The organism is Catellatospora methionotrophica (assembly GCF_011297335.1).
GTDB classification, from domain to species: domain Bacteria; phylum Actinomycetota; class Actinomycetes; order Mycobacteriales; family Micromonosporaceae; genus Catellatospora; species Catellatospora methionotrophica.
Genome location: NZ_JAAOTJ010000015.1, coordinates 1 through 57,306, shown reverse-complemented (window position 1 = coordinate 57,306; position 57,306 = coordinate 1). Strand labels below are relative to the sequence as shown.

Genomic DNA, 57,306 nt, shown 5'->3' with positions numbered 1-57,306 from the left:
GTTCCGTGCAGTTGCCCTTGCGCCGCTCCTCGACCAGCTCGATGAGCCCGTGGCTCTCCAGCGTCCGCAGATGGTGGTTGACCTTCTGCCGGGTCAGCCCGGCCTGCGCCGCCAGCGTCGTCGCCGACCCCGGCTCCGCCAGCGCGGCCAGCAACCGCGCCCGCACCGGATCGAGCGACACCTCGGCCACCGCCGGATCCTCGATCACCCCGACCTCGAACATGCCCCTACTCTCACACCGACAACAAAACTTGTCAAGGAGCGAAACCCGGTCGGTGCGACCTGCGCCACGGCAAACAGCCTGCAGTTTCGGAGAACTGCAGGTATCGGACGGCTCGAAGGCGCACTTTCCCCGAAATCGCAGCAACGCACGGTGCCGCGCCCTCTACGCACGGTGCCGCGCCGCCTGCGCACGGTGCCGCGCCCACAGCGTGTGGTGCCGGTGGTAGGTGAAGGGCGAGGGGCGAGGGGCGGGGCATGGTTCGGGACCCGAGCCCGTGGGTGGGGTCGGGGCGTAGGGGAGGGGTCAGGCGATGGAGTCGCGGAGGAGGGCGGCGAGGCGGCGTACGCCCTCTTCGAGGGTGTCGGGGTCGAGGCCGCTGCAGGACAGGCGGAGGGAACGGGTGCCGCCGTCGGTGTAGAAGAAGCTCATGGGGGTCCACAGGACGCCGTGGCGGGAGGCGGAGACCTCCAGCAGCTTCTCGTCGGCAGGGATGGGCACGTCGACGACGGCGAAGAAGCCGCCCGCGGGCACGTTCCAGGAGATGCCGACCGCGTCGCGCCAGGGGGCGGGCAGGTGCCGGTCGAGGGCGTCGAGCAGGCGCAGCATGTTCTGCCGGTAGAACGCGATCTTGTCCACGTTGGCCGCCTTGAGGCTGCAGCCGGACTCGACCAGCAGTCCGCCGACGACGGCCTGGGCGATGGGCGAGGTGTTGACCGTGACCATGCTCTTGATCGCGGACAGTTCCTCGGCCAGCAGGGTGCGGTTGCCGGTGGCGTCGACGACGGTCTGGTCGGCGACCAGGAAGCCGATGCGCGCGCCGGGGAAGCAGGACTTGGCGAACGAGCCCAGGTAGATGACGCGCTGGTCGCGGTCGAGGGACTTGAGCCGGGGCCGGGGGCGGTCGTCGAGGCCGAACAGGCCGTACGGGTCGTCCTCCAGGATCAGCAGGTCCTCGGCGGCGGCGACGTCGAGCAGCGCGTGCCGCGCGGGCAGGTCCAGGCAGCGGCCGGACGGGTTGGAGAAGTCGGGCACCAGGTACAGCGCGCGGGGGTGGCGGCCCTGGGCGCGCACCGCGCGGGCGACCTCGGCGACGCGAGCCGGGTCGAGGCCGTCCGGGCCTTCGGGCACCGGCACGACGTCGATGTTCAGCACTCTGGCCGCGCCGGTGATGCCGACGTAGCAGGGTTCGGCCGCCAGCAGGACGTCGTCGGGGCCCGCGCAGAGCCCGCGCAGCGCCATGATCATGGCTTCCTGGCAGCCCGCGGTGACCGAGATCGCCTCGGCCGGCACGTGGATGTCCTCGTCGACGGCGAGCATGCGTGCGATGAGCCCGTGGATCTGGCCGTTGGTGCGGCCGTACTGCATCAGGGCGCGGCGGATCTGCTCCGGAGTGCTGCCCTGGTCACCGAGGTACGCGACGTACACGTCGAGGTAGCGGGTGATGTCGGCGATGTCGTAGAAGCCCTCGTACGGCCGCCCGGCGGCCAGCGAGATCGCGTCCGGGAAGCGCCCGGCGACCTCGTTGAGGAAGTTCATCGAGGCGGCGACGGGGTCGCTCACCGAGGCGTGCATGGCCTCCTTGACCAGCTGCACCGGGTTGCCGACAGGGCGCGGCCGCGCCGCGTGCTCCTCGCGCTTCACCATGACCACGTGCTCCGTTCAGCCGTCGCGCCGGTCGGGCAGCAGCACCGCGTCGCGGCCGAGATCGCCCAGCCGCGGTCGCCCGGCCAGCGCCATCGTGTGTTCCAGCTCGCCGGTGAGCATGGTCAGCAGGCCGTTTACGCCGTCCGCGCCGTCGGCCGCCAGCGCCCACAGTGCCGGGCGGCCGACGAGCACCGCGCTCGCGCCCAGGGCCAGGGCGACGAAGACGTCGCGGCCGTGGCGTACGCCCCCGTCGAGCAGCACCGGGCAGCGGCCCGCTACCGCCGCGACCACCTCGGGCAGCGCGCGCAGCGCGGGCACCGCGCCGTCGAGCTGCCGTCCGCCGTGGTTGGACACGATGATCGCGTCGACGCCGTGTTCGAGCGCGCGGTCGGCGTCCTCGGCGGTCAGCACGCCCTTGAGCACCAGCGGCAGGTCGGTGAGCCCGCGCAGCCAGGCCAGGTCGGCCCAGGTCACGGTCTGGTCGAAGGCCTGCGCCGCGTGCGTGGCGATGGCGGACGCGCCTTCGCGGTGCTCGTGCGAGCTTGCCATGATCGCGTCGTCGAGGTTCACCGCGCGCACCCCGGGGTCGACCGCGAAGCCGTTGCGGGCGTCGCGCAGTCGCTGGCCGATGCGCGGCGCGTCGACGGTGAGCACCAGCGCGCGGTAGCCGGCGTCGCGGGCGCGGCGGGCCAGTTCGGCGAGTGCGGCGCGGCGGCGCAGCCAGTACAGCTGCAGCCACAGGGGGCCGGTCGCCGCCGCGGCGATGTCCTCCAGGCTGCGGCTGGCGAAGATGCTCACCACGAACAGCGCGCCCGCCGGGCCCGCGCCGCGTGCCGTGGCGACCTCGCCGTCGGGATGGGCCAGCCGGTGGTACGCCGTCGGCGCGATGCCGACCGGTGTGGCCAGCGGGGCGCCGAGCAGCTTGCCGGCCGTGTCGCAGACCGAGACGTCGACGAGCACCCGGGGGCGCAGCTCGGTGCGGTCGAACAGGCGGCGGTTGGCGTCGAGGGTGAGTTCCGCGCCGCTGCCGCCGTCGATGTAGTCCCAGACGTCGGCGGGCAGCCGTGGCCGGGCGAGGGCGCGGTAGTCGTCGGTGCACAGGATCGGCAACGGACCTCCACAGCTTCGTACCCGTCCGCAGCCCACGCTAAAGGAGCCGATCGACGCCGCACAATACCCAGAGATCTTTAGGAAGTGATTGTCGTAAGAGTGATTTAGGTACTGTTTTCAATGGAAGAACCCCGTGATGTGTCGGCACCGCGACACTCATTGCCGCCTATTGGGACAGTTCACAACGAGTTTTCAGAAGATCAATATTGAGGGACTTCACTGCTGAGGCAACTATCGCTACAGTCCCTAACGCGTCACTAGTGCGCTCCGGTGCCAGACCATGCAGACATCGGAGCGTGCTGTGCCGCGCCCTTCAAGATCCGAGGAGGAGGTGTGATCATGGAGGTTGCAAAGAAGGAGGTTGCCAAGCGTGAGGTTGCCAAGCGCGAGGTTGCCCAGCGTGAGGTCGACGGCGTCATCGCCTGACCTGTTGAAGTGAACCGGGGTGCGGCCATGCGCCGCGCCCCGGCCCTCCGCGGCCGCAGCCCCTGGCGGCCGCGGCGAACCCCGCCGCACTGCGGCTACGCTCTGACGCCATGAGCAGGGCGGGACGCGGGCAGGACGCGCTGACGCTGCTGCGCCGCGCCGAGCACGTGCTCTTCGCCGCGCTGCTGGCGATCGGCGCCGGTGAAGCATGGGCCGACGGCGTCGACCGAGCGGCGGTGCTGCTCACGACCCTCGCAGTGGCCGTCTGGTACGCCGTGGGCATGGCGCTGTCGCGCCGCGCCGCCGGAGTCCGCATGGCCCTGCTGTGGCTGATCGTGCTGACGGTCGGCTGGACCGCGCTGCTCGCGCTGTCACTGTCCTTCGTCTGGCTCGCGTTCGCGCTGTACCTGCTCTGCCTGCAACTGCTGCCCCCGCGCGCCGGACTGCCCGGCACGGCCGCGCTGACCGCGATCGCGGTCGCCGCCGCGGGCGCGCACCGCGGCGGGCTGGACTCCGGCACCGTCCTCGGGCCCGTCCTCGGAGCCGCCGTCGCGATCGTGATCACGGCGGTCTACCGGCGGCTGCGCCGCGAGAGCGAAGCCCGTGCCGCGCTGGTCAAGGAGCTGACCCAGGCCCAGGAACGGCTCGCCGCGACCGAACGCCGCGAAGGCATCCTCGCCGAGCGTGAACGGCTCGCCCGCGAGATCCACGACACCGTCGCGCAGAACCTGTCCAGCATCATCCTGCTGCTGCGCTCCGCCCGCGACGCCGCCGATCCCGGCCCGCCGCTGGAGATAGCCGAACACGCGGCGCGGGGCGCGCTGGAGGACACCCGGCGGCTGGTGCGGGCACTCGCCCCGGCCGAGCTGACCGGCCGCTCGCTGCCCGAGGCCCTGGAACGGGCCGTCGCCGACGCCCGGCACTTCGGCGTCGACGCCCGCTTCGTCGCCGACGGCGAGCACGGCCCGCTGCCGACCCCGGTCGCGGTCGCGCTGCTGCGGGTCACCCAGGCCGCGCTGGCCAACGTACGCGCGCACGCCCGCGCGGCCACCGTCGTGGTCACCCTCGCCTTCCAGCCCGCGGCCGTACGCGTCGACGTCGCCGACGACGGCGTCGGCTTCGACCCCCGCGACCCGGCCGCGTCGCCGTCCTCCGGCACCGGCCTCGGCCTGTCCGCGATGAGCAGCCGCCTCGCCGAGGTAGGCGGCGTGCTCGTGGTGGAGTCGACCCCCGGCGAGGGCACCGCGATCAGCGCCACCGTCCCCCTGCCGCCCCCGCGCGACCCGGCCGACACGTCACCGATCTCCGCTGCCGCTGCCGTGCCCGTTGACGCGACCATGGCCGCCCCTGTACCCGGCGCATCGTCGACGGTCACGAGCCAGGCCCTGTCGTGATCAGTGTGTTGCTGGTGGACGACCACCCCATCGTGCGAACCGGGCTACGGGCGACCCTGGAGGCCGATCCCGGGCTCCGGGTGGTCGGCGAGGCGGCCGGCGGCGACGACGCGGTGCGCCTGGCCCGCGAGCTGCGCCCCGACGTGGTGCTGATGGACCTGCAGCTGGGCCCCGGCATCGACGGCGCGGCGGCCACCGCACAGGTGCGAGCGCTGCCCGACCCGCCCCGCGTGCTGATCCTGACCACGTACGACAGTGACGCCGACATCCTGCGGGCGATCGAGGCCGGCGCGATCGGCTACCTGCTCAAGGATGCCGAACCGGCCGACCTGCTGCGGGCGCTGCGCTCGGCGGCGGCCGGCCAGACGGTGCTGGCCCCGTCAGTGGCCACCCGCCTGGTGTCACGCGAACGCGCCCCGGGCACCAGCCTGACCCCCCGCGAAACCCAGGTGCTGCAGCTGGTCGCGAGCGGCCACTCCAACTCCGCGATAGCCCGCGCACTGTTCATCAGCGAAGCCACCGTCAAGTCCCACCTGGTCCAGGTATTCGCCAAACTCGGCGTCGACAACCGCACCGCCGCCACCGCCGAGGCCCGCCAACGCGGCTTCATCCGCTGACCCACCCCACCCCACCCCACCCCCGACCCCACCCCCGCCGCAACTCTTAAAGAGTCGCGGCGTCAGGAGGGTCCCGAGGGCGCGACTCCTTAAGAGTTGCGCCGGGGGTGGGGGCGGAGGTGACACCCGGTGTGCCGCCGTATGCCGATCATGGAAGGGTGGAGTCGCGGCGGCGACCTGGCGGCCGGGAGCGGAGAGCGACATGCGGGTCAGCATCGCCGGAGAGGCAGCCACGCCGAGCGGGGTCAATCTTGACTGGGCAGGGGCGCATCCCCGGCTCGCGGTGGTCCTCGACGGGCTGACCGAGAGCCCGCAGACCGGCTGCGTACACGGCACCGCCTGGTATGTCGCCCGGCTCGGCGCGCGGCTGCTGCGCCGCCTGGACGGACCGGCGTCCCTGGTGGACGGCCTGGCATTGGCCATCGAGGAGGTGGCGACCGAGCACCCGCGCTGCGACCTGCGGCACCCGGGCTCGCCCGGTTCGACCGTGTCCATCCTGCGGCAGACGGCGCAGGGCGCGGAGTATCTGGTGCTGGCCGACTCCCCGGCGGTGCTGGACACCCCGGACGGCCCCGTCGCCGTCCTCGACGACTCCTGGAAGGCGCTGGCCACGCCCGACCTGGCCGCGGCGGCCGAGCGCGGCACCCGCGACGACCTGACCCGGTTCATCGCCGACCAGCAGTCCCAGCGCAACACGACCGGCGGCTACTGGATCGCCCGCACCGAACCCGAAGCCGCCGCACACGCCCTGACCGGCACCGTCTCCGGCGTACGCGGCGCGATCCTCGCCTCCGACGGCGCGGCCCTGCTCGTCACCGACTACGGTCTGCTGGACTGGCGCGGTTACCTTGATCTCGGCTACCGCGAGGGCCCGGCGGGCATCATCGCGGCGACCCGCGCCGCCGAGCGCGACGACCCCGACCGGGCCCGCTGGCCCCGCCAGAAGGTCAGCGACGACGCCACCGCGGCGGTCTGCCTGTTCGACACCACCAGGGAGCCAGCATGACCGACGAGCGGTACTCGGGCGAGAAGTTCACCGACGAGGAGTCGGCGTTCCTGCGCCACGTCAGGTTCGGCGAACTCCCGGCCCGCCCCGCCCCCGACGACCTCGTCGCCCAGACGGAGTCCGAGAGCGACCCCCGCCGCGACACCCCGCCCGACCTGAACCCCGCGGTCCAGGGCTGACCGGGGTCAGCGCCCGTGTGAGGTGCGGGAACGCTGCACCAGGGCGTCGATGACCACGGCGGCCAGCAGGACGGTGCCGGTGACGATGAGGCGTACGTCGGAGGACAGGCTCAGCAGTTCGAGGCCGTTGGCGATCGCACCGATGACCAGCGCGCCCAGCAGCGGGGCGTAGCGGCGGGTACGGCCGCCGAACAGGCTCGTGCCGCCGATGACGGCCGCGGCGATCGCGTTGATCAGCGTTTCGCCGCTGCCGGACTGCTGGTTGGCGAAGCCGAGCCGCATCGCGGCCACCACCCCGCTGACCGCGGCGAGCGTGCTGCACAGCGCGAACACCGAGATCCGGATGGCGTCGACGTTGATGCCGGAGCGGCGGGCCGCCTCGATGTTGCCGCCCACCGCGAAGATCTTTCGGCCGTACGCGGTGCGCCGCAGCAGCCAGTCGAAGAAGACCACCACCAGCACCATGAACACGAAGGTCCACGGCACACCGCGGTCGAGGTGGAGCTTCGCGACGACGAGCTGGAGCAGCACGAGCAGGATCACGGCGACCGCGATCGGCAGCCACAGCGGCGTCACGGGCAGCTCCGCGGCGGCCCGCCGACGCCGGGTCAGCAGGCTGAGCAGCAGGTAGAGCAGCGGCGCCAGGGCGGCCAGGGTGATCGCCAGCCATTGCGGCACGAACGAGAACTGCGCCCAGCGCACCAGCGTGCCGGTCGGGGGCAGGTTGATGGTGCCCTGCTCGCCGAGCACCCGCAGCTGTACGCCCTGCCAGATGAGCAGGCCCGCCAGCGTCACGATGAACGACGGCACGCCGATCTTGGCGAAGATGGAGCCCTGGATCGTGCCGACCAGCGTGCCGACGAGCACCGCGACCAGCACCGCCAGCAGCGGCGCGTACCCGTGGTTCACGTGGGTGACCAGCAGCACGGCAGCGGCCAGGCCGCTCACCGAGCCGATGGACAGGTCGATCTCGCCGAGCATCAGCACGAGCGTGATGCCGGTGGCCATGATGCCCAGCGCGGCGATCTGCAGGCACAGGTTGACCAGGTTGAACGCGTTGAGGAAGGTCGGGTTGAGACTCTGGAACACGATCACGATCAGGATCAGCCCGATGATGATCGGCAGCGAGCCGATGTCGCCGGTGCGCAGCGTCTGCAGCCACCCGCCGACCGCCTCCTTAGGGCTGCTCAGCTCGGTCGCCGGGGTCGGCGGGGGCACCGCCGGTCCGGTCACGGGATCGGTCATCAGGCACCCTCCGCCGAGCCGGCCGCCAGCGGGTCGTCGCCGGCGGACTGCTCGCGCAGCCGGGCCACCCGCTCGGAGACCACGTTCTGGGTCGCGCCGGTGATCGCCGCGATGATCTGCTCGTTGGTGACCTCGTGGATGCGGAACTCGCCGTTGGTGCGGCCGAGCCGCAGCACCACCACCCGGTCCGCGACCGCCCGTACGTCGACCATGTTGTGGCTGATCAGCACCACGCCCAGACCCCGGTCGCGCAGCCGCTCGATGAGATTGAGCACCTGCGCGGTCTGCGCGACGCCCAGCGCGGCGGTGGGCTCGTCGAGCAGCACCACCTTCGGATCGCCGAGCAGCGAACGGGAGATCGCCACGGTCTGCCGCTGCCCGCCGGACAGCGCCGCCACCGGCAGCCGCACGCTGGGGATCCGGGCGGCCAGCTCGCGCAGCAGCTTGCCGCTGCGCCGCTCCATCTCGACCTCGTCGAGCGACGCGCCCCGCCGCAGCTCCCGGCCCAGGAACAGGTTGTTGACCACGTCCAGGTTGTCGCACAGCGCCAGATCCTGGAAGACGGTGGCGATCCCCAGCTCCTGAGCCGCGTGCGGCGAGTCGACCCGCACCTGCCGCCCCGCGAACGTGACGATTCCCGTATCCGGCGGACTCACCCCGCAGATCGCCTTGACCAGCGTCGACTTGCCCGCCCCGTTGTCCCCGACGAGCGCGACGACCTCGCCCGCGTACACGTCGAGATCCACCTCGCTCAGCGCCTGCACCGCGCCGAACCGCTTGCTGATCCCGCGCATCGACAGGATCGGCTCCCTCGCCCCGCCCATCGCCCACCCCCTGGAAAAAGGAAGGGCACCTTCACCGCGCCATGTGTAGAGGAAGGTGCCCTTCTTAACGGTTGTCAGGCTTGGATCAGGTCAGGCCCGCGGCTTTGCAGGCGGTGGCGTACGCCGAGGTGCAGATCTGCTCTACCGTGTAGAGCTTGTCGGCGACCACCGTGTCCTTGACGTTCTGCTGGGTGACCGCCTGCGGTTCGAGCAGGAACGACGGCACGTCGACCGCGCCGTTGTTCACGGTCCGGTCGGTGCTCGGCTTCTCGCCCTTGAGCAGCGCGACCGCCAGCTGGGCGGCCTGGTCGGCCTCGGGCTTGAATGCCTTGTAGACGGTCATGTACTGGTCGCCGCCGACGATGCGCTGGATCGCGGCGAGCTCGGCGTCCTGCCCCGTCGTCGGCGGAACGGGCGTGATGCCCGCGGCCCGCATCGCCGAGATCGCGCCGCCGGCGGTGCCGTCGTTGGCGGCGTACACCCCGACGAACCCGTCCTTGCCGAGCTGCGCGATCTGGCCCTCCATGAACTTCTGGGCGTTCTCGGGCTTCCACTCCGGGGTGAAGTAGTCGGGCGTCGGCACGGTCTTGAAGCCGGACGTGTCCAGCGCCGAGTGCGCGCCCTTGTTGAACAGCTTCGCGTTGTTGTCCGTCGGCGAACCGTTGATCATCACGATGTCGCCGGACGTCTTGCCCAGCTCCTTGAGCCGGTTGACCAGGGTCTCCCCCTGCAGTTGGCCGACGCGCTCGTTGTCGAACGAGATGTAGTAGTCGACCGGCGCGTTCTGGATGAGCCGGTCGTACGAGATCACCGGCACGTTCTTCGACTTCGCCAGCGACACGATGGTCGCCGCCGCGGCCCCGTCGACGGGGTCGAGCACCAGCACCTGCGCGCCGTTGTTGAGCGCTGCCTCGGCCTGCTGCTGCTGGCGGCTCTGGTCCTGCTGGGCGTTGCTGTAGATGATCTCGCAGTCCGCGCACAGCTCCTTGACCTTGGCTTCGAACAGCGGCCGGTCGTGCTGCTCGTACCGGGTGGTCTGCGACTCGGGCAGCAGCAGTGCGATCTTGCCGCCGCTCGCCGAGCCGCCGGAGTTGCCGCTCTCGCAGGCGGTCGCGCCGACGGCGACCAGGAGTGCGGTGGTGATGGCGACTGCCAGGCGCCGGGACATGCGAACCTCCTTCACGGCCGGCTCGCCGGGCGCGTCGGCACGGGATAGGTGAATACGAGTGATCGTATAACTCACGTATTCCGCATATGTCCCAGTTCGCGAATTCTCAGCCGATCCCCAGCCCGTCCACCCCGCCCCGCCCCGCCCGCTCCGCCCCGTCCGCGGCGCCCGCGCCGCCCGCGAAGATCGCCGTTTCCGGTCGAAATCTGCGGTGGGACCCGAGGTTCTGACCTCAAACGGCGATCATGGCGCCGGTGGGGCCGGACGGGGCGGGCGGGGCGGCGGGGCGGGCGGTGGGGTGTCCCGGACAGGCGAGTGGCCCGGATCAGCGCTGATCCGGGCCACTCGTCGGGGGAGGGATGGGGGTATGGGGATGGGTGGTTCAGCAGGAGGTCTGGATCCCGCGGTCGGCCAGCCAGCCGGCCGGGTTGATCTGGTTCCACATGCCCTTGTGCACCTCGAAGTGCAGGTGCGGGCCGGTCGAGTCGCCGGTGGAGCCTTCCAGGCCGAGGATGTCGCCGGCCTTGACCTCGTCGCCGACCGACACCTTGTCCTGCGACATGTGCGCGTAGTGGGTGAGGTAGCCGTTGTGGTGGTCGACCACGACCGAGATGCCGTATCCGCTGTACGCCCATCCGGCGCTGACCACGGTGCCGGCGCCGACGGCGCGGATCGGGGTGCCGTTCGGCATGGCGAAGTCGATGCCGGCGTGCAGCACGCCCCAGCGCTGACCGAAGCAGGACGTCACCTGGGCGCCCTTCATCGGGATCAGCCACGCCGGGCGGGGTGCGGCGGCGGGGGGCTTCGGCGCGGCCTTGGCCGGCTTCGGCGCGGCGACGGGCTTCTTCGGCGGGGTGGTGACCGGCTTGGTGGTGGCCGGCTTGGTGGTGGTCGTCTCCACCGGGGTGGAGCGCTGCGCGCGGGACGCGTCGTCGGCGACGGCCTGCCGCTCGGCGAGCGCGTCGAAGGACGACACACTGGTGATCGCCTTGGCGGCGTCCACCGGGGCCGGGTCGTTGTCGCTGGCGTTGGCAGCGCCGCTGATCAGGCCGAATGCGCTGACACCCGCGAGTGCGGTGACGGCCAGTGCCTGGCGGGAGTGCCGGGCCAGGCCTCCGCGAACCATTCCGCCGGTCTGGGCGAGGCGGTCGCGGCTCTTGTCGAGGGTGCCGGGGACGCTGTGCTTGCCACGTCTGAAGTAAGTCACGGGGGTTGGGGGCCTTTCCGTCATCACCTTTGATTCGGGAGCGCCCATACTGCCTGCTCAGTGACTGGACTCACCACCGCGCTCAGGAATCATCCGTCCTGATGGGTGAACTTTCCTCCCCTTCTAGGGGCTTACTTGACGGTTCATCACGTCTTGGGAGACTGTGATCTGCATCACAGGGTGTCCGAATTGCTGTCATTTTCCCTTGCGGGATCACCTCAGGGGTGCGGCTTGATATGCCATCAAAGCTCCACTTGAACGCCCAAATCGGCACCAAATGAAGCATTGATCTTGGGGGAAATTTCAGCTCAGCGTGACGGGAAGCCGATCGAGGCCACGTAGGAGCGCTCCGGGACGCCACATCAGCTCCTCGAGCGGCTGCGTAGCGCGCAGCTTCGGGAAACGGTCCAGCAGGCCGCTGAAGGCGATCTCGCCCTCCAGCCGGGCCAGCGGCGCGCCCAGGCAGTAGTGGATGCCATGACCGAACGCCAGGTGCTGGTTGTCGTTCCGTGCCGGGTCGAAGCGCTCCGGGTCGGCGAAGACCTGCGGGTCGTGGTTGGCCGACAGCAGGCTGACCATCACGATCGCGCCCGCCGGCACGGCCACTCCGCCGAACTCCACCGGCTCGGTGGCGATCCGGAACGTCGAGGTCTTCACCGGGCTCTCGTAGCGCAGGAACTCCTCGATCGCGGGCGGGAGCAGCGTGCGGTCCGCGCGCAGCCGCGCCAGCTGCTCCGGGTGGCTCAGCAGCAGGTAGACGCCGTTGCCGATGAGGTTGACCGTGGTCTCGTGCCCGGCCAGGAGCAGCAGGAAGACCAGTGAGGTCAGCTCGTCCTCGGTCAGCCGGTCACCCTCGTCGGCCGCCGACACGAGCGCGGACAGCAGCGCGGCGTCCGGCTCGGCCCGCTTGCGCTCGACCAGCTCGCGCACGTACGCGGTCATCGAGGTCGCGGCCGCCAGCGCGTCGCCCTGCGCCATCGCGCTGGCGATGATGGTGTTCGACCACCGCCGGAAGGTGTCCCGGTCGTCCATCGGCACCCCGAGCAGCTCGCAGATGACCTGCAACGGGAGCGGGAAGGCGTACTCGCCGATCAGGTCGACCTCGTCGCGCCCGGCGAAGCCGTCGAGCAGCTCGTCGGAGATGCGCTGCACGTCGGGGCGCAGCTCGGCGATGCGGCGCGCGGTGAACACCGAGGAGACCAGGCGGCGCAGCCGGGTGTGCTCGGGCGGGTCGTTGCTGAGCATGTGCGAGTCCATCGCGGCGCGCAGCTCGACCGGCCAGCCGCTGCCGGTGCGGATCGGCGTCCCGGCGATGTTCTTGCTCAGACGGGGGTCGTTGAGGGCGCGGCGGGCATCGTCGTATCGGGTGACCAGCCAGGCCGTGAAGGTCGGGGTCAGCTGGATCTCGTGGACCGGGGCCTCCTCGCGCAGCCGTGCGTAGACCGGATGGGGGGCGGACGTCGCTTCAGGACCGAACGGATGCATGGGTCGAACGTTAGCAATCGATGTCCGTTTCGGCGGTCCCGTCCGGTCCCGCCGAACGTCCCACCAACGGGGCGGTAATGCGCGGTAGTGCGCGTGGGAACGCTCCCCGAAAACCGTGCGAACGGCACAACTGTCGATACCTGTGCCATACGTCACCAGCTCCTCCTAAATTCCCTGAGCGGCCGTTAAGTTCCCACGCAAGACTGGTTGTCGAGGTCACTACGCGGGAGGTCGCAATGACGAAGTACGTGTACGACTTCGCCGAGGGGAACAAGGACCTCAAGGATCTGCTCGGCGGCAAGGGCGCGAACCTCGCCGAGATGGTGCGGATCGGGCTGCCCGTGCCGCCCGGCTTCACCATCACGACCGAGGCCTGCCGGGAGTACCTGGCCGAGGGCCGCCCGCCCGCCGAACTGGCCGGGCAGGTCGGGGCGCACCTGACCGCGCTGGAGCAGAAGATGGGCCGCCGCCTCGGCGAACCCGCCGACCCGCTGCTGGTCTCCGTGCGCTCGGGAGCGAAGTTCTCCATGCCCGGCATGATGGAGACGGTGCTCAACGTCGGGCTGACCGACGCCAGCGTGCACGGCCTGGCCGCGCGCAGCGGCAACGAGCGTTTCGCGTGGGACTCGTACCGCCGGCTCATCCAGATGTTCGGCAAGACCGTCTGCGACGTGCCCGGCGACGCGTTCGAGCACGCCATGGACGAGGTCAAGGGCGAGCGCGCCGACATCGACCTGGACGCCGCCGAACTGCGTACGCTGGTCGGCACCTTCAAGACGATCTTCGCCGAGCACACCGGCCGCGAGTTCCCGCAGGACCCGCGCGAGCAGCTGAAGCTCGCCGTCAACGCCGTCTTCGACTCCTGGAACGCCGAGCGGGCCGTGCTCTACCGCCGCCAGGAGCGCATCCCGGCCGACCTGGGCACCGCGGTCAACATCGTGGCCATGGTCTTCGGCAACCTCGGCCCGGACTCGGGCACCGGCGTCGCCTTCACCCGCGACCCGGCCACCGGCGCCCGCGGCGTGTACGGCGACTACCTGGCCAACGCCCAGGGCGAGGACGTGGTGGCCGGCATCCGCAACACGGTCGGCCTGCACGAGCTGGAGCAGCTGGACAAGAAGTCCTTCGACGAGCTGATGGGCATCATGTCCACGCTCGAAGGCCACTACCGCGACCTGTGCGACATCGAGTTCACCATCGAGGCCGGGAAACTGTGGATGCTGCAGACCCGCGTCGGCAAGCGCACCGCGGCGGCGGCGTTCATCATCGCGTCGCAGCTCGTCGACGAGGGCATGATCGACCTTGACGAGGCCCTGCGCCGCCAGAGCGGGGCGCGGCTGGCCCAGCTGATGTTCCCGACGTTCGACGAGACGGCCGTCGACAAGCCGATCGCCAAGGGCATCGCGGCCTCGCCCGGTGCGGCGGTCGGTCACGTGGTGTTCGACAGCGAGCAGGCCGCCGAGCAGGCCGCGCGGGGGGAGAAGGTCATCCTGGTGCGCCGGGAGACCAACCCCGACGACCTGCCCGGCATGATCGCCGCGCAGGGCATCCTGACCAGCCGCGGGGGCAAGACCTCGCACGCCGCCGTGGTCGCCCGGGGCATGGGCAAGACCTGCGTGTGCGGTGCGGAGTCGGTCGAGGTGGACCTCGCGGGCAAGCGCTTCGCCGTCGGCGACGTGACCGTGTCCGAGGGCGACCTGATCTCGATCGACGGCACCACCGGGGCGATCTACCTCGGCGAGGTGCCGGTCAAGCCCAGCCCGGTGGTGCGCTACTTCGACGGCGACCTGCCCGCCGACGCCGACACCCTGGTCGCCGCCGTACACCGGATGCTGGAGCACGCCGACCTGCGGCGGCGGATGGCCATCCGCACCAACGCCGACACCGGCGCCGACGCCGCGCGGGCCCGCCGCTTCGGGGCGCAGGGCATCGGCCTGTGCCGCACCGAGCACATGTTCCTGGGCGAGCGTCGCACCATGGTCGAGCGGCTCATCCTGGCCGACGGCGAGGACGAGCAGCAGCGGGCCCTCGACGCCCTGCTGCCGTTGCAGCGCGACGACTTCGCGGAGATCTTCCGGGCGATGGGCGGGCTGCCGGTCACCATCCGGCTGATCGACCCGCCGCTGCACGAGTTCCTGCCGCCGCTGGAGGAACTGGCCGTCGAGGTCGCCACGGCCGAGCACCCCGATCCGCACCGGGAGGCGCTGCTGGCCGCGGTGCACCGGATGCACGAGCAGAACCCGATGCTGGGGCTGCGCGGCGTACGCCTCGGGCTGGTCATTCCGGGTCTGTTCGGCATGCAGGTGCGGGCCATCGCGCAGGCGGCGGCCAAGGTCCGCGCCGAGGGCGGCGAGGCCCGGCCGGAGATCATGGTGCCGCTGGTGGGCGCGGTCCAGGAGCTGGAGGCGGTACGCGCCGACGCCGAGCGCATCCTCGCCGAGGAGGGCATGACCGGCACCCCGATCGGCACGATGATCGAGGTGCCCCGGGCCGCCCTGACGGCGGGACAGATCGCCGAGGCGGCCGACTTCTTCTCCTTCGGCACCAACGACCTGACCCAGATGGGCTGGGGCTTCTCGCGCGACGACGTGGAGGGCTCGTTCTTCAGCCGATACCTGGAGCTGGGGGTGTTCGGGGTGTCGCCGTTCGAGACGCTGGACCGCGACGGCATCGGCCGCCTGGTCCGGATCGCCGTGCAGGAGGGCCGCCAGGTCCGCCCGGACCTGAAGATCGGTGTCTGCGGCGAGCACGGCGGCGACCCGGAGTCGGTGCGCTTCTTCGACGAGGTCGGCCTGGACTACGTGTCCTGCTCCCCGTTCCGCGTCCCCGTGGCCCGCCTCGAAGCTGGCCGCGCCCGCCTCTGAGTAAGGAAGGGCACCTTCCACTCGCTATGCGTTGTGGAAGGTGCCCTTCCTTACCTCCGGGTTTACGAGTGGTGGCAGACGGGAAGACGGCGGCGTACGCTTTCGGCACTCTGTCCAATCTGGCAGGAGGCGGCGATGGGGCTGCGCTGGCATGGCACCGCAGTGGACGCCGGGGATCCGGCGCGGCTGGCTCGCTGGTGGGCTGAGGTCCTCCACTTCCAGATCCTGGAGGAGCGGCCCGACGCGGTGGCGATCGCGCCCGACCAGGCGACCTATCCGGGCATGCTGTTCGTGCAGGCGCCCGCCGCGAAGGTGGGCCGCAACCGGCTGCAGGTCGAGCTGGACTGCGACGATCTCACGGCGGACATCGAGCGCCTGATGGACATGGGCGCGCGCCACGTGCCCGCGCCGACGCCGAGCACGCCGTGGACCCTGCTCGCCGATCCCGAGGGCAACGAGTTCCGGCTGCGCCCCCGGCCGTGATCCCCGCGCGCTGAAAGTTCCACCGTCGACGGCCGCTGACGTGGGAGCGCTGCCACCGCCGGTGCCGTCTCGGATCACCGCAAGGGCCCACTCGGCAGGGTGCGCGATAGATCATCGGATATCGGCTGCTCACTGACGCTTCACATGCGCGTTACATCCGGCTACATTGGTCCGCAGTTGTGGGAGCGCTCCCGTCGACTGACACCCGATCACCTACCGTGCCTGGCCGCCGCGTCGGGCGGGAGTGGACGCGCCCACGTCCGCCTCCCGCGTAGTCCCGTCGCGTCGCGCCCAGGTCCGGCTCCACGTACGAGGAGTCCTGCCATGCCCGACGCACGACCACTCTGGCGACGCCGGCTGGCGGCCACCGCCGCCGCGGCGCTGACCGCGGCGAGTTTCGCCGTCGTGGTCACTCCCGGCCCGGCCGCCGCCGCGCCGACCTTCAACTACGGCGAGGCGCTGCAGAAGTCGCTGTACTTCTACGAGGCGCAGATCGCCGGTCCCAAGCCCGCCTGGAGCCGGGTGTCCTGGCGCGGCGACTCCGCCATGAACGACGGCGCCGACGTCGGCCTGAACCTCACCGGCGGCTGGTTCGACGCCGGTGACCACGTCAAGTTCGGCTTCCCGATGGCGTTCACCACGACCATGCTGGCCTGGGGAGCGGTCGAGTACCGGGCCGGTTACGCCGCCTCCGGGCAGCTCACCCAGCTGCTCAACAACCTGCGGGTGCCCAACGACTACTTCATCAAGGCGCACCCGTCGGCCAACGTCCTCTACGGACAGGTCGGCAAGGGCGACGACGACCACAAGTGGTGGGGCCCGGCCGAGGTGATGCCGATGGCGCGGCCCGCCTACAAGATCGACGCGACCTGCGGCGGGGCCGACCTCGCCGGGGAGACCGCCGCCGCGATGGCCGCCTCGTCGATGGTGTTCCGGCCCACCGACCCGACGTACGCCGACACCCTGGTCACGCACGCCAAGCAGCTCTACACGTTCGCCGACACGGTGCGCCAGACCTACCACTCGTGCATCACCGACGCGACGAACTTCTACAAGTCGTGGAGCGGCTACACCGACGAGCTGGTGTGGGGCGGGATCTGGCTCTACCGGGCCACCGGCGACGCGTCCTACCTGGCCAAGGCCGAGGCGGCGTACGACAGCCTGGGCACCGAGCCGCAGACCACCACCCGCTCGTACAAGTGGACCCTCGCCTGGGACAACAAGCAGTTCGGCGCGTACGTGCTGCTGGCGAACCTGACCGGCAAGCAGAGGTACGTCGACGACGCCAACCGCTGGCTCGACTACTGGACCGTCGGCGTCAACGGCGAGAAGATCCGCACCTCGCCCGGCGGCATGGCCGTGCTCGACAGCTGGGGCGCGCTGCGCTACGCCGCGAACACCTCGTTCGCCGCGCTGGTGTACAGCGACAAGACGACCGACACCGTGCGCAAGGCCCGCTACCACGACTTCGCGGTCCGGCAGATCAACTACGCGCTCGGCGACAACCCGCGCAACTCCTCTTACATGATCGGTTTCGGGAACAACTCACCGAAGAACCCGCACCACCGCACCGCGCACGGCTCGTGGTGGGACAGCATGACCGTGCCCACCGAGACCCGGCACGTGCTGTACGGGGCACTGGTCGGCGGCCCGTCCTCGCCCGACGACGCGTATCAGGACCAGCGCAACGACTACGTCATGAACGAGGTCGCCACCGACTACAACGCCGGTCTCACCTCGTCGCTGGCCCGGCTGGCCCAGGAGTACGGCGGCACCCCGCTGGCCGGGTTCCCCGGCGTGCAGGCCCCGGACATGGACGAGATGACGGTCGAGACGACGCTGGTCGCCGACGCCCGCGAGACCCGCGTCAAGGCGATCGTCTACAACAAGTCCGCGTTCCCGGCCCGCGCCCTGACCACGGCGAAGTTCCGCTACTACTTCACCCGTGACGACGCCAGCGCGGTCGTGGTGACCGCCGGCTACACCCAGGGCTGCCCGTCGCCGTCCACGGCGAAGCAGGCCCAGGGCAACCTCTGGTACGTCGAGGTCGACTGCACCGGCTACCCCATCGCGCCCGCCGGGCAGTCGCAGCACCGGATGGAGGTGCAGTTCAAGGTCGGCGTCGGCGAGGGCGGCACCTGGAGTACCGCCAACGACCCGTCGTACCTGGCCACCGCAGGTGTCAACCCGGGCGTGCCGCTGTACCACGGCGGCGTGCGAATCTGGGGCAACGAGCCCAGCACCACGCCCGACACCGCCGCGCCCAGCGTGCCCGGCACGCCGAGAGCGTCCGGCGTCACGACCACCGGCATGACGCTGGCCTGGGCGGGCTCGTCCGACACCGGCGGCAGCGGCCTGGCCGGCTACGACGTCTACCGGGAGGCGGGCACGACCGACGTGCTCGTCGGCTCGCCGACGGCGGCGACGCTGTCGCTGACCGGCCTCACCCCGAACACGTCCTACACCTACTACGTCATGGCCCGGGACGGCGCGGGCAACCGCTCGGCCGCCTCGACCCCGGCGACCTTCACCACGCTGATCGCCGACCCGGTCGACACCACGCCGCCGAGCACGCCCGGCACGCCGGTGGCCTCCTCGGTGACCTCGAGCGGCCTCACCCTGACCTGGACCGGCTCGACCGACAACGTCGGCGTCACCGGCTACCGGGTCTACCGCGAGGCCGGTACGACCGACGCGCTGCTGGCCACGGTCACCGGGACCACGTACGCGGTAAGCGGCCTGACCGCCGCCACGGCGTACCAGTTCTACGTGGTCGCGGCCGACGCGGCGGGCAACGCCTCGACGGCGTCGGGCGCCGTGTCGGTCACGACCCTGCCGAACAACCCGGCGGGCAGCTGCCAGGTGACGTACGGCAGCAACGACTGGGGCAGCGGCTTCACCGGCAACGTGACCGTCAAGAACACCGGCACGGCCACGATGAACGGCTGGACGCTGCGGTTCTCGTTCACCGCCGGGCAGCAGATCAACCAGTCCTGGTCGTCGAAGTTCACCCAGACCGGGGCCGACGTCACGATCACCAACGAGAGCTACAACGGAACGCTCGCCCCCGGGGCGTCCACCTCGTTCGGCTTCAACGCCACCCACACCGGCAGCAACCCGCGGCCGGCGGCGTTCACCGTCAACGGCGCCACCTGCACCATCGGGTGACGTCTCCGGCCCGCGCCGCCGCCAGGGGGTGGCGGCGGCGCGGGCACACCGGTCCGGGCCCAAGCGGACCGGTCGGGGGGTACGCGGGTGCGGCGCGTACCCCCTAAACTGCCCGCTCATGCCCCCTATCGATCCTGCCCTGCGCACCCACGTGACCATCCTGCGCGCCGTGGTGGGTTTCTTCTTCTTCACGTACGCGTTCTTCACCCTGACGATGAGCCTGGCCGTGACCGCGGACCTGGGCTGGAGCGCCGCCGTGCTGCCCGCCTTCCTGGGCAGCGCCGTGCTGGGCGGGGCGATCTACCTGGCAGCGGGGCCGGTCGCGCGCCGGGTCCGCAGCGTCCCGGGGCGGCTCTACACGCTCACCGGGATCCGGCTGGTCGGCGCGATCATGACGGGGCAGTTCGGCATGGTGTTCGCCTTCGCGCTCAGCGCGGGCCTCACCCCGTACCTGCTGGGCGCCGGTGCCACCGTGCTGGCGCTGGCGATCGGGGTCTGGCCGCGCGCGGGCCTGCTGCCCACCGCCCCGGCTCCCGCCTGAGCACGGCGAGAGGGGGCACGCGGATGCGGTCGCGTGCCCCCTCGATCCGGTGCCGCGTCAGCAGCGGCGGCCGCGGTTGATGCAGTCGGTCGCGAACGTCACCAGCTGTGACGGCATCACGTTGACGAAGTCGGCGTGGTCGGTGAGCGGGTTGTGGTTCTGCTCGGGGAACGTGTCCAGGGCGAACGTCCGCCCGCGCGGCACGCTGTAGGTCAGCGTCATGCGCAGTTGCGCGATCGGCTTCGTGCCCTCCGGGCAGCGCCCGTCGGCGGCGGGGAAGATCGCGTGCGCGCGGTGGTTGGCGCTGTCGGCGTTGACGCCGTCCCAGCAGCTCGGGAAGTCCAGCACGCGCTGCACCTGGCTGCCCGACGGGCACAGCGGGTACTTGGTGGTGCGGCGGTTGGTGAAACCTGTGCAGGTCCACTGCGCCTTGGCGTTGGCGGGCCCGTTGGTGACCGCCTTGGCGTCACCGGTGATCAGCCGGATGAAGTCCGGCATCGCGGTGACCTTCGCGAACCGGTTGCCGCGGAACTCCAGCCGCACCGACGCCGGGCGCAGGATCCGGCCGGTGTTGCCGTCGTTGCCGCCGCCGTCGGCCGTCGCGTCGTCGCCGACGGTGCCGCGCTGGCGCAGCACCGGCCAGTAGTACGTCGACCGGTCGTCCCGGCGGCAGGTGGTGCCCGCCGCGGCGAGGCTCTCGTTGGTGGAGTTGCCGTCGGCGGACAGGTTGCCGACGTAGTCGTGCGTGTGGTGCGCGCCGTTGGACACCCCCGGCGCGACGATGAAGTTGTCGGGATTGCGGTGGTTGTTGAGGTTGCGTCCGCACAGCGAGGTGAACGTGCCCGCGGAGCCCTGGGGGGTGGCGCGGCGCTCGCGTACGTTGGGCGCGACCTGGCGGATGTCGATGAAGTCGCCGGCGACCGGCGGCCCGGTCGGGGCGTGGCAGCGCGCGGGCGAGCGCGGCCGGGTGCACTCGGCGTCGGGGCCCTGGTCGTTGGGGATGCGGGCGGCCGCCGCCAGCGCCGCGGGGACCTCGGCGGCGGGTGTGGCGCCGTCGCCGGTCGCGGCCTGCGAGACCTGGCTGATGGTGGCCAGCACGGTCGCGGCGATCAGCACGATCACCGCGGCCAGTAATCGCATCGCGCGAGGTTCCATGCGGTGCCGGGGAAAGTGGTTGCGTGGCATCGGAGATGTCCTTCCGGGGGAGGTGGGTGCCGGGGTGTGGCCGCTGCCGTGGCTGCCGTGGCGGGTCAGCGGGGGTGTCGGATGCGGGCCGCGGTGACCGCACCCGCGGCCAGGGCGGCCGCCAGGATCAGCCAGATCAGCGGGGCGGGCGGGCCGCCGGTGCGCCGGGCCGCGGCCGGGGCGGGGGTCGGCGGCGCGGGCAGGGCGGAGTAGTCGACCAGCCCGGTGCTCTCCAGCAGCGTCATGTGCCGCATCACGATGGTCACGGCCTGCTGGGCGAACTCGCGGATCATCTCGTTGCGGGTGCCCGCACGGACCGCCGCCACCACGCTGAAGACCTTGCCGTGGGCGACGCGCAGGCGGGCGGCGAAGGCGTTGTCCCACGGCTCGCCGCGCAGCCCGTTCAGTTCGTCGAGCCAGCTCTGCTGCTCGGCGTTGGGCCGGTCGGGCAGCGGCACCCCCAGTCGGTCGGCGACCTTGAGCACCTCGGCGTCCAGCGCGATGTGCTCGGAACTGATGTGGTGGCCGACCTCCTTGACCTTCTCGCTGCGGGCACGGTCCTGGGCCTGCTTACCGGCGGGCGCCTCCCAGAGACCGGCGAGGCGTACGCGGACCAGCAGGTCCCGGTCGGCGGGCCCGAGCGGGCCGAACTCGGTGACGGTCCAGCCCGCGTCCGGCTCCTCGGCATGGGCGGCCGGCGGCGGGGTGAGCGCCACCGTGACGGCGAGCGCCGCGACCGCCGCGACGGCAGCGGCCCGAGCCTGGCGAATGTCCATCCGACGCCTTTCCGTGTTCGCCCGAATACAGCTTCGACTGTCTATTGGCAGCGACAGGAGCCTATGCTCGGAGTCCGCTCGGCAGTCAATCCCCGACAGCTTTGTTAAGCCGTTATTAGGGTCCGCATAGGACGTACCTAAAAAAGTGTGCCCTGTTCGCACACCGAGTCCGCGATGTGGCCGCAGGCATTGACATTGTGTCGCGCGAGGTTGAAAGTGTCGTCCCAAAGGGATCGCAGAACTTATTCGCGATGCCATTGTCGCTTATTCGAGCAGAGTAGCGGGACGGTTATGGAGAGTGCGCATGTCATCGCCGCCACGGTGGGATTCACGTCGTTCGGGCTGCTGTGGCTGGCGGTGCTCGGCGGCGTCGCGTTGCGCAACGGATGGGGGCTGAGCCGGATCCGCCGGCCCGTCGCGTACGCCGCCCATCAGGGCATCGCGCTGATCGGGCTGACCCTCGGCCTGGTGCACGGGATCGCGCAGCTCGCCGTGCCGAACGGCACCATCAGCGTGGTCGAGGTCATCGTGCCGTTCGTGGACGCCGACGACCCGATCGGCGTCGGCGCGGGCGTGCTGGGCCTGGAACTGGTGCTGGCGGGCGCGATCTCGATCGTGATCCAGCGCAGGCTCGGCTTCAGTCGGTGGCGCGCCGTGCACATGGCCACCTACGTCGGGTTCTCGCTGGTCTCGGCGCACGTGCTGATCTCCGGCACGGACACCGGCCCGGCCTGGGTCTGGGGGCCGGTCTACACCGCCTGGCTGGCGACGGTCGCCCTGTGGTTCACCACCTGGCCGCGCCGCAACCGCCGGGTCGAGTCCGACAGCGTGCTGTCCGTCATGCGGCCCGACCCGCAGCGCGACAGCCTGGTCGTCGACGTGGACCCGGTGAAGTGCGCCCGCTTCGGCTTCTGCGAGCAGGAGGCGCCCGCCGTGTTCAGCCTGCGCGGCGACGGGCGGCTCGACTACACCGCGGCCCCGCCCGCGTACCGCCTGGACGAGGTGGTCCGCGCGGTCGAGGTGTGCCCGGCCCGCGCCATCAGCGTGCGCCGCCCCGCCGGGTCCCCGCCGACCGTGCCCTCGCCGCCGGTGACTCCGCTCATCGTGCGCCAACGCGAGCGTGCCACCGCACCACCCGAGGACGACGCGGAGGAGCGCCGCCCCGCGTTCGAGCCGGCCACCGAGCTGGACGAGTTCCGGCAGCGGGCCCGCCACAGCCGGCCATCGCACCGCACCGCCCGTGACCGCTTCCACGTCGCCGACCTGACCAGCGAGGAGTAGCCGTGATGGAGCGGTCCGACGAACCTGACGAACGCGGAACCGGCCTCGACGGGCGCATCGTGTGGAACGAGGAGCAGGCATGAGGCACCGGACGTCCGATCTGGACCGGATCGTCGTCGTGGGCGGCGGGCGGGCCGCCGTGGCGGCGGTCGAGGAGCTGGAGCGCCTGGGGTTCACCGGCGCGGTCACCGTGCTGGCGGGGGAGCCGCACTCGCCGTACCATCGCCCGGCCTGCTCGAAAGGGCTGCTCACCGGGCAGCGGCACGGCGACGTGCGGCTGTCCACCGCCGCGCCCGCGCGCTGGCTGACGGGCCGGGTCGCCGCCGAGCTCGACGCCAGGCGGCAGATCGTCTACGCGCAGACCGGCGAGATGTACGAGTACGACGCGCTGGTCGTCGCGACCGGTGCCAGCCCGGTCGTCCCGGACGGCTGGCCCGCCGGCGAGCCCGGCCTGCACTTCCTGCACGGCATCGACGACGCGCTGGGCCTGGCCGCCGACCTGCGCCGGGCGCGGCGGGTCGCCGTCGTCGGCGCCGGGCTCACCGGCTGCGAAGCCGCCCACGTGGTGCGCTCGATGGCCCGCGAATGCGTCATGATCGACTCGAACGCGCAGGTCATGACGCGTGCCGTCGGGTCCGTGACGGGCGGGCTGATCGCCGACACGATGCGGCACGAGGGCGTGCGCATGCGCCTCGGCCGCCGGGTCGGGCACCTGTCGCGCAGCCGCCGTGGCTGGCGGCTCGACCTCGACGACGGCTCGCACGTCGACGCCGACGTGGTCATCGCCACCCTCGGGGAGCGGCCCGACACCGGCTGGTTCACCGCCCGCCACGCCGACACCGGCGACGGCCTGCTCTGCGACGAGAGCCTGCGGGTGCAGGGCGTCGACCGGGTCGTCGCCGCCGGTGCGGTGGCCCGCTGGCCCAACGCCTGGTACGCCGACCAGCCCGGCCGTGTCGACCAGTGGATCGCCGCCATGGAACAGGGCCAGGCCGCGGCCCGCACGCTGCTGTCCGGCTCCCGCGCCGCCCCCGCCGCCGCCGTCCTGCCGCGTTACTGGTCCGACCTGTTCGGCCTGCGCATCCAGGTCATCGGCCGCCTCGACCAGGCCGAGGAGGTCGCCGTCAGCGAACTGCGCCCCGGCCGCCGCGACATCGCCCGCGGCGGCGTCCTCGCCGCCCACCGCCGGGGCGGGGTGACCACCGGCGTGGTCGCCGTCAACGCGCCCCGGCAGTTCACCACGCTCGCCCGCGCGATGCGGGAGGCGGGCGCCGCCGCCCGGCCGGTCGTGTCGCTGCCCGCCGTCGTCCCGAACCAGCGCCGCCTGAGCCTGGTCGGTTGAGCCGAGAGAAGGGAAGTCCCGATGCTACGAAAAGTTCGTGTCGTGCTCGCCGCCGCGCTGCTGGTGGTCCCCCTGGGGGCGATTACCGCCTGCGCGGGCCTGCGTGACGGCCCCGCGCCGGTCACCGCGCCCGCCCCGTCACCGCTCGGCCCGGCCGAGAACGAGCCCGCCGCCGAGATCGTCGCCGCCGCGGTCGGTATACCCACCGCCGAGCTGCGCGGCAAGAAGATCCCGAAGATGGGCGACGTGGTCACCGACGCGGCCGGTTTCGTGCTCTACCGGTTCGACAAGGACACCGCCGACCCGCCCGCCTCCCACTGCTCCGGTGACTGCGCCGCGGTCTGGCCGCCGGTGCTGGTCGACGAGAACCTGAAGCTGACCGGCCTGGACGCCAAGCTCGTCGGCACGATCGAGCGGGAGGACGGGGCCACCCAGGTCACCCTGGCCGGCTGGCCGCTCTACCGCTACCTCGGCGACAAGAAGGCCGGGCAGTGGAAGGGCCAGGCCGTCGGCGGCGTGTGGTTCGTGGTCGCGCCGACCGGCCGCAAGAACCTGACCTGCCTGCCGACCGCCACCCCGGTGCCGGTCAAGCCGCCCGGCGCGGACGCCTCACCGGACGCCCCGGCCTCACCCGCCGCGGCGGCCTCCCCGTCCGGCGACAGCGGCTACACGTACTGACGGCGCGAACACGTGCTCGTTTCGGGACGCTCGTGCGTCCCGAAACGAGCATGTGTCGGTGGAGGTTCACCGCGGGAGGGCCCGGCCGTTACCTGCCGGGCCCTCCCGGGACCACACCGGATCAGGTCAGCGGCGGAACCGGATCCAGTCGATGTTGACGAAGTCGTTGGGCTGCCCGCTGGAGAAGGTCAGGTAGACCGTGTGCGTGCCGGTCACCGTACCCACGTTCGCGGGAATCTCGCGCCAGCTCGTCCAGCCGCCCGTGTTGGCGATGGCGAAGCTGCCGATGGGCGCGTTGGACAGACTGTCGATACGCACCTCGACCAGCCCGCTGATGCCGCCCGCGGCACCCGAGGCGGCCCGGGTCACGAAGTCCAGCGGGCGCGGCGAACCGAAGTTCACCCCGTCGAAGCGCAGGTTGTCGCCGTTGCCGATGGCGCCGACGTAGTAGCCCTCGTAGATCGTGGTGCCGGACTGGGCGTTGCGGCTCTCGGCCTGGATGTTGGCGTACGCGTCGCGGTTGCCGGTCGGCGGCGGGCTGGCCGGCGGCGACGACGGCGGGGTGGTGCCGCCCGTGGTCTGGTAGACGGCCACGTAGTCGACGCGCATCGGCTGGCCCGACACGGTGCTGCCGGTCGGCGTCGCCGAACCGGCCACGCCGTTCGGGAACGCGCCGCCCATGGCCACGTTGAGCAGCAGGAAGTAACCGGCGTGCGAGGTCATCGCGCCCCAGTACGAGCCGACCTGGCTCTGGTTCACGGTGTGGAACAGCGTCCCGTCGACGTACCAGCGCAGCTGCTGGGCGTTCTCGTTGGTGCGGTCCCACTCGAACCGGTACGTGTGGAACGCCGACTGGCAGCTGCTGCCCGGACAGGCCCGGCTCGCGCCGATGCCGTTGAACTCGTTGCACGGCCCGCCGGGCGCGACGCCGCAGTGCAGCACGCCCCACACCGAGTTGATGCCGTTGACGTTCTCCATGATGTCGAACTCGCCGACACCCGGCCAGTTCTGGTAGTTGCCCCGGTAGGGAGCGCCGAGCGCCCAGAACGCGGGCCAGTAGCCGGCGGCCGCGGCCCCGGTCACGTTGGGCATCTGGATGCGGCCCTCGATGCGCAGGACGCGCCCCGCGGCGGGCTTGAAGTCGGTGCGGACCGTCTCGATGCGCGACGAGGTCCAGTTGTTGCCGCTCTTGATCGGCGTGATCAGCAGGTTGCCCGCGCCGTCCTGGCGGACGTTGTTCGTGCTGTTGGTGTACGTCTGGATCTCGCCGGTGCCCCACTGGGCGGGGCCGCCCGGGTAGGACGTGCCGGTGTCGATGATCCAGTTGCTGGACGAGGGCAGCGTGTTGTTCGCGCCGTTGAAGTCGTCGCTCCACACCAGCTGCCAGCCCGAGGGCGTGGACGGCAGCGAGGCGTGCGCGGGGATCGCGTTGACCGCGGCGACCGCCGCGGCGGTCAGTACGGCCAGGCCGGTGGCGAACGCCGCCGCGCGGCGTCCGGAGAATCGCGTGCTCATCAGGGCTTTCTCCTCCTGGGGAAGAGGGCGGACCGCACGCCGCGGGGCACGGCAGGCGGCGGACCGGGGACCGTGGAACGGTTGTGAGAGCGCTCTCTTGTCCCACCACTTAACGTCCCCGCAACATGAATGTCAATAACCATCGATGCCAACGTGGATGGTTCCGGTCGGCTGACGTTCACCGCGCGTGCGCGAGAAAGCGGGGGAGGGTCAGTAGTCTTGGTTGATGGTCGATCCCAGCGAGCGGTTCATCCCCGAGCCTTCGAAGGACACCGGCTTCGGCCGCAGCCCGTACGAGCGCGACCGGGCCCGGGTGCTGCATTCGGCCGGATTCCGGCGGCTGGCCGCCAAGACCCAGGTGCACACGGCGGGCAGCGGCGACTTCTTGCGTACGCGGTTGACGCACTCGCTGGAGGTCGCGCAGATCGCCCGCGAGACGGGCGCCCGGCTCGGCTGCGACGCCGATGTCGTCGACGTCGCCGGGCTGGCCCACGACCTGGGGCATCCGCCGTTCGGGCACAACGGCGAGGACGCGCTCGACGAGGTCAGCAGGGCCTGGGGCGGGTTCGAGGGCAATGCGCAGACGCTGCGGGTGCTGACCCGGCTGGAGGCCAAGGTGGAGGGCGCGGGGCTCAACCTGACCCGGGCCTCGCTGGACGCGACCTGCAAGTATCCCTGGCCACGCCGGGACGGCACCCGCAAGTTCGGGGTGTACGCCGACGACCGCCCCGTCTTCGACTGGGTGCGCCTGGGCGCGCCCGACGACGACCGGCGCTGCCTGGAGGCGCAGGTCATGGACTGGTCCGACGACGTGGCGTACTCGGTGCACGACGTCGAGGACGGCCTGTACTCCGGGTTCATCGAACTGCGGCCGCTGCTGCTCGACGCCGACGAGCGGGCCGCCCTGTGCGCGGACGTGGCCCAGGTCTACTCGTCGGAGTCCCCGGCGCTGCTGAACGAGGCGCTGATCGAGCTGCTGGCCGATCCCGTCGTCGCGCCGCTGGCCGGATACGACGGCTCCTTCAGGGCGCAGCAGGCGCTCAAACGCTGCACCAGCGTCCTGACCGGACGTTTCGTCGCCGCCGCCGTCGACGCGACCCGCGAGAAGTACGGCGACGGCCCGCTGCGCCGCTACGACGCCGACCTGATCGTGCCGCAGGCCGCCCGTATCCGCTGCGCCCTGCTCAAGGGCATCGCGCTGCGCTACGTGATGCGCCGCCGGGGCATGGAACCGTGGTACGCCCAGCAGCGTGAGATCCTCACCGACCTGGTCCGCCTCCTGGCCGACCGGGCCCCCGACGAGCTCGACCCCGTCTTCGCCCCTCTCTGGCGCGAAGCCCCCGACGACACCGCCCGCCGCCGCGTCGTCCTCGACCAGGTCGCCTCCCTGACCGACCCCGCCGCCCAATCCTGGCACCAGCACCTGACCGGCGGCTCCGCCTCGGCCTGACGCCGCTTCGCCTACCGCCGTTCCGCCTGACGCCGCTCCGCCTGCCGCCGGGACGTCGGCCGAGGCGAGCATGATCGCTGTTTCGGGTCAGAAGGTGCGGTCAGACCACAGATCTTGACCCGAAACAGCGATCACCGGTGGCGTTTACGGACCCTGGGGCGGGGTGGTCTGGCGCGGGATGCCGGGGAGGCGTGCGGCCACGAGCCGCTGGTTGGCGGTGAAGTTGGCGCGGACGGTGCGGCTGACCCACCACAGGTGGCCTACCGCGGCGACGGCGAACAGGGCCAGGGCGATGATGGTCACCGCCCAGCCGGGCAGCTTCCCGGCTGCGGCGAGCAGGCCGCCGCCCATCGCGAACAGGGCGCTGTTGACCAGGCCGATGGTGGCGGCCAGGCCGACCGCGTCGCGCAGCCGCCGGTGCGAGGAGCTCTTGGGGGGCGGGAACAGCCCGTCGTCGTCCAGGGTGGGCAGCAGCACGTACGGCGCGACGGCCGGGGCGCGGCTGAGCAGGTAGGTGCGCAGCGTCTGCTCGGCGAGGCCGTAGCGCTGCGAGGCGCCGGTGTAGCGCAGCTGGCGGGCGAAGACCGCCGGGCCCATCAGCAGCACCAGCGTGCCGAGTGCGGCCACCGCGCCGGTCTTGACGTTGTCGTCGATGCCGCTGCCGAGCAGGCCGGCCGAGACGGCGGCCACGGCGGTGGCGATGACCAGGAAGAAGTTGTAGCGGTTGTGGGCCTGGTCGCTGACCGCCCGGCGCATTTCGAGGATCTTCGTGTACTCGGCGAGCGCGACGGTGAGCTCGATGTCGTCGGCGGCGCGACGGGCCGCCTCGGGAGCGGGGGTGGGATGGGCCACGCTCGCACGGTATCGGCTGTGCGCCCGGGTGGTGTGCCCTGGCAGGATGTAGCGCATGGCCGGGGGTCGCATCCGTGATGAGGACATCGCGCTCGTACGCGAGCGCAGCTCGATCGTGGACGTGGCCGGTGAGCAGGTCACCCTGAAGAACGCGGGCGGTGGCAACCTCAAGGGGCTGTGCCCGTTCCACGACGAGAAGACGCCGTCGTTCACCGTTTCCCAGGCGCGCAACGTGTGGTTCTGTCACGGCTGCGGCGAGGGCGGCGACGTGATCAACTTCGTGCAGAAGATCGATCACCTGAGTTTCATCGAGTCCGTGGAGCGCCTGGCCGACCGGGCGGGCATCCAGCTGCGCCGGATCGAGGGCGGCCCGGCGGTCGATCGCCCGCAGCACGGGCAGCGCCAGCGCCTGGTCGCCGCGCACGCCGCGGCGCAGGCGTTCTACGCCGAGCAGCTGCTCACGCCGGGGGCGCGGGCGGCCCGGGAGTTCCTCGCCGAGCGCGGCTTCGACCGGGACGCCGCCCAGCGTTACGGCTGCGGGTTCGCCCCGGTGGAGTGGGATCTGCTGGTCAAGCACCTGCGCGGGCTCGGCTTCAGCCCGGCGGAGCTGGAGACGGCGGGCCTGGCCCGTGCCGCCCGGTCGGGCAGCCTGGTGGACCGGTTCCGCCGCCGCCTGCTGTGGCCGATCCGGGACGTGTCCGGCGACGTGATCGGCTTCGGGGCGCGCAAGCTGTTCGACGACGACGACGGCCCGAAGTACCTGAACACCCCCGAGACGCCGCTGTACAAGAAGTCGCACGTGCTCTACGGCATCGACCAGGCCAAGCGCGAGATCGCCAAGCAGGGCCGGGCCGTGATCGTCGAGGGGTACACCGACGTGATGGCCTGTCACCTGGCCGGGGTGACCACGGCCGTGGCGACGTGCGGCACCTCGTTCGGCACGGACCACATCGGGGTGCTGCGGCGGCTGCTGCTGGACACCGACGCGTACGCCGGAGAGATCATTTTCACCTTCGACGGCGACGCGGCAGGGCAGAAGGCGGCGCTGCGGGCGTTCGGCGACGACCAGCGGTTCGTCGGGCAGACGTTCATCGCGGTCAGCCCCGACGGCATGGACCCCTGCGAGCTGCGCCTGGCGCGCGGCGACCTGGCCGTGCGCGACCTGGTCGCCCGGCGCGAGCCGCTGATCGCGTTCGCGCTGCGCTCCACGCTGGCCCGCTACGACCTGGACACGGTCGAGGGCCGGGTGGCCGCGCTGCGGGCCACCGCACCCATGGTCTCCAAGATCAAAGACAGGTCACTGCTCACCGGGTACGCCCAGAAGCTAGCCGGTGACCTCGGCGTCGACGTCGACCAGGTGCGTACGGCGATCCGCAGCGCCGACGGCGCGAACGTGCCCGCGCCCCGGCCCGCCGCGACGGCCCCGGACAGCCCGCGCCTGGTCGTCGAGCGCGAGGCGCTGAAGCTCGCGATCCAGCAGCCGGTGCTCGCCGGGCCGGTCTTCGACGCGGTCGACGAGACCCTCTACGGCCACCCGCCGTACCGCGACATCCGGGCGGCCATCGCCGCGGCGGGCGGGGCCTGCGCCGGAGTCGCCGGAGCGGGCTGGGTCAACAGCGTGCGCGACGCGTGCACCGACCTGGCCGCGCAGATGCTGGTCATGGAACTGGCCGTCGAGCCGGTCCGCTACGACGGCGAGCCGGACTCGAGCTACCTGCACGTGATCCTGGCCCGGCTGCAGCTCGCCGGGCTCAACCAGCGCATCGGCGACGTCAAGTCGCGGCTGCAGCGGATCAACCCGGTGACCGAGTCCGACGAGTACCGGGCGCGTTTCACCGAACTCGTCGCCCTGGAGCAGCACTCCCGGGCGCTCAAGGAGAAGGCCGCCGGAGGGCTCTGATGAAGTTTCGACTGTTCGGCGGGCGGCGTGTGCTGCCCGTGGAGCGCCGTCCGCAGCTGTCCGCCGACGAACGGGTGCTGGCCTGGGCCGCCGCCGATGACGACACGGTCGTCGCGACCAACCTCGGGCTGTGGTGGGGCGAGCAGCGTACCGGCTGGCACCGCATCGACAAGGCGGTCTGGGACGGCGAGGCGCTGGTGGTCACCCCGGCCGAGATCGTCGCGGAGCGGGCAGGCTACGAGGTCGTCGCCGACGGCACCCCGATACGCCTGGAACTCACCGACCCGCACCACCTCCCGCACCAGGTGCGCCTGCGGGTGACCAGCTCGGTCCAGCAGCCGCAGCACCACGAGCTCCCCGGCGGCGGCGCCTGGATCTTCGCCCGCCGCGTCCCCGGCGTCGACGGCCTGTCCTGGACCGTCCGCTACGACCAGGGCACCGACGGCGATGACCCGGCCGTCGTAGCCGCCACCGACCAGCTCATCGCCGCCGCCCGAGGCGACCTCGGCGACCTCTGACCCGCCCACCCGCGCCACGGATCACCGACGCGGCCCCCACCCGCACCGCGCCTCACCGCGCGCCACGGCTTCGCCGCGCACCGCGCCCGGCACCGCGCACCAGGGCTTCGCCGCGCACCGCGCCCGGCACCGCGCACCAGGGCTTCGCCGCGCACCGCGCCCGGCACCGCGCGCCGTCGCCGCCCACCGCGCCGTCGGCCCCACCCCGTCGCGCCGCCCACCGCCTTCGCCGCCCACGGGCGGCGCGCTGTTCCAGCCGAAGGAAGGGCACCTTCTTAACGCCATGTGGTGCGGAAGGTGCCCTTCCAAACTCGCGAGGCGTGTAGATCACTGTTTCGGGTCGGAAAGTGCGGTCTGACCTCACATTTTGACCCGAAACGGCGATCATGGAGGGCGGCCCGAGCGCGGAGGCAGCCCGGGTGATCGATGAATCGGAAAAAGGCCGCGAGATTGTCGGGGCTCGGGGATAGGGTCGCCGCGTGAGTGACCAACGACCCCCGATGATCCGTGCCCGCGGCCTGGTCAAGCGGTTCGGCGACTTCACCGCGGTGGACGGCATCGATCTGGAGGTCGCGCCCGGCGAGGCGTTCGGCTTCCTGGGGCCCAACGGCGCGGGCAAGTCCTCCACCATGCGCATGATCGGCTGCGTGTCCACGCCGACCGCCGGTGAGCTGCGCATCCTGGACATGGACCCGGTGCGGGAGGGTCCGTCGATCCGGGCGAGGCTGGGCGTCTGCCCGCAGACCGACAACCTCGACCCCGACCTGACGGTCTTCGAGAACCTGACCACGTACGCGCGCTATTTCGGCATCCCGCGTGCCGAGGGCCGCCGCCGTGCCGCCGAGTTGCTGGAGTTCGTTCAGCTCACGGAGAAGTCGGGCAGCACCGTCGAGCCGCTGTCCGGTGGCATGAAGCGCCGCCTGTCCATCGCTCGCGCGATGATCAACGAGCCGGACCTGGTGCTGCTCGACGAGCCCACCACGGGCCTCGACCCGCAGGCCCGCCACCTGCTCTGGGAGCGGCTGTTCCGGCTCAAACAGCGCGGTGTCACCCTCGTGCTGACCACGCACTACATGGACGAGGCCGAGCAGCTCTGCGACCGCCTCGTCGTGATGGACGCCGGCAAGATCGTCGCCGAGGGCTCCCCGCGTCACCTGATCGAGACGTACTCCACCCGCGAGGTCGTCGAGCTGCGCTTCGGCGACGACGCACCGGCGACGTACGTGGAGAAGCTGGCGGGCATCGGCGAGCGCCTGGACCCGCTGCCGGACCGGCTGCTGCTCTACAGCGCCGACGGCGACGCGGCCGTGAACGAGGTGCACCGGCGCGGCTTCACCCCGTCCAGCGTGCTGGTGCGGCGCTCGACCCTGGAGGACGTGTTCCTGATCCTCACCGGCCGGACGCTGGTCGACTGATGGACGGCACGCTCGCGGTCTTCAACCGCGCCATCGTCTCGTACCGCAGGCTCTGGCAGGCCTCGGTCTTCTCGTCGTTCATCCTCCCGGTGCTGTTCGTGCTCAGCATCGGCATCGGCGTCGGCGGCTACATCAGCGGCGTCGACGGTGTCAGCTACCTGGACTGGATCGTGCCGGGCGTGCTCGCCTCGACCGCCTTCCAGATGGCGGTCGGGGAGTCGACGTTCCCGATCCTGGGCGACTTCAAGTGGGTCCGCGGCTTCCACGCGATGCGGGCCACGCCGGTGCGCATCGCCGACATGATCTCCGGATATCAGCTGTACATCATCTTCCGAGTGCTCATCGCCTCGGTGGTGTTCCTCGGGGTCAGCGCGCTGTTCGGGGCGATCCACTCGCCGTGGGTGGTGTTCACGCCGTTCGTGTGCGCGCTGCTCGGGGTCGCGGTGTCCGCGCCGACGTCGGCGTTCGCGGCGACGATCGAGAATGACAGCTACTTCGCGCTGCTGTTCCGGTTCCTGGTGATCCCGTCGACGCTGTTCGCCGGGGTGTTCTTCCCGGTGTCGCAGCTGCCGGCCCTGCTGCGGCCGCTGGCGTACGCGTCGCCGCTGTGGCATGCGGTGGAGCTGTGCCGGGCGGCCACGCTCGGCGTCGCGCCACCGTGGCCGGTCGCCGCGCACGTGGCCTACCTGCTGGCCTGGGCCGGGCTGGGTTACCTGCTGGCGCTGCGCGCCTTCCGCCGACGGCTCTCGGACTGAGGGGACTGACCATGGTCACCACGTACGCCGTCGCGCGGGTCGCCCGCGGCAACCGGCTCTCGCCCGCCCGGGTGGGCGCTGTCATCAACCGCAACGTCGGGGCGCTGCGCTCCGGCCCCGCGTACTGGCTGGTGCTGGCTTCGGGTTTCTTCGAGCCGGTGCTCTACCTGCTGTCCATCGGCGTCGGGGTCGGCGCGCTCGTCGGCGACCTGACCCTGAACGACGGCGAGGTGCTGCCGTACGCCAACTTCGTCGCCCCCGCCATGCTGGCGGTCTCGGCGATGTCCGGCGCGCTGGCCGAGACGACCTTCAACTTCTTCTTCAAGTTCAAGTACGTCAAGACGTATGACGCGATGCTGGCCACCCCGCTGCGCCCGATGGAGATCGCGGCCGGGGAGCTGACCTGGGCGATGATCCGCGGTTCGCTGTACACCGGGGCGTTCCTGATCGTCATGGTGGCGCTGGGGCTGACCACGCCCGGCTGGGCGCTGCTGGCCTTCCCGGCGACCTGGCTGGTCGGGCTGGCGTTCGGTGCGGTCGGCATGGCGGTGAGCACGTTCATCCGGGGCTGGCAGGACTTCGACCTGATCAGCACGGGGCAGTTCGCGCTGTTCCTGTTCTCGGGCACGTTCTCGCCGGTGCAGGACTATCCGCTGCCGGTCGAGATCCTGATCGCGATCACTCCGCTGTACCACGCGGTCGAGCTGATCCGGGGCATCACCACCGGCATGTTCAGCTGGTCGATGCTCGGCAACGTGGCGTACCTGCTGGCGATGCTGGCCGTCGGCCTGTACGTGGCGAGCCGCCGCCTTACCTCCGTGCTCTGCCGTTAAACCTGTTCGGGCGTGAATGAGGACGTGAACTAGATCATGCTCACGAACTCATTTGTTAGGTTCTATTTGTCTGATGTGGATCAGGCAGGTACGTTCTCGGCAACACGCCGCCGGGCGGAGGTGACCGATGCGCCTACGACACCCCGACGGACAGACTGTGCACGTGGCGACCGTCGTGTCCGTCGAGAACATCAAAGACGTGCGCGCGCTCCTGAAGACGCTGGACGCCCGCGTCGTTCCGCAGCGCCAGCACCTGTTCGCCGACGTGCTCAGCGTGAGTCTGCGGCTCGGCCCGATCCTGGCCGCCACCCTCGCCTCCTCGCTCGGCCTGCGCCAGCGGCTGCGCCACGAGCTGGCCGTGCGGCGGCTGGAGGTGGTCACCCTGGACACGGGGCCCGACCTCACCGCTCCCGACGGCAGCTGGCGCACCTGGTGGATGCACACCCTCGACCTGGCGCGGGTGCTGGTGGACCTGCTGCCCGAGGACAGCGCCCACGGCTCCATCTCCACCACGCTGCCCCGCTCGGCGGTGCCCGCACGTGTCGGTGACGAGGCCGACGCGGAGACCGACACCGCGGCCGACGAGGCCCGGCGCGAACTGCGCGACCGCGAGTGGCAGACGGCGACCCGGCTGATGGCCGACTTCAGCGGCGGCCTGACCGAGATCGCCTGGCACACCGGACGGCTCGTCCGGGTCGCGGTCGAGGCCGCGCCGAACACGCTGGTCACCGGCTCGCAGGACGTCGTACGGCTGCTGGAGCGGGCCGACCCGGCCCGGATCGGCGCGTGCCTGAGCGCCGAGCAGTTGGCCGACGCGAAGGAGAGCCCGGCTCAGGCGCTCACCCGGCTGCGACGCGCCCGGCTGTCGGTGGTGAAGCTGCGCCTGGGGCACCACGACGAGAAATCGGACCTGGCCGCAGTGGCCCGCTCGATGCTGGCGGCCGTGCTCGGCGGCGTGCACGCGGGCTGCGACCACCTGGAGGTCGACGGCACCGACGAACTCGACGCCGCCCGCGACGAGCTGAGCGCGGTGGGACTCGACGGCGCGGCCGACCGCCCGATGCCGGGAGTCGGCCGCGCCGGTTAGCTCCGCGCGACGGGGGCGGTCAGGCCTGCTGGTTCAGCTTGCGCAGGCCGTCGTCGTACAGCTTCGAGGCCTGTGCCTGCACCAGGCCTGCCGCCTCCTGCACCGTGGGGTGCTCCATCACCTTGCGGGTGGCGGCCACCAGGTCGTCGTAGGTCTGGCGCCCGGCCCGTGTGCCGACCACGAACCCGACGGCCGCACCCGCGGCGAACCACACCAGCTTCCCCATCGTGCCTCCTTGACCTCGATCGCGTGATGCGTCCCATCCTGCCTGTTGCGCGCGCGCCGCGACACCAGACCGGTCAGGGTTACCCGTTTGCCATACCCGGGGGACCTTCCTGTAGTCTTGTCGAGGCGCGCCGCTGAGGAGAGATCCGCAGGGTCGCCGAAGCGCATTCCCCTGTAGCTCAATTGGCAGAGCAGCCGGCTGTTAACCGGCAGGTTCTTGGTTCGAGTCCAAGTGGGGGAGCCAGCACGTCGAAGACCCCGGCCCGGGTGGGCCGGGGTCTTCGACGTTTTTCGGCATGGTCACGCTTGTCAAATGTGAAGAGTTGACATGTTCGACCGTTTCACCCTTTTTGTTGGTATCCATGACCATAAGCTCCGTCTCGGGTGTTTTTCGCACCAGGCCACCTCACCCGTTCAGCGGAGGCAACACGTATGAAGACCGCACGCTCCCACTCGGTACGCCGGCAGGCCGCCCAAGGCGCACTGCTCAGCCTGGCGCTGCTGACCTCGGCAGCCTCGGCCGCCGCGCTCGGCGCGCAGGCAGCAGCGCCCATGACCGCGGTAGGCCTGAACCAGGCGCTGCAGACCCTGACCACCGTCGCGTCCGAGGACGTGGCCATCGGCGGCGAGGTCAGCGACACGGCCACCCTGGCCGCCACCGAGGGACCCGGCTCGCTCAGCTTCTCGCTGTACGGCCCCAATGACGACACCTGCGAGAACGCCCCGGCGTTCACGGTCGGCCCGGTCGCCGCTCCCGGTGACGGCTCCTACCCGTCGGGCCCCGTCACGCCTACAGTCGCCGGGACCTACCACTGGGTCGCCGAGTACACCGACCAGAACGGCCGCACCATCGCCACGAGCTGCGACGACGAGGCCGAAGAGGTCGTGGTCACCCAGGCCGTGCCGACCCTGACGACCGTCGCCTCGCCCGGCGTGCCCGTCGGCGGCACCGCCACCGACACCGCCACGCTCGCCGGTGGCTTCGAGCCGACCGGGACGATCACGTTCCGGCTGTTCGGCCCCGGCGACGACGTCTGCGAGGCGGCCCCGGTGTTCGTCGACGAGGTCGACGTCGACTCCGGCAACGACGACTACACCTCCGACGCCTCGGGCCCGCTGACCACCGCGGGCACCTACCACTGGACCGCCTTCTACGCCGGCGACGCCAACAACGCCGCCATCGGCACCGTCTGCAACGAGCCGAGCGAGAACGTCGTGGTGGGCGCGCTGGCGACCCCGTCCCTGGTCACCAACGCGTCGGACGACGTCGACCTGGGCGGCTCCATCAGCGACACCGCCACCCTGGCCGACGGCGACGACCCGAGCGGCACCATCACCTTCACCCTGTACGGCCCGGACGACGCGACCTGCGCGGGTGAGCCCGTGGTGACCGACGGCGTGACCGTCGACGCCGGCAACGGCTCGTACACCTCGGCCGGGATCACCCCGACCGCGCCCGGCACCTACCGCTGGATCGCCGCGTACAGCGGTGACGCGAACAACGCCCCGGCCGCCACCGCCTGCAACGACGAGAACGAGAGCGTCGTCGTGCGCGCCGTGCCGGTGACCCCGACCCTGGTCACCGAGGCGTCGCGGGACACCTACGTCGGCAAGCGCGTCCACGACACGGCGACCCTGGCCGGTGGCGAGGACCCGACCGGCACCATCACCTTCACCCTGTACGGCCCGGACGACGCGACCTGCTCGCGGACCCCGGTCTTCACGTCCACGGTGGCGGTCGACGACAACGGCCAGTACCGGTCGGGCGCGTTCCGGCCGTACCAGCCGGGCACCTACCAGTGGGTCGCCGCGTACAGCGGTGACGAGAACAACGAGGCCGTCAGCACCGACTGCGGCGACCCCGCCGAGCAGGTCGTCGTGCGCCGGAAGGGCCCGTACGGCGGCAGCCCGCGCCCGTAAGGCCTCAGGACCGTGGTGGGCTCGGCGATCCGCCGAGCCCACCAGTCTGTTCAGAGCCGGGCCGTCGCCTCCCGCCACGCGGCGGTGAGCGCGGCCACCGTGGCATGACGATGTCCGGGACGCCGGTCGGTCGCCTTGGCGATCACGGCGAGCTGGCCGTCCGTGCCCCGCCAGGCGGCCTCGGCGTCACCGGAGTCCAGCAGCAGCCGCAGCGTCCGGCCCATCGTGAACACGGTCGTCCGCTCGTCGATCACCGCGCCGCGGCGGAACTCCTCCGGCGCCATGAACCGCGTCGAGCCGGGCAGCCGGTCCGCCTCCAGCGGGAACGGGCCGGGCCGGTATTCGTCCAGGTCGACCACGTGCATCCGGGACGCCGTGAAGTCGTAGAGCAGGCAGCCGTCGTAGAAGTCGACCGCGACGAAACCGGCCGCCGCGACCGCGACGTGCGCGTCGAGCACCGCGTCCAGCGCCGCCTCCACCTCGCCCGTCGGCAGCGCGCGGAACCGGGCCATGGCCCCCTGTGGGTCCGTACGCACGGCGGCCCCGCGTGGATCCGCCGGATACAGCACTCCGCCGTCCCGCCACGGGTACACCAGCGCGTGTACGCCCGACCTCAGCCGGTACGCGGCCACCGGCGCGACGATCGCCCTGTGTGCCACGGCCCCGTGCACCGCGAGCGCCCGCCGCAGTAACCACGTGCTCTGGGCGGGGAACGTCTTCACGAACCGAGGCTCGTACGGGGTGGTCACCCCGTACGAGACGCAGCCGGAACCCTGCTGCTCGAAGGCGGCGAAGCGGTCGCCGAGCGAGTCGAGCCAGGCAGGCAGGTCGGTGTCGACGGGCAGCGGGTTCACAGCGGGCGGCATGCCGCGACCCTAGGGGACCGCATTCGGCGGGGACGATCGGATATCGCGGCCGTCGGGGATATGCCCGACCGGCCGAGAGTGTCGCGCCGATATCAGGCGTGTAAGCAGCGGCCTGGATTCGCTACGCTATGCGCGCCGGGGATGATCCGGCGCGGGGCGGTAGCTCAGCAGGTTAGAGCAGGGGACTCATAATCCCTCGGTCGCGGGTTCGAGTCCCGCCCGCCCCACTTTGATCTTTTACGCGAAATCGGGTTGCCTGACGGTGCTGTGATCGAGGCGCGGCCCGGGGCAGGACATGTACTACTGTCGGTGGCGTGACGGAACGTGGTCGTGGCGTGGCGTACCAGCCGTTGACCTTGGCGCGGCTCGGGGAACTGCTGGTGGGTGCAGACGAGTCGCGGCGCTGGCGGTTGGTGGCGGAGTTCCTGGAGGAGTACGGCTGGGAACCCTCGGCCGTGCGGCAGAGCATGTTGTCGGCAGAACCGCCGGGTACTGGCGATCAACGCTGGGATGTGTTTCTGGCCGCGTTGGCTGAGCATCTAGCGGCGCGCGACGGTCGAGGGGCTCCCTCCTGGGGCGAGTCGAGATCGCTGCGGAGTTTGTGGTTTCCGTTCAACACCCGCGCGGCTCGGGTCGATGCGCTGGTCCATGCACCGGCGGCGTTCCGGCGGCGAGGCGTGTACGTCGCCGCGCAGGAACTGGAGGTCGCGTGAGTGCCGGTGATCCGCTGCTCGACCGGGTCGCGATCGAGGATGCGTTCCGTCGGCTCGGGGAGCGGCTGGCCCGCCGCGGTGTCGTTGCAGACCTCTACATCTTCGGTGGTGCGGCGATGGCCCTGGCGTACGACGCCCGGAGGTCGACGCGCGACATCGACGCCGTATTTCAGCCTCACGGTGTGGTGCTCGATGAGGCCAGGGCGGTCGCCGATGAACTCGGGCTGCCCCATTGGTGGCTCAATGAGCAGGCCAGTGCCTACGTGGCACCGGGCGGTGACGCTGCCGCACCGCGCGTGTTCGACCATCCAGGGCTGCGAGTGTCGGCGGCCTCCCCGGAACACCTGCTGGCGATGAAGGTGCTCGCCGCGCGGCGGCGGGATGCCGATGACATCCGTTTTCTCATCGAGCGTCTGAACCTCACCACGGTTGAGGAGGCGCTGGCGTTGTGCGCAGAGGTCTTCCCTGACGAGCAGGTGCCGGCACGGGCTCGCCTGGTACTCGAAGACGCCTTCGGCGACCAGTGACATGGGCGGTGCCGTGCCGATGGAGCGAATGAATCGTGACCAGTTCTATGCAACGACGGGCTCGTTGAGCCAGGAGCTCGCTTGGTTATGTGATCCGACGTGGACGCAGGTCATGGGCTATCGTCCGCGGCGCAATGCCTGCCGGGATCCGGCTGCCTTCACCGGGAACGGATCACCCAAGACGGCCAGAGCCGATCTCGCATTCTGCCGCATCAGCCCCACCCCTTCCCGCCACTGAATGCTCGGTTCATTCTGATCATGAAAATGGGGTGGGTGCCCGGCTCGCATTGGCGTGGTTCACCTGCCTACGGCTGGGCACCGGACGTGATCCGACTATCGGTGGCCGCAACGCGTCATCGTAGGATGCCCAGGCGGCGGACCTCGGGGATCCAGGACGGAAACTCGTTCAGCAGACGGTCGTACAGCTCGGCGTCGCTGACCTTGGAGATGTCGTCGACGGAGAAGAAGCCGACGTTGTCCACGACCCGGCCCGCCATCCGGTCGAGGCGTTCCAGAATGCCGTAGTTGCTGCGTCCCAGGCCGATGAACTGCCAGAAGATCGGCTGATGGGCGGCGTCGCGGATCTGGCGCTCGATTTCGGCGTTGCGGTGCACGCCGCCGTCGGAGAAGAACAGGACCAGGGTGGGGTCGGCGACCGGGTTGTCGGCGATCCAGCGGCGGACCTGGTCGATGACGACCGGCTCGTTGTTGACGCCGCCCACCCGCGACGGGCGGGTCGCGACGTTGGCCGGCAGCCAGCCCGGCATGTCGGCGATGACCAGGTCCGGCAATTGGCGGGCCAGTTCCGCGAAGGCCCACACCTGCATGGTGCCGTCGTCGTCGAGCTGGGCGGCGACGGCGGCCATCCGCTCCACCGTCTCGATGACCACTTTGCGCTTGTACAGCCCGTGCATGGACCCGGAGGCGTCGAGCACCACGATGACCCTGGCGCGGACCCCGGCCGCGCCGCGCTTGGCCAGTGATACGAGGACCTGCTGTTTGCGCAGGTTGAGTCGCTGCCGGTCGGCTTCGGGAAGCCGTTCCTCGCCTTTGGTGAGCCGGACCGTCGGCGCGGCCTGCTGGGCCGGTGCGGGCGGCGGCGCGGGCGTCTCGTCGACCGAGATGCCGAAGGCGGTCGCCAGTCCGGCCAGTCCGCTGTCCCAGCCCTGCCCGACGGCGCGGAACTTCCAGGCGCCCTGCCGCCGGTACAGCTCACCGACCACGAACGCGGTCTCCGACGCGGCCTGCATGTCGGTGAAGCGCAGCAGCTCGGTGTTGCCGACGGCGTCGTAGACCGCGCAGTAGAACCCTCGGACCTGGCCGAACGATCCACCGTCGGCGGACGCGGCCACCTCGATCCGGTCGACGCCCGGCTCCACGGCGCCCAGGTCGACGCTCACCGCGTCGTACGCCCATCCGTTGGCCTGCTGCTTGCCGTCGTGGACGACGGCGCCGCCGGCGTGTTTGGGCTGGTTGTAGAAGACCATGTCGGCGTCGCTCCGGACTTTGCCGGTGGCGTCGAGCAGCAGTGCCGTGCAGTCCACGTCGGGCACGCCGGGTCCCGGCTGCCAGCCGATGACGACGCGGACGGTGGTGGTCGGGACGGCGGCATTGCCACCCTTGGCGAGCATTGTCATAGCTGACAGCCTCGCATCGCGCGGCAACCCGACCGTCGCGCAAACGGCCACATCACAGCGTCGAACCGGCGATCATGTGGGGGCTGGGTGGCGGCGAGGTCGGCATGCGGGCCGTAATCGGGCTGGTCAGTGCTGGTCGAGCCAGATCACGATGCCGGTCAGGTCGTTGAGCACGGCCGCGACCCCCGCCCGGATCGCCGCCGCGCAGCGCTCGGCGGTGAACGAGGCGGCGTCGTACGTCGAGGACATGCCCAGTCCCTCGCCGCGGAACGACGCGCCGGACCAGTCGACAGCGGTGACGTTGTGGGTGGGTTCGGCCAGTTCCGCGCCGACCACCAGGAACTGCTGGGACAGGTGGCTGGCGGTGACCAGTGCGAGCGGGTCGATGAGGTCGTTGCCCGCGCTGACGATGAGGTCCGGGGACATCTCCAGGGCCCGGGTCACCGCGTGCAGGAGGTCGTGGGGCCCGTCGGGGGTCACCGTACGCAGGGCGACGTGCTCCTCGTCGGCCCACTGCTCGACCGCCGCCACCAGGGCCTTCGTCGGGGCGTCGGTGCCCGAGGCCAGCAGCACGACGCGGTAGTCCGCCGACGGGTGGACGCCGGTCCAGGATCCGGGCCGGGGCGTGATGGTCGCCTCGGGGGCGGGCCGGGCCGTCGGGTCGACGAACCCCGGGCCCAGGGTGCCGACGGCGGTGGGCTTGGCGTGCGGCTGGGACCAGTCGTCGCCGGAGCCGCAGCCGGTGACGAGTGCGGCGACCGCGGCCAGGATGGCGACGGCGCGAAGCGGAGGGCGCAAGGTGATCGTCCAGGAGTGGTGAGGGGCTCGGTACCCCGTATTCCTACCTCAGCGGAGGCCGCCGAAAGCCGGTCGGAAGCCGTCGCGGGCGTTTGTTCGCCAGCGGTTCGCCGCTGGTCGGGCTGGTGTTCACCCGTGCCGTGCAGCGTGCACGGGTCACGTAAGGAGCACCATGTCACCGCACCTGCGCCACCCCCTCGCCATCGCCGCGCTCGGCATCGCCGCGGCGGCGTCCACCCTGCTGGGATCCGCCCCGGCAGCAGCCCACGGTTTCTCCTCGACCGCGTACGTCGACGTCACCGCCGGCGAGCAGGGTCACGTCCGGACGAAGCTGGGTCTCGAATACGACCTGCTCGTCGTCTCCGCCGCCGACTCCGGGCACGTCGACGCCCTGTTCCGGGAGGGCACCGCCGCGTTCGAGGACGGTGACGCGGCGGCACAGGCCGCGGCGCTCGACGCCCACGCGGAGCCGGTCGTCGGGTACGTCGCCGCGCGTCTGTCGGTCACCTCGGGCGGCGCGGCCTGCGCCCCGGCGCGTGTCGGCGGTTTCACGATGGGCGAGCAGGAGGGCGTGCCGTACGCGAATCTGCTGCTCGACTGGGCCTGCCCGGACGGGACCGGTGGCCACGAGGTGCGCAGTGGTCTCTTCCCCGACGGCGAGGGCTTCGTCAAGGGCACCAAGACCATCGTCACGTACGACCTGGACGGCCACGCGGGCAGCGCCGCGCTCGATGCCGCGAGCCCGTCGTTCTCGACCGCGCAGACCTGGTACCAGCGGTTCGGGGAGTTCTTCCGGCTGGGTGCCGAGCATCTGCTCAGCGGCATCGACCACATCCTGTTCCTGCTGGCGCTGATCGCCGGGTCGCGCCGCCTGCGCGAGATCGTGCTCACGGCCACGAGCTTCACCCTCGCGCACTCGGTGACGTTCATGCTCGCCGCGCTCGGCCTGGTCGCGGTGCCCGCGTCGATCGTGGAGCCGGTGATCGCGCTGTCGATCGCGGTGGTGGCCGGCTGGCACCTGTGGCGTATCCGCAGCCGGGGTGAGCACGCCGTCGACCTGGCGTCGCCGGGACACGGGCATTTCAGCCTGGACCGTTCCGGGTGGCTGCGGCTGGCGGTGGTGTTCTGCTTCGGACTCGTGCACGGGCTGGGTTTCGCGGGCGCGCTGGGCATCGACGAGGCGTGGTCGTGGACGCTGCTGTGGTCGCTGCTGGTGTTCAACGTCGGCATCGAGGTCGTCCAGCTCGCGATCATCGCGGCGGTGTTCCCGCTGCTGATCGTGCTGCGACGCCGTGCGCCCCGGGCGGGCCTGTGGGCCACGGGCGTGGTTTCGGCCGGGGTGTCCGTGATGGGACTGGTCTGGTTCGTGCAACGGGTGTTCGCGTCCTGAAACCGCAGTGACCTTCGGGGAAGGGCTACCAGGCCGCCCGGCGGGGTTCACCACCGGTTCATCCGGCGGGTCAAGCGTAAGGACCGATCCGCCAGTTGGGGGTTGCGCCTGCGCGCCCCCACAAGCAAAGGAACAGAACCTTGAACCACTCGACACGGGCCTCCGGGCTTGTGCGGCACCGCATGGCCGCCGGGGCCACCGCGGCTCTGCTGGGCGTGGCCGTCGCCGTAGGCAGCGGCCTGGGCAGCCCGGCCGCCGCCGCGGACGGTGCCACGCTCACCGGCATCGTCCTCGGCGTCGGCGCCGACCAGTCGCAGCGCATCGTGAACTGGTACTCCTCCGCCGACACCGCGCAGAAGGTCCAGCTCGCCCCGACCGCCGCGATCGTCGACGGCGCGTTCCCGGCCGACGCCGTCACCGTCGACGCCGTCGGTGCCGCGAACACCTCCACCACCGGCTTCAACCGGCACGCGACGCTCACCAGCCTGCGGGAGAACGTCGCCTACTCCTACCGCGTCGGTGCCGAGGGCAACTGGTCCCCGGCGTACGCCTTCAAGACGCAGGACTTCGAGGGCGACTACGACTTCCTGTTCTTCGGCGACCCGCAGATCGGCTCGTCCGGCGACCGGCTCAAGGACCAGGCCGGCTGGGAGGACACCCTCAAGGTGGCCACCGCGGCCAACCCGGACGCCGAGCTGCTGGTCTCCGGCGGCGACCACGTCGAGAGCGCCAACGACGAGGGCCAGTGGACCTCGTTCCTGGCTCCCGACCAGCTGCGCCAGGTCCCCCTGGTGGCCACGATCGGCAACCACGACGTGGGCGGCAAGTCCTACGAGCAGCACCACTTCACCCCGAACACGGACCGTACGGCCCCTTACTACGACAACGGGAACCCGGCGGGCACCAAGTCCGGCGGCGACTACTGGTTCGTCTACAAGGACGTGCTGTTCATCGACATCAACAGCAACAGCTACAAGGTGCCGGTGGGCGGCGGCAACGTCGGCGACTCGGCGCACGTCGCGTACATCACCGACGTGATCAACAAGCACGGCGCGGAGGCCAAGTGGAAGGTGCTGGTCTACCACCACTCCATCTACTCCCCGGCCAGCCACGCCACCGACACCGACAACAAGGACCGTCGTGAGCACTTCACGACCGCGTTCTCGAACCTGGGCATCGACATGGTGCTGCAGGGTCACGACCACAGCTACTCGCGCAGCTACGCCATCAAGAACGGCCAGAAGGCCGACCCGGCGGAGCAGCCCGGCGCGGCCGAGGTGACCCCCGGCCCCGGCGGCGTCATCTACGTGACGGCGAACTCGGCCTCGGGCTCGAAGTACTACGACATCAAGACCCCGGACGCGACCGGCACCGGCATCCGCGGCAACGGCCCGGACCCGCTGAACCCGGGCAGCTACTGGTACAACTCCGTGCAGAACCAGGAGCACGTCCGCAGCTACGTCAAGGTGCAGGTGAAGGCCGACAAGCTGGTGCTGGAGAACCTCCGCAGCGGCACCTGCGCGGCCCCGAACGCGTCGGTCGAGGGCGGCAGTTGGTGCAACAACACCACCGCCGCGCAGCCGGTCGGCTCGATCGTCGACAAGGTGACCGTGCACCCGTACCAGGGTGACGGCCAGTCCATCCAGGTCAACGTGCCCAACCCGGCTCCGGGCGAGTTCGGCTGGACCATCGACGGCTACAACGGGCTGGTGAACCTGGGCGTCGCGCAGGAGCGCAACGGTTCGTTCTTCCAGGCCAACGGCAAGATCAACCCGATTCTGGTATCGGACAGCCGCCGCTCGCTCGCACCGTGGTCGATCTCGGCCAGCGTCGGCGACTTCCGGGACGGCGACAAGTCGTTCTCGGGTTCCTACCTCGGCTGGACGCCGTACGTGCTCGACGCCGGTGCGGGCGCCCAGGCCAACGCCCAGGTGCTCTCCGGCTTCCAGGACCAGGGGCAGGGCCTGTCGGTCTCCCGTGGCCTGAGCTGGGCCGACCAGGGTCACCCCCGTGGCTCGGCCAAGATCGGTGCTGACCTGGATCTGCAGATCCCGGACAGCGTCGCGAAGGGCAGCTACCGCGCCACCCTCACGATCACTGCGCTGAGCAGCTGACCGATCCGCTCCACCGGGGCGGGGTGAGCGCCGGCCGGTGCTCACCCCGCCCCCCAGTTCCGCACCCGCTCCATATCGCGCAAGGACCCGACATGCACGCATCTGCCCCGCGCCGCCGCTTGACCCGCCTGCTGACCGCCGCGCTGACCCTGCTCGCCGCGCTCGCCATGGTCGGCCTGGGCTCCGATCCCGCGCTGGCGGCCGACGGCGACGTCGCCTGGACGGTCCGTACGGCGTCGAACGCCTATGGTGCCGACCGGTCCAGCTACAGCTACTCCGTCAACCCCGGCGGCACCGTCACCGACGCCCTGGTCGTGGCCAACCGGGGCCCGGCCCCGCTGGATCTGGCGGTGTACGCCGCCGACGGTTTCACCACCGGCGCGGGCCAGCTCGACCTGCTCCCCAAGGACGGCAAGTCGGTCGCGGTCGGCGCGTGGCTGCACGCCGACCGCAGCAGTGTCGTGCTCGAGCCCGGCGCGTCCGTCCAGGTCCCCTTCAAGGTCACCGTGCCCGCCAACGCCACGCCCGGCGACTACGTCGGCGGCATCGTCAGCTCGCTGACCCAGTCCAGCGACGCGGCGGGCATCAATGTCGACCGGCGGCTCGGCATCCGGGTGAAACTGCGCGTCGGCGGCGAGCTCAAGCCCGGCCTCACGGTCGAGGACCTCTCCATCGCGTACGCGGGCACGGCCCACCCGCTCGGCAAGGGCGACGCCACCGTCACCTACCGGATCCACAACACCGGCAACGCCATGCTCTCGGCCCAGCAGGCGGTGTCCGTCGCAGGCCCGTTCGGACGGCTGCGCGCCGACGCGGCGCAGCCCGCCCCGTCGCCGCAGCTCCTGCCGGGGGAGAGCTGGCAGGTGAGCGTGCCCGTGCACGGCGTCGCGCCGACGGTCCGGCTCACCGCCACCGTGACCCTCACCCCGCTGCTGGTCGACGCGTCGGGCACCACCTCGCCGCTCGCGGCGGTCGAGGCGACGGCGGGCGGCTGGGCCGTGCCGTGGACGCTGCTCCTGCTGATCGTCGTGCTGATCGCGGCCGCCGTCGGGGTGCGGGTGCTGTCGCGCCGTGGCCGCGCCCAGCGCGAGCGGCGGGAGGACGCCCGCGTGCAGGAGGCCGTCGAGCAGGCCCTGCGCGACAAGGACCAGGCCGAGGGCTGAGGGCCCGCGCAACTCCGCGATCACCCCGACCCGCCCCCGCGGCCCCGCGTCTGTGCCGACGCTGAGGTCACGGGGGCGGTCCGGTCAGCCCGTGCGCCGCGGGCTCGTCAGGCGGCGGCGGAACTCGGCGTACGCCGACGACACGACCGCGTTGAGGCGTTGAAGCTCCTCCTCCGTCGGCTCGCGCCGCAGCTCGACATCGATCTTGAAGTCGTCGTCCACGACCGCCACGTCCAGGCGGGCGAGCAGGTCGGCAGGTAGCCTGCCGATGACGAACTCGCGGAAAGCGTCCGTGATCGTCGTGCCCATGTCACCACACCCGCAGGTGCGCCCGTCCAGGACCGCGCCGAGGTGGCTGCGTCCGATCATCGCGTCGGGATGCACGGGGTCCAGCACGGACAGTCCCTCCTCCAGCACCGGCCGCGCCTGCTCCAGCCGCCCCTCGTGCTGGAGGAAGAGGCCGAGCGCGACGCCGGCCCGGCCGAGCGTCTCCCCGTCGGAGCCCCGGCGGGCGTGCGCCACCGCCTCACCCAGCCGCTGCTCCGCCGGCTGCGGCTGCCCGGCCTCGCGCAGGGCGAGCCCCCAGTTGCGCAGCACCTGGCTCACCAGCACCGGACTGCCGATGCGCTCGGCCCGGGTGTGCGCCGACGCGTACGTGTGCAGCGCCCCGTCCTCGTCGCCCACCTCGCTCTGCGCCATCGCCAGTCCGAGGGCCGCCATGAGCGCCTGCTCGGCCATGCCCTGCCGGTCGTAGGAGGCCAGGACCCGCTGGATCGCCTCGACGCGCCCGGCATGGTCGCCGCGGTCGCGTCCGCTGTTGGCGAGCGCGGACAGCGCGTTGAGGGTCGCCTGGTGGTCCGGGCCGAGCCGCCTCTCCAGCACCGCGACCAGTGCTTTCAGGACGGTGGGAAAGACCGCCGGGTCGCCTTGGCCCTGCCGGTTCAGCACCGACTCCGCCACCTGCTCGAGCATCGGTTCGGGCAGCTGGTCGACCTGCGGGAACAGCGGACCCCCGGCAGGGTGGACGGCCATGACCTCCGCCCGCAGCGCCAGCGCGGACGCGACCCGCGGATGGCCGTTGCGCCACAGGTTGTCCACCGTCTCCTCGACGACCTGCCGCGCCTGCGCCACGTCGCCGCGCTGGAGCAGCACGTCGGCCAGCGACTCCAGGCCGAACGCGTACCCGGGGTGCTCCCGGCCGTAGAAGGCCAGGCGGTCCCGGGCGCCCTGGCGCAGTTCGGACTCGGCTTCGTCGAGCCGTCCCGCCATCCGCAGGGCAAGGCCCAGGTTCAGCCGGTAGGTCAGGTGGTCCCTGCGGAACTGCGGGTCGGCCGAGGACGCGGTGGTCGCGTTGCGGTAGCACTCGATCGCACGGTTCAGCTGGTCGGCGTTCAGCAGCACGTTGCCCAGGTCGCACTGGGCCGAGGCCCAGGCGGGACTGCCGTGCCCGTGCTCGGCCGTGACCGCCTGGAGCTCGCGTGCCATGAGTTCTTCGGCTTCGACCAGGCGGCCCTGCTGCAACAGGGCGAAGGCCGCCTCGATCGGGGTGGGGGATGATGTCACGTCGCGGGAGTCTAGGTGCCGGTAACGACACCGTGGGCCCCTCAGCGGCGGCTCAGGAAGCCGAGCACCCGCTCGGTGACGAGAGCTGCGGCGTCGGCGTCGTACGTGGCCAGTGAGCTGTCGGTGAACAGGTGCCGGTCGCCGGGGTACACGAACAGCTCCCCGTCGGCGGCCTCCTTGACCAGGGCGCGGGCCGCGTCGATGTCGCCCTCCCCGGCGAAGAACGGGTCCGCGTCCATGCCGTGGACCTGCACCGCGACGTCGGCGGGCCAGCCCGGGCCGAACTCCGACGCCGGGACGCAGGATTCGAGCAGCACCGCGCCACGGGCCCCGGCCCGGGTCTGCGCCAGCCGCTGCGCGGGCAGCACGCCGAGCGAGAAGCCGAGGTAGACCAGCTCGGCGGGCAGAGCTTCGGCGGCGCGTACGCCCCGCTCCTGGATCTCGCCGAAACCGACCTGCCTGGCGTAGGCCAGACCCTCGTCCAGCGTGGGGAAGACGTTGCCGTCGTACTGGTCCGGAGTGTGCACGGTGTGCCCGGCCTGCCGCAGCCGGTCGGCGAAGGCCCGGATGCCCTCGGTCAGCCCTTGCGCGTGGTGGAACAGCAGCACGTCAGCCACGTGATTCTCCTTGCCGAAGGTGTCCGTCTGGTTGATCGGCACCCACCCTAGAACCCATTGCGGACGTTCTGCGTCCGCAATGGCGCAACGCTGCCGACGTCCTCGGTCAGGCCTGGTCAGCGGGGCGGCCACAGGGCGTCGATGCGGGCGGCGGACTTGTCGATCTGCGCCGCGGTGAGCTTGCCGGTGCGGACCAGCCCGAGCACGTGCTCGACGGTCTCGGTCACGATCGCCGGGTCGTAGACCGCCTGGTTGCAGAAGACGAGCTGGTCGACCCCGGCCTGCAGGGCGTACGTGGTCGCCTCGTCGCGGTCGTACCGGCTGGTGATCGCGACGGCCTGCATGTCGTCGGTGACCACCACGCCGTCCCAGCCGAGCTGGCCGCGCAGCAGGTCGGTGACGACGGCATGGGACAGCGACACGGGCCGGTCGGGGTCGAGTTTGCGGTTGAGGAAGTGGGTGACCATGACCGTGTCGGCGGTGCCCGCGGCGATGAGCTTCTGGAACGGCACGATCTCGGCCCGGGTCCAGGTGTCGGTCACGTCGACGGCCTCGAAGTCGGTGTTGCCGGTGGCGCTGCCGAGGCCGGGGAAGTGCTTGATCGAGGTGCGCACCTTCGCCTGGCGGTAGGTGTCGATGGTGTCGGTCGCGCAGGACACCACGACGTTCGGGTCGGCCGAGAAGCTGCGCCCGAGCAGGGCGATCGCCGGGTTCTGCGGGTTGACCGCGAGATCGGCGACGGGGGCGAAGTTGAAGTTGACCCCGATCTGGACCAGGCTCCGGGCCATGCCGCCAGCCCAGGCGCGGGTGGCCGTCGGTGAGTTGAGCGCGCCGATCTCGGCCTGCGACTTCGTCGCGGGAAAGCCGTTCTGCGGCCCGAGTCGGGCGATCTTGCCACCCTCCTGGTCGATGGAGACGATCAGCCCGTGCGGCGCCGCGTCCTGGAGGGTCTTGACCAGTGCGGTGACCTGGGCCGGCGAATTGATGTTGCGGCTCTCGCCGGTGAGCTGGTCGCGGTCGAACAGGATGACGCCGCCGAGCCCGCGTTCGCGGATGTCCCTCATGATCCAGTCGTCGGGGCCGACCTGTGCGCCCCGGAAGCCGACGATCATCATCCGGGCGATCTTCTTGCGCAGGGCCCCCTCGTCGAGCGTCGGGCTGGGGGCGGCGACCGGTGTCGTGCTCGCCGCCGCGGGCGTCGGGCTCGACCGGTCGGCGCAAGCGCCCACCCCGGCGGCGACCGCCGCGGCCCCTGCACCGGTGAGCAGCCTGCGGCGGGTGATTCCGTCCCCTGTCACTCCGTCCACGTTACTTAGCCGCGTGCCTGATCAGGCCCATTTCGTGAGGCCGTCGGCCCGCTGGGTGCTCACCGGGCACCCGGTGGGGAGAGCGGGTCGCGGAGGAGAAAGTCCCGAACGGCTGCGGCGAAAGCGGCGGGCTGCTCGGCCCAGGGGTTGTGCCCCGTGTCCAGGGTGATCCTGGTGGCCCGTGGTAGCGCTCGGACCAGGGAGTCCACGGCCCGGCGCGGCCGGATGTCGTGAGCTCCGTCGATGATCAGCGTGGGGGTGCGCACGGCGGCGATCGCGGTGAGGGCCGCGCCGGAGTCGACGTACTCGTCGGTCTGGCGGGTCAGCGCGGCGTGGCAGGCGCGGTTGATGCCGCGAAACGGTGTCGCGAGCCGTTCGGCCAGCGCGAACGCCGACGCTGGCTCGGTGAAGTCCGCTGACCACTGGAGCACGGCGAATTCCCGCTCCTCCGGCGCGGTGCGCTCGCGGCCGTACAGCTCGTCGAAGCGGGGCAGGCGCGGGCCGATCCGGGCGCGCGCGGCGGCCAGGAAGTCGCCGAGCCAGGTGGCCGTCGGGTCCACGCCGACGCCGGACACGTACACCAGGTGGCTGACGTGTTCGGGATGGGCCAGGGCGTAGCGCAGCGCGAGCAGGCCGCCCCAGGAGTGGCCGAGCACGGCGACGGGGGACGGGCAGGTGCCGCGGACGACGGCGTGCAGGTCGGCGACGCTCTGCTCGATCGTGTACGGACCCGGCGACGGTGAGCGGCCACAACCGCGCTGGTCCCACTGCACGACGGTGAAGTCCCCGGCCAGCAGAGCGGCCGGTTCGTCGAAGTAGTCCCAGAGCCCCGGCCCGCCGTGGCACAGCACGAGCGGCGTGCCGCTGCCGGTGCGACGGGTCCACAGCGACGCCCCGTCGTCCGCCCGTGTCGTCTCGACCATCCCGACATCATCCGCTCGGCAGCGGGATCGATGCGATCGCTCGCTGCAATCACTTGCGTAATCTGTCGTGATAATTGCGTAAACTCTGCTGCCGAAAGGCTGTCACTAGGGCTTACGCCGCCATGCGTCACCGTACTCCATGCCTGTCCTGACGGCCGTAATGGCTTTGCCATCAGGGATAATTGCCCTCACGTCGTCGAGCTGAGGCACGCAAGCGAACCCTGGACGTTTGTTTGAATTTTGCGTTGGACTCTGGACGTGGCGACCGTAGCGGACCTAATCTGCTGACATCTTCGGAACACGCTCGCGACGTGTCCGAAACAGCCGCCGAACACCGCCCGCGACGCGTGCCGGCCGGCGATCCACATCCCCCGCATTCTTGAGCGCGCCCCCATCCGCGCAGATCAGGAGCCATTGATGAAGCTCCGCACCGCCCTGCTGGCCGCGACCACGGTCGCCGCCGCAGGCGTGCTGGCCGGACCGGCGGCAGCCGTCGCCGGTCCAGCGGTCCCGGCCCTGCCCACCCTGCCCGGCACCGCCCTGCCGCTGCCCGCCCTGTACGGCGCGCGCGGCGCGGCCGTGCCCTTCACCGAGTACGAGGCCGAGCACGCCCGCACCGACGGCCGCGTGCTCACCGCGAGCCGCGCGTTCACCCAGCTCGCCGCAGAGGCGTCCGGCCGCCGCGCGGTCGCCCTCGACGCGGGGGAGTGGGTCGAGTTCACCCTGGCCAAGCCCGCCAACGCGGTCGACGTCCGCTACTCCGTGCCCGACGGCACGAGCGGCGCGCTGACCGTGACCGCGAACGGCAAGGCCGCCGGACAGCTGGCCCTGACCTCGAAGTACGCGCACGCGTACGGCAACTACCCGTACACCAACGACCCCGCCGACCGGGGACAGCACCACTACTTCGACGACGCGCGCACGCAGTTCGGCCGCACCCTGGCCGTGGGCACGAAGGTGCGGCTGACGGCGAGCGCCGCGACCGTGGTCGACCTCGCCGACTTCGAGGTCGTCGCCCCCGCCCCGGCCGCGCCCGCCGGCTACCTGAACGCGGCCGACTTCGGCGCGGACCCGACCGGCGCGGCCGACTCCGGCGCCGCGTTGCAGACGGCGATCGACGCCGCCCGCGACCAGCAGCGGGGCCTGTGGATCCCGGCAGGCGACTACGCCGTGACCCGCCACCTGCAGGTGGACCGGGTGACGGTGCGCGGCGCGGGCCCGTGGCACACCGTGCTGCGCGGCGCGGGAGTCGGCCTGTTCGGCAACGCCGCGCCGACCCCGAGCACCGGCGTGCACCTGTCCGGCTTCGCCGTGTTCGGCGAGACGGTGGTGCGTGACGACGCCACCATCGACAGCGGCTTCGGCGGCTCGCTGACCGACTCGACCATCAGCGACGTATGGGTCGAGCACGTCAAGGTCGGCATGTGGTTCGACGGCCCGTCGGAGAACCTGACCATCGACGGCGGCCGGATCAAGAACGTCTGGGCCGACGGCCTCAACCTGCACAACGGGGTCAGCCGCAGCACGGTCACCAACCTGTTCGTGCGCAACACCGGCGACGACGGCATGGCCATGTGGTCGGCGGCCAACGCCGACACCGGCAACACCTTCGCCCGCAACACCGTCTCGGTGCCGCTGCTGGCCAACGGCTTCGCGGTGTACGGCGGCCGGGACAACACGGTCCGCGACAACGTCGCCGCCGACACCGTCACCCAGGGCGGCGGCGTGCACGTGGGCAACCGGTTCGGCGCGAACCAGCTCGCCGGGACCACGGTCATCAGCGGCAACCTGCTGGTGCGCACCGGCAGCCTGGTGCCCAACGAGCCGACGCAGATCGCCGCGCTGTGGTTCTGGGCGGCCGACGCCCCCATGACCGGCACGGTCCAGGTCCGCGACACCACCCTGCTGGACAGCTCGTACGCCGGGATGCAGTTCTTCGGCAAGGCCATCACGAACGTGTCCGTGGAGCGGGTGACCGTCGCCGGGGCGGGCACGGTCGCGCTGCAGTTGCAGGCACCGGGCGCGGCGTCGTTCGCCAAGGTCGTCGCGTTCGGACTCGGCGACAGGGGTGTACACGACTGTGCCAGCGGGTTCGTGGTGACCCGTGGCGCGGGCAACCTGGGCTGGAACGGCACCCGCTGCGGGTTCGCGCCCGCCGGGCAGCTGGAGATCGCCGAGGCGACCGGCGTCGAGTACGGCTTCCAGCCGATCGGCACCGTGGCGGTGCGGCCCGTCGCGATCACCAACCCGGGCCCGAAGCCGGTCACGATCGAGGCGGTCGTGCCGCCGCGCGGCTACACCGTCGACAGCGGCTGCGCCGTCATCGCCGTCGGGGCGACGTGCACGCTCCAGGTGCGGTTCGCGCCGGCGGCCTCGGGCAACTACGCGGGGCCGCTGACCATCCACAGCACCTCGCCCGCCGGTCCGTACGTGGTGGGCCTGAAGGGCATCGGCTTCGACCCCGACGGCAACCTGGCCCTGGGCCGCGACATCACGTCCAGCTCGCAGGCCGGATGGTGGATCGCGCCGCCGAACCTGGTCGACGGCGACCCGGCGACGTACTTCGAGAGCCTCAACGGGGCGTTCCCGCAGACCGTCACCCTCGACCTGGGCCACCAGGTGTCGGTCAGCCGGATCGTGCTGAAGCTGCCCGCCAACTGGGGTGGCCGCTGGCAGACCATCGCGGTGTCGGCCGACGGCGCGCCGCTGGTCGACGCGGCGGAGCACCTGTTCGCGCCGGAGACGGGCAACATCGTGACCATCGCGTTCCCGGCCGTCACGGCCCGGGAGCTGACGCTGACGTTCACGTCCAACACCGGCTGGCCCGCCGCGCAGATCTCCGAGTTCGAGGTCTACGCGCACTGACCGGCGCCGCGTCCGCCGTGCCCACACCGGCACGGCGGACGCGGCGGTCAGGGGTTGAGCGCGGCGGCGGTCTGGGTCGGCTGGACCGTCGCCGGGCCCCGGCGGGTGGCGGGTTTGAGCGTGCTGCGCGCGGTGTCCTGCGCCTTGCGGATCTCGGCCATCAGCGCGTCGGCCGGGACGGGGTAGGCCAGCGCGAAGCCCTGCACCTGGTCGCAGCCCAGCTCGTCGAGGATGGCCAGCGCGGTGAGATCCTCCACGCCCTCGGCCGTGACGAACATGCCGAGGTTGTGCGCGAGCTCTATCGCGCTGCGCACCAGGATCGCGTCGCCGGGATCGGTGGCCAGGTCGTGGATGAAGGTCCGGTCGATCTTCAGCTCGTCGGCGGCGAGCAGTTTGAGCTGGCTGAGTGAGCTGAAGCCGGTGCCGAAGTCGTCGATCGAGACCTGTACGCCGTCGCGGCGCACCCGGCGCAGCGCGTCCTGCGCCCGCCCCGGGTCGGTGGTCATACCGCTCTCGGTGATCTCCAGCCGTAGCAGCGTGGCGGGCAGCCCGTGCTCGGCCAGCGCGGAGCGGACCTGGCCGACGAAGGCGTCGTCGAGCAGGCAGTTCGGCGACACGTTGACCGACACGGTCATCGGGCGGCCCTGCGCGCACCAGTGCGCGGCCTGCTTCACCGCGATCCGCATCAGGTGGTACGTGAGCGGGATCTCCAGCCCACCGGTCTCCGCGACGCCCAGGAACACGCCGGGCGACAGCAGTCCGAGCTGCGGGTGCCGCCAGCGCACCAGCGCCTCGGTGGCGCTGACGGTGGCGTCGGCCAGGCGGACCTGCGGCTGGTAGTACAGCACCAGCTGGCCGTCCGGGTCGCCGTCGGTGAGCAGGGCGCGCAGGTCCCCGAACAGCGCCATCCGGCCCGGCTGGTCCGTGTCGACCTCGGGGTCGTACAGCGCGACGCCCTTGCCGCTGGTCTTGGCCCGGTACATGGCGGCGTCGGCGTGGCGCAGCATGTCCTCGGCCGACGTGCCGGGACGGCCGAGCACCATGCCCACGCTGCCGCTGACGGCCGCGGAGCCCGCGGGCAGCAGGAAGTTGCGCCGCAGAGCGCCGGTGGCCCGCTCGGCGATCTCGGTGGCCACGTCGGCCGACGCGACGCTGGGCAGCAGCACCGCGAACTCGTCCCCGCCGAGCCGCGCCACGATGTCCCCGTCGCGTACCACCTTGCGCAGCCGGTGCCCGGTCTCGACCAGTACGTCGTCCCCGGCCTGGTGGCCGAGGGTGTCGTTGACCGCTTTGAACCCGTTCATGTCGATCAGCATCACGGCGAGCTGTTCGGCGTCGGGTCGCGCCGGATCCAGCGCGTCCTCCAGCCTGCGCTGGAACAGCAGGCGGTTGGCCAGCCCGGTGAGCGGGTCGTGCAGCGCCTGGTACTGGCTGACCTCGGCGTGCTGGAGCACCCGGCGCTGGTAGCCCAGCATGACCCGCCAGATCGCGGCGACCAGCCCCAGGCCGATGGCGAACCCGACGATCGTCGCGGCGAACATCCGGGTCTGTACCTTGCGCAGGTCGGCGACCAGCTTCTGGGCCTGCGTGTGGTGGTCGCGGGCGACCTCGGTGATGTCGTGCTGGAGCGTGTAGTACGCCGGGGTGACCTCCAGCCGGTCCTGCTGGACGGCGTCGGGGTTGCGGTCGGTCACCATGATGATCAACTCGTCGGCGGCCTGCCGGTACGCCGACTGCTCCGCCTGCAGCCGCAGCGCGTCCTCCAGGGCCGCTCCGGTGCTCAGCTCCACCGCGCGGCGCAGCGTGGCGTCGGCCTGCCCGGCGGCCTCCAGATAGCGGGCGCGGCTGGCTACGGAGGGTTCGAGCTGGTAGTGGCGGGCCTGCATCTCCTGGACAGCCACGGCGGCGTTGGCCTCGCTGAAGATGGCGTCGAGCACCAGCGCCTGGCCCTGCACCTCGGTGGCCTGGGTGGCCTGGAGGGTGCCCCACAGCGTGAAGGCGCCCAGCCCGCAGAGCACCGCGGCGAGCGCGGCGGTCATACCTAGGCTGCGGCGCGGCCGCAGCACCGGATCGGCCCGGCGGGCACCCTTGCCCCGCCTGCCGAGCCGATCGACGGCCCGCCTCCAAGACGGCCAGTGCATTTTTCGGGGGTCCTCCTCCGAGTGGCCGGTCGGCCGCTCCGTCGGGCCTTGTCCGGGTGGTCAACGCGATCTTCCACGCGGCAATTCCGGCTTATCCCGCGAACTCTGATAATAATTCACGATATGGACATCCTCCACGGACCGCGAGCCCGGCGCCGACTGGGCAGGGCGGTCGCCCTGCTGGCCGCCCTGCTGCTGGGCGGATTGGCCGCCTGCGGCCAGCAGGAGAAGGCGGACACCACGCCTGATGTCGTCCGATTCGGCGCACTCGTGCCGCTGACCGGCGACAACGCGCCCACCGGGCAGCGCCTGCTGGAGGCGTTCCAGATCGCGGTCAAGGACGTCAACGACGCGGGCGGGGTGCTCGGCCGCAAAGTCGAGCTGGTCGTGGGCGACGACGCCTGCGACCCCGGCACGGCCGTGGTGAAGGCCAACGAGATGGTCGGCCGGGACATCACCGTCTCCGTCGGCGGCGGGTGCAGCGTGGCCGCAGTGCCGACGCTCAAGGTCTTCCGGACTGCGGGCGTCCCGATGATCATCCCGGCGGCGAACTCGACCGACCTGCTCGCGCCCGGCTACGACAGCGTGTTCCTGCTGGCCGGCACCACCACGCTGGAGGCCGACCGGGCCGTCGACGCGATGGAGAAGCTCGGCCGGCAGCGGCTGCTGGTGATCGACGACGGCACCAGCTTCCCGCAGACCGTGGCGGCCGCGGCCGTGGCCAGCGTGCAGAAGAAGGACGGCCCGCTGGAACTGGCCGGGCAGATGAGGGTCAGCCAGGGGGCGACCAGCTACCCTCGCGTCCTTGACAAGGTCAAAGAGGTGCAGGCCGACCTGGTCTTCTTCACCGGCTACTACCCCGAGGCGGGCCGGATGATCCGCGACCTGCGCGACGGCGGCTACCAGGGCACGATCATGCTGTCCGACGCGGGCACCGACCCGACCCTGTTCGACGTGCTCGACGCCAAGCAGTCCGAGAACGTCTACGGCATCACCCTGCCGCTGGCGCAGTTCGACCCCAAGGCCAAGGAGTGGGCTGCCAAGTACCGGGCCTCCTACGGCCACGAGCCGGGCCCGTTCACCATGCAGGGCTACGACGCGGTACGCCTGGCCGCCAACGCCGTCGCCCGCGCCGGCACGACCGACCACGAAGCCGTACGCAAGGCGATCGCCGACACCAAACCCGCCGACATCGACCTGCTCTCCGGCCCTGCCGAGTTCACCCCCAACGGCACCCAACCCCACCCCACCTTCATCCTCCTCCAGATCAAGAACGACGCCTTCGTCCTCGTCAGCGAGGTCAACTGACCCACCCCTTCCCGCAACTCTTAAAGACTCGCGGCCTCCAGACAGTCTGGAGGCCGCG

At 71.4% G+C, this 57,306-nt stretch carries 47 protein-coding genes and 2 tRNA genes (1 of these 49 only partly in view); 28 read left to right on the top strand and 21 right to left on the bottom strand.

What is annotated here, in order from left to right; all coding sequences use genetic code 11:
- From HAV40_RS27315 to HAV40_RS27305, 3 genes are all read right to left on the bottom strand, one after another.
- A protein-coding gene (locus tag HAV40_RS27315) for a winged helix-turn-helix domain-containing protein (protein WP_166386176.1) crosses the window boundary here: on the bottom strand, positions 1–223 show its 5' portion. The gene continues 407 nt to the left of window position 1, outside the view; 223 of the gene's 630 nt are visible here — the first part of the coding sequence; the start codon lies at positions 221–223; its stop codon lies beyond the left edge, outside the window.
- A gap of 303 nt (positions 224–526) precedes the next feature.
- Positions 527–1,867 carry an aminotransferase-like domain-containing protein gene (locus tag HAV40_RS27310; protein ID WP_239086731.1) on the bottom strand — a complete coding sequence of 447 codons (1,341 nt, stop codon included), beginning with the start codon at positions 1,865–1,867 and terminating at the stop codon, positions 527–529.
- Between the two features lie 15 nt (positions 1,868–1,882).
- Positions 1,883–2,971 (bottom strand): alpha-hydroxy acid oxidase, encoded by a 1,089-nt coding sequence (locus HAV40_RS27305; RefSeq protein WP_166386418.1) that lies wholly within the window; start codon positions 2,969–2,971, stop codon positions 1,883–1,885.
- 542 nt (positions 2,972–3,513) lie between these two features.
- Here HAV40_RS27305 and HAV40_RS27300 point away from each other — a divergent pair.
- From HAV40_RS27300 to HAV40_RS27285, 4 genes are all read left to right on the top strand, one after another.
- Positions 3,514–4,797: a sensor histidine kinase gene (locus HAV40_RS27300; protein WP_166386174.1), complete on the top strand. Its 1,284-nt coding sequence runs from the start codon at positions 3,514–3,516 to the stop codon at positions 4,795–4,797.
- Positions 4,794–5,414, top strand: coding sequence for a response regulator (locus HAV40_RS27295; RefSeq protein WP_166386172.1), 621 nt, complete (start codon positions 4,794–4,796; stop codon positions 5,412–5,414). Before HAV40_RS27300 ends, HAV40_RS27295 begins: the two co-directional genes overlap by 4 nt.
- Positions 5,415–5,616: 202 nt before the next feature.
- Complete coding sequence (locus tag HAV40_RS27290) at positions 5,617–6,420, top strand: hypothetical protein (protein WP_166386170.1); 804 nt, start codon at positions 5,617–5,619, stop codon at positions 6,418–6,420.
- Complete coding sequence (locus tag HAV40_RS27285; RefSeq protein ID WP_166386168.1) at positions 6,417–6,599, top strand: hypothetical protein; 183 nt, start codon at positions 6,417–6,419, stop codon at positions 6,597–6,599. Before HAV40_RS27290 ends, HAV40_RS27285 begins: the two co-directional genes overlap by 4 nt.
- Positions 6,600–6,605: 6 nt before the next feature.
- On the opposite strand, the gene HAV40_RS27280 is transcribed toward HAV40_RS27285, so the two are convergent.
- The 5 genes from HAV40_RS27280 to HAV40_RS27260 form a co-directional block, all read right to left on the bottom strand.
- Positions 6,606–7,844, bottom strand: coding sequence for a sugar ABC transporter permease (locus HAV40_RS27280; protein WP_166386166.1), 1,239 nt, complete (start codon positions 7,842–7,844; stop codon positions 6,606–6,608).
- Entirely contained in the window at positions 7,844–8,668 is an 825-nt protein-coding gene (locus HAV40_RS27275; RefSeq protein ID WP_166386164.1) for an ATP-binding cassette domain-containing protein, read from the bottom strand. The genes HAV40_RS27280 and HAV40_RS27275 overlap by 1 nt, the downstream gene beginning before the upstream one ends.
- 85 nt (positions 8,669–8,753) lie before the next feature.
- Positions 8,754–9,836, bottom strand: a complete 1,083-nt coding sequence (locus HAV40_RS27270; protein ID WP_166386162.1) for a sugar ABC transporter substrate-binding protein — start codon at positions 9,834–9,836, stop codon at positions 8,754–8,756.
- Between the two features lie 382 nt (positions 9,837–10,218).
- Positions 10,219–11,043 carry a M23 family metallopeptidase gene (locus HAV40_RS27265; protein ID WP_239086739.1) on the bottom strand — a complete coding sequence of 275 codons (825 nt, stop codon included), beginning with the start codon at positions 11,041–11,043 and terminating at the stop codon, positions 10,219–10,221.
- 303 nt (positions 11,044–11,346) lie between these two features.
- A complete protein-coding gene (locus HAV40_RS27260) occupies positions 11,347–12,528 on the bottom strand; it encodes a cytochrome P450 family protein (RefSeq protein WP_166386160.1) in 1,182 nt (393 codons plus the stop codon).
- 236 nt (positions 12,529–12,764) lie between these two features.
- Between HAV40_RS27260 and ppdK the strand changes: the two genes are divergently transcribed.
- The 4 genes from ppdK to HAV40_RS27240 all read left to right on the top strand — a co-directional run bounded on the left by ppdK (position 12,765) and on the right by HAV40_RS27240 (position 19,584).
- Positions 12,765–15,392: a pyruvate, phosphate dikinase gene (gene ppdK, locus HAV40_RS27255; RefSeq protein WP_166386158.1), complete on the top strand. Its 2,628-nt coding sequence runs from the start codon at positions 12,765–12,767 to the stop codon at positions 15,390–15,392.
- A 135-nt stretch (positions 15,393–15,527) separates the two neighbouring features.
- Positions 15,528–15,875 carry a VOC family protein gene (locus HAV40_RS27250; RefSeq protein WP_120316404.1) on the top strand — a complete coding sequence of 116 codons (348 nt, stop codon included), beginning with the start codon at positions 15,528–15,530 and terminating at the stop codon, positions 15,873–15,875.
- 324 nt (positions 15,876–16,199) lie between these two features.
- Positions 16,200–19,043 carry a glycoside hydrolase family 9 protein gene (locus HAV40_RS27245; RefSeq protein WP_166386156.1) on the top strand — a complete coding sequence of 948 codons (2,844 nt, stop codon included), beginning with the start codon at positions 16,200–16,202 and terminating at the stop codon, positions 19,041–19,043.
- Positions 19,044–19,161: 118 nt separating this feature from the next.
- A complete protein-coding gene (locus HAV40_RS27240; protein WP_166386154.1) occupies positions 19,162–19,584 on the top strand; it encodes a hypothetical protein in 423 nt (140 codons plus the stop codon).
- A gap of 57 nt (positions 19,585–19,641) precedes the next feature.
- Here HAV40_RS27240 and HAV40_RS27235 read toward each other — a convergent pair whose 3' ends face one another.
- Both HAV40_RS27235 and HAV40_RS27230 read right to left on the bottom strand, forming a co-directional pair.
- Positions 19,642–20,724, bottom strand: coding sequence for a DUF1996 domain-containing protein (locus tag HAV40_RS27235; protein WP_203671707.1), 1,083 nt, complete (start codon positions 20,722–20,724; stop codon positions 19,642–19,644).
- Positions 20,725–20,834: 110 nt separating this feature from the next.
- Positions 20,835–21,545, bottom strand: coding sequence for a DUF4142 domain-containing protein (locus HAV40_RS27230; RefSeq protein ID WP_166386150.1), 711 nt, complete (start codon positions 21,543–21,545; stop codon positions 20,835–20,837).
- 291 nt (positions 21,546–21,836) lie between these two features.
- On the opposite strand from HAV40_RS27230, the gene HAV40_RS27225 reads away from it, so the two are divergent.
- The 3 genes from HAV40_RS27225 to HAV40_RS27215 all read left to right on the top strand — a co-directional run bounded on the left by HAV40_RS27225 (position 21,837) and on the right by HAV40_RS27215 (position 24,846).
- Positions 21,837–22,826 carry a ferric reductase-like transmembrane domain-containing protein gene (locus tag HAV40_RS27225; RefSeq protein ID WP_166386148.1) on the top strand — a complete coding sequence of 330 codons (990 nt, stop codon included), beginning with the start codon at positions 21,837–21,839 and terminating at the stop codon, positions 22,824–22,826.
- 79 nt (positions 22,827–22,905) lie between these two features.
- On the top strand, positions 22,906–24,168 hold the full coding sequence (locus tag HAV40_RS27220) for an NAD(P)/FAD-dependent oxidoreductase (protein ID WP_166386146.1): 1,263 nt from the start codon (positions 22,906–22,908) through the stop codon (positions 24,166–24,168).
- Between the two features lie 21 nt (positions 24,169–24,189).
- Positions 24,190–24,846, top strand: a complete 657-nt coding sequence (locus HAV40_RS27215; RefSeq protein WP_166386144.1) for a COG4315 family predicted lipoprotein — start codon at positions 24,190–24,192, stop codon at positions 24,844–24,846.
- 126 nt (positions 24,847–24,972) lie between these two features.
- Here the strand turns inward: HAV40_RS27215 and HAV40_RS27210 are convergent, their stop codons facing one another.
- Positions 24,973–26,361, bottom strand: coding sequence for a carbohydrate-binding protein (locus HAV40_RS27210; RefSeq protein WP_166386142.1), 1,389 nt, complete (start codon positions 26,359–26,361; stop codon positions 24,973–24,975).
- 226 nt (positions 26,362–26,587) lie between these two features.
- Here HAV40_RS27210 and HAV40_RS27205 point away from each other — a divergent pair, with 226 nt between their 5' ends.
- Positions 26,588–27,811 carry a deoxyguanosinetriphosphate triphosphohydrolase gene (locus HAV40_RS27205; protein WP_166386140.1) on the top strand — a complete coding sequence of 408 codons (1,224 nt, stop codon included), beginning with the start codon at positions 26,588–26,590 and terminating at the stop codon, positions 27,809–27,811.
- Positions 27,812–27,955: 144 nt separating this feature from the next.
- Here the strand turns inward: HAV40_RS27205 and HAV40_RS27200 are convergent, their stop codons facing one another.
- Entirely contained in the window at positions 27,956–28,663 is a 708-nt protein-coding gene (locus tag HAV40_RS27200; protein ID WP_166386138.1) for a hypothetical protein, read from the bottom strand.
- A gap of 55 nt (positions 28,664–28,718) precedes the next feature.
- Here HAV40_RS27200 and dnaG point away from each other — a divergent pair, with 55 nt between their 5' ends.
- The 6 genes from dnaG to HAV40_RS27170 all read left to right on the top strand — a co-directional run bounded on the left by dnaG (position 28,719) and on the right by HAV40_RS27170 (position 35,171).
- Positions 28,719–30,563 (top strand): DNA primase, encoded by a 1,845-nt coding sequence (gene dnaG, locus HAV40_RS27195; RefSeq protein ID WP_166386136.1) that lies wholly within the window; start codon positions 28,719–28,721, stop codon positions 30,561–30,563.
- Positions 30,563–31,081, top strand: a complete 519-nt coding sequence (locus HAV40_RS27190) for a hypothetical protein (RefSeq protein WP_166386134.1) — start codon at positions 30,563–30,565, stop codon at positions 31,079–31,081. Before dnaG ends, HAV40_RS27190 begins: the two co-directional genes overlap by 1 nt.
- A 500-nt stretch (positions 31,082–31,581) precedes the next feature.
- Positions 31,582–32,496, top strand: coding sequence for an ABC transporter ATP-binding protein (locus HAV40_RS27185; RefSeq protein WP_166386414.1), 915 nt, complete (start codon positions 31,582–31,584; stop codon positions 32,494–32,496).
- A complete protein-coding gene (locus HAV40_RS27180) occupies positions 32,496–33,251 on the top strand; it encodes an ABC transporter permease (RefSeq protein WP_166386132.1) in 756 nt (251 codons plus the stop codon). The genes HAV40_RS27185 and HAV40_RS27180 overlap by 1 nt, the downstream gene beginning before the upstream one ends.
- An 11-nt stretch (positions 33,252–33,262) precedes the next feature.
- The gene (locus HAV40_RS27175) at positions 33,263–34,084 is read left to right on the top strand and encodes an ABC transporter permease (RefSeq protein ID WP_166386130.1); all 822 of its coding nucleotides are present in this window, start codon (positions 33,263–33,265) and stop codon (positions 34,082–34,084) included.
- Between the two features lie 163 nt (positions 34,085–34,247).
- Positions 34,248–35,171: a hypothetical protein gene (locus HAV40_RS27170; RefSeq protein ID WP_166386128.1), complete on the top strand. Its 924-nt coding sequence runs from the start codon at positions 34,248–34,250 to the stop codon at positions 35,169–35,171.
- Between the two features lie 19 nt (positions 35,172–35,190).
- Here the strand turns inward: HAV40_RS27170 and HAV40_RS27165 are convergent, their stop codons facing one another.
- Positions 35,191–35,397, bottom strand: coding sequence for a hypothetical protein (locus HAV40_RS27165; protein ID WP_166386126.1), 207 nt, complete (start codon positions 35,395–35,397; stop codon positions 35,191–35,193).
- Between the two features lie 167 nt (positions 35,398–35,564).
- Here HAV40_RS27165 and HAV40_RS27160 point away from each other — a divergent pair.
- Positions 35,565–35,640: transfer RNA gene (locus HAV40_RS27160), tRNA-Asn, on the top strand.
- A gap of 188 nt (positions 35,641–35,828) precedes the next feature.
- Entirely contained in the window at positions 35,829–37,316 is a 1,488-nt protein-coding gene (locus HAV40_RS27155) for an Ig-like domain repeat protein (protein ID WP_166386124.1), read from the top strand.
- Between the two features lie 50 nt (positions 37,317–37,366).
- Here HAV40_RS27155 and HAV40_RS27150 read toward each other — a convergent pair whose 3' ends face one another.
- Positions 37,367–38,182 carry a serine/threonine protein kinase gene (locus HAV40_RS27150; RefSeq protein WP_239086740.1) on the bottom strand — a complete coding sequence of 272 codons (816 nt, stop codon included), beginning with the start codon at positions 38,180–38,182 and terminating at the stop codon, positions 37,367–37,369.
- Positions 38,183–38,335: 153 nt separating this feature from the next.
- On the opposite strand from HAV40_RS27150, the gene HAV40_RS27145 reads away from it, so the two are divergent.
- The 3 genes from HAV40_RS27145 (at position 38,336) to HAV40_RS27135 (ending at position 39,422) form a co-directional block, all read left to right on the top strand.
- A tRNA-Ile gene (locus HAV40_RS27145) sits at positions 38,336–38,409 on the top strand.
- A gap of 87 nt (positions 38,410–38,496) precedes the next feature.
- On the top strand, positions 38,497–38,895 hold the full coding sequence (locus HAV40_RS27140) for a hypothetical protein (RefSeq protein WP_166386122.1): 399 nt from the start codon (positions 38,497–38,499) through the stop codon (positions 38,893–38,895).
- Positions 38,892–39,422 carry a DUF6036 family nucleotidyltransferase gene (locus HAV40_RS27135; RefSeq protein ID WP_166386120.1) on the top strand — a complete coding sequence of 177 codons (531 nt, stop codon included), beginning with the start codon at positions 38,892–38,894 and terminating at the stop codon, positions 39,420–39,422. Before HAV40_RS27140 ends, HAV40_RS27135 begins: the two co-directional genes overlap by 4 nt.
- A 353-nt stretch (positions 39,423–39,775) precedes the next feature.
- Here HAV40_RS27135 and HAV40_RS27130 read toward each other — a convergent pair whose 3' ends face one another.
- Together HAV40_RS27130 and HAV40_RS27125 are read right to left on the bottom strand one after the other, a co-directional pair.
- Positions 39,776–41,059, bottom strand: coding sequence for a VWA domain-containing protein (locus HAV40_RS27130; RefSeq protein WP_166386118.1), 1,284 nt, complete (start codon positions 41,057–41,059; stop codon positions 39,776–39,778).
- Between the two features lie 126 nt (positions 41,060–41,185).
- Positions 41,186–41,857, bottom strand: a complete 672-nt coding sequence (locus HAV40_RS27125) for a type 1 periplasmic-binding domain-containing protein (protein ID WP_166386116.1) — start codon at positions 41,855–41,857, stop codon at positions 41,186–41,188.
- 172 nt (positions 41,858–42,029) lie between these two features.
- On the opposite strand from HAV40_RS27125, the gene HAV40_RS27120 reads away from it, so the two are divergent.
- The 3 genes from HAV40_RS27120 to HAV40_RS27110 all read left to right on the top strand — a co-directional run bounded on the left by HAV40_RS27120 (position 42,030) and on the right by HAV40_RS27110 (position 46,524).
- On the top strand, positions 42,030–43,247 hold the full coding sequence (locus HAV40_RS27120; protein ID WP_166386114.1) for a HupE/UreJ family protein: 1,218 nt from the start codon (positions 42,030–42,032) through the stop codon (positions 43,245–43,247).
- 140 nt (positions 43,248–43,387) lie between these two features.
- A complete protein-coding gene (locus tag HAV40_RS27115; protein ID WP_239086742.1) occupies positions 43,388–45,361 on the top strand; it encodes a purple acid phosphatase family protein in 1,974 nt (657 codons plus the stop codon).
- A gap of 92 nt (positions 45,362–45,453) precedes the next feature.
- Positions 45,454–46,524, top strand: coding sequence for a WxL protein peptidoglycan domain-containing protein (locus HAV40_RS27110; RefSeq protein WP_166386112.1), 1,071 nt, complete (start codon positions 45,454–45,456; stop codon positions 46,522–46,524).
- Positions 46,525–46,608: 84 nt separating this feature from the next.
- Here the strand turns inward: HAV40_RS27110 and HAV40_RS27105 are convergent, their stop codons facing one another.
- From HAV40_RS27105 to HAV40_RS27090, 4 genes are all read right to left on the bottom strand, one after another.
- On the bottom strand, positions 46,609–48,087 hold the full coding sequence (locus HAV40_RS27105) for a tetratricopeptide repeat protein (protein WP_166386110.1): 1,479 nt from the start codon (positions 48,085–48,087) through the stop codon (positions 46,609–46,611).
- 41 nt (positions 48,088–48,128) lie between these two features.
- Positions 48,129–48,704 carry a dienelactone hydrolase family protein gene (locus tag HAV40_RS27100; RefSeq protein ID WP_166386108.1) on the bottom strand — a complete coding sequence of 192 codons (576 nt, stop codon included), beginning with the start codon at positions 48,702–48,704 and terminating at the stop codon, positions 48,129–48,131.
- Positions 48,705–48,820: 116 nt separating this feature from the next.
- Positions 48,821–50,002: a glycoside hydrolase family 3 N-terminal domain-containing protein gene (locus tag HAV40_RS27095; protein ID WP_239086743.1), complete on the bottom strand. Its 1,182-nt coding sequence runs from the start codon at positions 50,000–50,002 to the stop codon at positions 48,821–48,823.
- Positions 50,003–50,070: 68 nt separating this feature from the next.
- On the bottom strand, positions 50,071–50,934 hold the full coding sequence (locus HAV40_RS27090) for an alpha/beta fold hydrolase (RefSeq protein ID WP_166386106.1): 864 nt from the start codon (positions 50,932–50,934) through the stop codon (positions 50,071–50,073).
- Between the two features lie 417 nt (positions 50,935–51,351).
- Between HAV40_RS27090 and HAV40_RS27085 the strand changes: the two genes are divergently transcribed.
- A complete protein-coding gene (locus tag HAV40_RS27085) occupies positions 51,352–53,799 on the top strand; it encodes a glycosyl hydrolase family 28-related protein (protein WP_166386104.1) in 2,448 nt (815 codons plus the stop codon).
- Positions 53,800–53,846: 47 nt separating this feature from the next.
- On the opposite strand, the gene HAV40_RS27080 is transcribed toward HAV40_RS27085, so the two are convergent.
- Positions 53,847–55,838 carry a putative bifunctional diguanylate cyclase/phosphodiesterase gene (locus HAV40_RS27080; RefSeq protein ID WP_166386102.1) on the bottom strand — a complete coding sequence of 664 codons (1,992 nt, stop codon included), beginning with the start codon at positions 55,836–55,838 and terminating at the stop codon, positions 53,847–53,849.
- Between the two features lie 225 nt (positions 55,839–56,063).
- Between HAV40_RS27080 and HAV40_RS27075 the strand changes: the two genes are divergently transcribed.
- Complete coding sequence (locus tag HAV40_RS27075) at positions 56,064–57,248, top strand: branched-chain amino acid ABC transporter substrate-binding protein (RefSeq protein ID WP_166386100.1); 1,185 nt, start codon at positions 56,064–56,066, stop codon at positions 57,246–57,248.
- Positions 57,249–57,306 lie beyond the last annotated feature (58 nt).

Bases quoted from the DNA above. Each gene is read 5' to 3' on its own strand.
- HAV40_RS27180 (WP_166386132.1), top strand. From the start codon at position 32,496: ATGGACGGCACGCTCGCGGTCTTCAACCGCGCCATCGTCTCGTACCGC.
- HAV40_RS27280 (WP_166386166.1), bottom strand. From the start codon at position 7,844: ATGACCGATCCCGTGACCGGACCGGCGGTGCCCCCGCCGACCCCGGCG.
- HAV40_RS27205 (WP_166386140.1), top strand. From the start codon at position 26,588: ATGGTCGATCCCAGCGAGCGGTTCATCCCCGAGCCTTCGAAGGACACC.
- HAV40_RS27110 (WP_166386112.1), top strand. From the start codon at position 45,454: ATGCACGCATCTGCCCCGCGCCGCCGCTTGACCCGCCTGCTGACCGCC.
- HAV40_RS27285 (WP_166386168.1), top strand. From the start codon at position 6,417: ATGACCGACGAGCGGTACTCGGGCGAGAAGTTCACCGACGAGGAGTCG.
- HAV40_RS27080 (WP_166386102.1), bottom strand. From the start codon at position 55,838: ATGACCGCCGCGCTCGCCGCGGTGCTCTGCGGGCTGGGCGCCTTCACG.
- HAV40_RS27190 (WP_166386134.1), top strand. From the start codon at position 30,563: ATGAAGTTTCGACTGTTCGGCGGGCGGCGTGTGCTGCCCGTGGAGCGC.
- HAV40_RS27250 (WP_120316404.1), top strand. From the start codon at position 15,528: ATGGGGCTGCGCTGGCATGGCACCGCAGTGGACGCCGGGGATCCGGCG.
- HAV40_RS27225 (WP_166386148.1), top strand. From the start codon at position 21,837: ATGGAGAGTGCGCATGTCATCGCCGCCACGGTGGGATTCACGTCGTTC.
- HAV40_RS27075 (WP_166386100.1), top strand. From the start codon at position 56,064: ATGGACATCCTCCACGGACCGCGAGCCCGGCGCCGACTGGGCAGGGCG.
- HAV40_RS27165 (WP_166386126.1), bottom strand. From the start codon at position 35,397: ATGGGGAAGCTGGTGTGGTTCGCCGCGGGTGCGGCCGTCGGGTTCGTG.
- HAV40_RS27085 (WP_166386104.1), top strand. From the start codon at position 51,352: ATGAAGCTCCGCACCGCCCTGCTGGCCGCGACCACGGTCGCCGCCGCA.
- HAV40_RS27175 (WP_166386130.1), top strand. From the start codon at position 33,263: ATGGTCACCACGTACGCCGTCGCGCGGGTCGCCCGCGGCAACCGGCTC.
- HAV40_RS27150 (WP_239086740.1), bottom strand. From the start codon at position 38,182: ATGCCGCCCGCTGTGAACCCGCTGCCCGTCGACACCGACCTGCCTGCC.
- HAV40_RS27120 (WP_166386114.1), top strand. From the start codon at position 42,030: ATGTCACCGCACCTGCGCCACCCCCTCGCCATCGCCGCGCTCGGCATC.
- dnaG (WP_166386136.1), top strand. From the start codon at position 28,719: ATGGCCGGGGGTCGCATCCGTGATGAGGACATCGCGCTCGTACGCGAG.
- HAV40_RS27260 (WP_166386160.1), bottom strand. From the start codon at position 12,528: ATGCATCCGTTCGGTCCTGAAGCGACGTCCGCCCCCCATCCGGTCTAC.
- HAV40_RS27220 (WP_166386146.1), top strand. From the start codon at position 22,906: ATGAGGCACCGGACGTCCGATCTGGACCGGATCGTCGTCGTGGGCGGC.
- HAV40_RS27275 (WP_166386164.1), bottom strand. From the start codon at position 8,668: ATGGGCGGGGCGAGGGAGCCGATCCTGTCGATGCGCGGGATCAGCAAG.
- HAV40_RS27130 (WP_166386118.1), bottom strand. From the start codon at position 41,059: ATGACAATGCTCGCCAAGGGTGGCAATGCCGCCGTCCCGACCACCACC.
- HAV40_RS27155 (WP_166386124.1), top strand. From the start codon at position 35,829: ATGAAGACCGCACGCTCCCACTCGGTACGCCGGCAGGCCGCCCAAGGC.
- HAV40_RS27310 (WP_239086731.1), bottom strand. From the start codon at position 1,867: ATGGTGAAGCGCGAGGAGCACGCGGCGCGGCCGCGCCCTGTCGGCAAC.
- HAV40_RS27245 (WP_166386156.1), top strand. From the start codon at position 16,200: ATGCCCGACGCACGACCACTCTGGCGACGCCGGCTGGCGGCCACCGCC.
- ppdK (WP_166386158.1), top strand. From the start codon at position 12,765: ATGACGAAGTACGTGTACGACTTCGCCGAGGGGAACAAGGACCTCAAG.
- HAV40_RS27300 (WP_166386174.1), top strand. From the start codon at position 3,514: ATGAGCAGGGCGGGACGCGGGCAGGACGCGCTGACGCTGCTGCGCCGC.
- HAV40_RS27215 (WP_166386144.1), top strand. From the start codon at position 24,190: ATGCTACGAAAAGTTCGTGTCGTGCTCGCCGCCGCGCTGCTGGTGGTC.
- HAV40_RS27210 (WP_166386142.1), bottom strand. From the start codon at position 26,361: ATGAGCACGCGATTCTCCGGACGCCGCGCGGCGGCGTTCGCCACCGGC.
- HAV40_RS27270 (WP_166386162.1), bottom strand. From the start codon at position 9,836: ATGTCCCGGCGCCTGGCAGTCGCCATCACCACCGCACTCCTGGTCGCC.
- HAV40_RS27235 (WP_203671707.1), bottom strand. From the start codon at position 20,724: ATGCGATTACTGGCCGCGGTGATCGTGCTGATCGCCGCGACCGTGCTG.
- HAV40_RS27230 (WP_166386150.1), bottom strand. From the start codon at position 21,545: ATGGACATTCGCCAGGCTCGGGCCGCTGCCGTCGCGGCGGTCGCGGCG.
- HAV40_RS27290 (WP_166386170.1), top strand. From the start codon at position 5,617: ATGCGGGTCAGCATCGCCGGAGAGGCAGCCACGCCGAGCGGGGTCAAT.
- HAV40_RS27240 (WP_166386154.1), top strand. From the start codon at position 19,162: ATGCCCCCTATCGATCCTGCCCTGCGCACCCACGTGACCATCCTGCGC.
- HAV40_RS27090 (WP_166386106.1), bottom strand. From the start codon at position 50,934: ATGGTCGAGACGACACGGGCGGACGACGGGGCGTCGCTGTGGACCCGT.
- HAV40_RS27185 (WP_166386414.1), top strand. From the start codon at position 31,582: ATGATCCGTGCCCGCGGCCTGGTCAAGCGGTTCGGCGACTTCACCGCG.